Here is a 57,671-nt window from a genome sequence, read left to right as displayed (position 1 = left end):
ACTCCAACAAGGTCGCGGTGATCGACTCCAAGGAGCGCAAGCTCACTGCCCTGGTGGACGTCGGCAAGACCCCGCATCCGGGACGCGGCGCCAACTTCAATCACCCACTCTACGGACCGGTCTGGGCCACCAGCCACCTGGGCGACGCCGGGGTTTCGCTGATTGGCACCGACCCGGTCAAGCACCCGCAATACGCCTGGAAACAGGTGGGCTCGCTCCAGGGCCAGGGCGGCGGTTCGCTGTTCATCAAGACCCATCCGCAGTCACGCCACCTGTACGTCGACACCACCCTCAGCCCCGATGCCAAGCTCAGCCAATCGGTGGCGGTGTTCAACATCGACAAGCTCGACGCCGGCTATACCGTGCTGCCGATTGCCGAGTATGCGGGCATCAAGAAAGGCGCGCTGCGCGTAGTGCAGCCGGAATACAACAAGGCCGGCGATGAGGTCTGGTTCTCGGTCTGGAGTGGTCAGGAAGACGAATCGGCGCTGGTGGTGATCGACGACAAGACCCTCAAGGTCAAGGATGTGATCAAGGACAAGCGCCTGATCACCCCGACCGGCAAATTCAACGTCTACAACACCCAACACGACATCTATTGAGCTCCATCAATAAGAGGAAAAACCATGAAGCCTATTCTGATCGCACTGGCCTTGACCGCTGTCTCCAGCCTGCAACCGGCCCTGGCCGAAGACGGACCGACGCTGTTCAAGAGCAAACCCTGCGCGGCCTGCCACTCCATTGACACCAAGGTGGTAGGCCCGGCGCTCAAGGATGTCGCGGCGAAAAACGCCAATGTCCCCGGGGCACAGGACGTGCTTGCCAAGCACATCAAGGAAGGCACCCAAGGTAATTGGGGCCCGATGCCGATGCCGGCCAACCCGGTGACGGAAGAGGAAGCCAAGGTATTGGCGGCGTGGGTGTTGAGCCTCAAATAACCCAGGCACAAAACCCTGTGGCGAGGGGATTTATCCCCGCTGGGCTGCAAAGCAGCCCCTCGGCAGGTTGACGCGGTTTGTCTGACTACCGAGCTGTCAGGTTTTGGGGCTGCTACGCAACCCAGCGGGGATAAATCCCCTCGCCACAGATAATGCCATTTCACAGACAAAGCTTCTTTCTGAAGAGGCGCGAAAATCTCAATCAGGAGGCGTCATGGAACGACACAGCTCTGCCCACCGGATCGGCGCCCTACTCCTGCTCTTCTGCACCTCGGTGCTGGCCGCGCCCGACAGCCAGCGCCAGGCTCAACTCCAGCATTTGCTGGACCAGGACTGCGGCGCCTGCCACGGCCTGTACCTGACCGGCGGCCTCGGCCCGTCGCTGACACCGCAGGCGCTGGCCGGCAAATCCCGCGACAGTCTCATCGCCACCGTCACCCTGGGACGCCCCGGTAGCGCCATGCCCGGCTGGGCAGCCCTGTTGGGCCCCGACGACATCCGCTGGCTGGTGGACCGGCTTCTGCAAGGAAAACCAGCCTCATGATCCGCGCCTTACTGACCTCGACCGCCATCGCCCTGTTGCTCTGCGGCTGCACCCAGACCCCGTTGCGCGGCAGCGGCGACCTGGGCGTGGTGGTGGAACGCGCCACCGGCAGCGTGCAAATCATCGAGAGCGACACCCGCACTGCCCTTGCCCGCGTCGACGGGCTGGGGGACCTGTCCCACGCTTCGGTGGTGTTCTCCCGCGACCAACGCTACGCCTATGTGTTCGGCCGCGATGGTGGGTTGAACAAGGTCGACCTGCTGACCGCGCGCATCGAGCGCCGGATTATCCAGGGCGGCAACAGCATCGGCGGCGCGATCAGCCAGGATGGCAAGCTGATCGCCGTTTCCAACTACGAACCCGGCGGCGTCAAGGTGTTCGATGCCCAGACCCTGGAGCAAATCGCCGATATTCCCGCCACCCCCTTGCCTGACGGTCACAAGCGTTCCCGGGTGGTGGGTCTGGTGGACGCACCGGGACAACGTTTCGTGTTCAGCCTGTTCGACACCGGCGAAATCTGGACCGCCGACTTCAGCCAGGGCCCAACGCCGCGCATCGAGCGTTTCACCGCCATCGGCCAGCAACCCTATGACGCGTTGATCACCCCGGACGGCCGCTATTACATGGCCGGGCTGTTCGGTGAGGACGGCATGGCGCAACTCGATCTCTGGCATCCGGAACGGGGCGTGAAACGCGTGCTTGGGCATTACGGACGTGGCGAGGCCCGACTGCCGGTGTACAAGATGCCTCACCTGGAAGGTTGGGCCCTGGCCGACCAGCAAGCTTTCGTTCCCGCCATCGGTCATCACCAGGTGTTGGTGATGAGTGCCCGCAACTGGCAACCGGTCGACGCCATTGCCGTCGCCGGCCAGCCGGTGTTTGTCACGGCCAGGCCGGATGGCCGTCAGGTGTGGGTCAACTTCGCCTACCCGGACAACGACCGCGTCCAGGTCATCGACACCCAGACCCACGCCATCGTCGCCGACCTGAAACCGGGACCCGCGGTGCTGCACATGGAGTTCACCGCACGGGGCGACCAGGTCTGGCTGTCGGTTCGCGATGGTAGCGAGGTACAGGTCTGGGATCCGTACCGGGTCGAGCGCCTGGGCGCCCTGCCCGCCCTCAACCCCAGCGGCATTTTCTTCAGCAGCCGTGCGCATAAACCGGGGTATTGAAGATGTCCAGCGCCTCGCTCGCCCGCCGCCTGATCGATCGCTTCCAGCACGGCCTGCCGTTGTGCGCCGAACCTTACCGGGCCATGGCCGACGCCCTGGGTTGTACCCAGGCCCAAGTGCTCGAATGCCTGCAACACCTGCAACTGGCCGGCAGCCTGTCGAGGGTGGGCCCGGTGTTCGAACATACCCGGGCCGGCGCCAGCACCCTGGCGGCCCTGGCGGTGCCCGCCGAACGTTTGCATCACGTGGCACACCGTGTCAGCCAGTACCCCGAAGTCAATCACAACTATGCACGGGAACATCGCTACAACCTGTGGTTCGTCCTGACCGGTCCCAACCGCGCCCACCTGGACAATATCCTCCAGGAGCTGGAAAAAGACACCGGCCTCACGCCCCTGGACCTGCCCATGCTGACCGCTTACCGCATTGATCTGGGTTTCCCACTGGAGGCTCCCCATGAATAACGCCTTGAATGAGCAACAAGCCCTGGCCCTGCGTCACCTGCTGGAGACGGGCCTGCCCCTGACGCCGCGCCCGTTCCACGACCTGGCCGGGCAAATCGACGCGAGCGAACAACAGGTGCTCGACCAGGTGCAGCAATGGCATGACCAAGGTCTGTTCCGTCGCGTCGGCCTGGTGGTCAACCACCGGGCCCTGGGTTTCGCTGCCAACGCCATGCTGGTACTGGATGTACCGGACGCCTTGGTCGATGAAGTGGGGCGACGTCTTGGACAAGCGCCGGGGATCAGCCTTTGCTACCAGCGACCGCGACGCCTGCCCCAATGGCAATACAACCTGTTCTGCATGATCCATGGCCGCCAGCGCGATCGCGTGGAGGCCCAGGTGCAGGCCCTGCTCGAACACCATCTGCTGGACGACCTCCCCCACGAGCTGCTGTTCAGCTCCCATCTGTTCAAGCAATGCGGCGGACGCTTCGCCGCACCGGCTGGAGCCGTTCTCCATGGATGAGCTGGACCGCCAACTGATCAACCGCCTGCAACTGGGCCTGCCGCTGGTGCGTCATCCCTGGCGGGCCTTGGCCCATGAACTGGGTAGCAGCAGTACCGAGCTGCTCGACCGCCTGCACGAGCTGCTCAACGACGGCGTGCTCACCCGCTTCGGCCCGATGTTCGACATCGATCGCCTGGGCGGCGCCTTCACCCTGGCGGCGCTGGCAGTGCCCGAACCGCGCTTCGACACCATCGCCGAGCTGCTCGCGGACATGCCCGAAGTGGCACACAACTACCGTCGCGAACACACTTGGAACATGTGGTTCGTGCTCGCCTGCACCAGCGAACAGGCGATTACCGACACCCTGCTGCGCATCGAACGCCTTACCGGCCTGGTGCCGCTGAACCTGCCCAAGGAGGAAACCTACCATGTCGGCCTGTACTTCCCGGTCTGATGGGGCGCTGCAAACGTCCACGCGCCTGGACGAGACACCCGCGGCGCGGCGACTGGTGGAGCTGACCCAGGCCGGCCTGCCCCTGGTGGAAGACCCCTGGGCCTGGCTCGCGGAACAATTGGGGCTGAACGTGGAGGCGACCCTCGAACTGCTCAAGCAGTTGCAGGCCGAAGGCGCCATTCGCCGCATCGCCGCCGTCCCCAACCATTACCGCCTGGGCTATCGCCACAACGGCATGACGGTCTGGGATGTGTCCGATACCGACATGCCACGCCTCGGCGCGCTGTTGGGGGCGCAACCCTTCGTCAGCCATTGTTATCGCCGCCCGCGTCGGCCCGGATGGCGCTACAACCTGTTCGCCATGGTGCACGGCCGCAGCCGTGAAGAAATCGACCGCTACCGCGACCATTTGCGTTACCTGCTGGGCGACGCTTGCGAAGCCGACGACATGCTGGTGAGCAGCCGCATCCTGAAAAAGACCGGCCTGCGCCTGCCACCCGGCGTGCGCTAACCCCATGAGGACAAGGAGCGTTTATGTTGAGGATCAGCCACTACCTGCGCGCCCTGGCAGGTCATTGCCCCGCCCCGCGTGTCGCGTCCCCGGGCAGCCTGCGGGCGCCGGTGGTGATCTGGAACCTGCTGCGACGTTGCAACCTCACCTGCAAACATTGCTACGCCACGTCGGCTGACAGCGTGTTCCGCGACGAGCTGGACACAGCGGCGGCGCTCAAGGTGATCGATTCGCTGCATGACGCCGGCGTGCGGGTGCTGATCCTGTCCGGCGGCGAACCCCTGCTGCGCGAGGACCTGTTCCAGCTCAGCGCCTATGCCCGCGACAAGGGGTTCTTCGTTGCCCTGTCCACCAACGGCACGCTGATCACCCCGGACAACATCGGGCTGATCCACGCCGCGCAGTTCGACTATGTCGGCATCAGCATCGATGGCCTGGAGGCGACCCATGATGCGTTCCGCCAGCTCAAGGGCAGTTTTGCCCGCTCCATGGCCGCCATCAGACTGTGCCGCGAGCACGGGATCCGGGTCGGCCTGCGCACTACCCTCACCCAACAGAACCATGCCCAGCTGCCCCAGCTGCTGGCCTTGATGCGCGAATACGATGTGCAGAAATTCTACCTGTCGCACCTCAATTACAGCGGCCGGGGCAAACGCAGTCGCAAGCTCGACGCCCATCAGCAGATGAGCCGCGAGGCCATGACGCTGATTTTCCAGCGAGCCTGGGACGACATCCAGCAAGGGCGCGACAGCGACTTCGTCAGCGGCAACAACGACGCCGATGCGATCCTGCTGCTGCAATGGGTCGCCCGCCACCAGCCCCAACACGTCGGTGCCCTGGAGCAGATGCTGCGGGCCTGGGGTGGCAACGCCTCGGGTTGCGGCATCGCCAATATCGACAATACCGGCGAGGTCCATCCCGATACGTATTGGTGGCAGCACTCGGTGGGCAACGTACGGCGCACGCCGTTTCGCACCCTCTGGTTCGAGCGCTCCGATGCCCTGCTGATGAAACTGCGCGAGCACCCTCGAACCGTGGGGGGACGCTGTGGACAGTGCCGCTGGCTGGCGATCTGCAACGGCAACACCCGCACCCGCGCCTGGGCCGAGGGAGACCTGTGGGGCCAGGACCCCGGCTGCCACCTGCTTGATGAAGAAATCGGCCTGCACGCGATCCCCAGCGTTGCGATGCCCTGCGCCCGATAACCGACGGCGAACCCGCTACCGAACCAAGGAAGTCCCAATGCCTGCCCCCATCGTTCTGCCCGCAGCCCTGCAATCGCCCTTCAGACCCGGGGAAGTGGCCCTGGTCGGCGCCGGCCCCGGTGATCCCGGCCTGTTGACCCTGCGCGCCTGGAGCCTGTTGATGCAGGCCGACGCGGTGGTCTATGACCGCTTGATCAGCCCGCAACTGCTCGGCCTGGTTCCGCTGACCTGTGCCCGGCACTACGTGGGCAAGGCCGCCGGTTGCCACAGCCTGCCACAGCCGCAGATCAACGAACTGCTGGCCGATCTCGCCGACCAGGGGCAACGGGTCGTGCGGCTCAAGGGTGGCGACCCGTTCATCTTCGGACGCGGCGCCGAAGAACTGGAATACCTCCTGGCCCGTGGCATCGATTGCCAGGTGGTGCCCGGCATCACCGCCGCGGCCGGGTGCAGTGCCTACGCCGGTATCCCGCTGACGCACCGCGACCTGGTCAACTCCTGTCGCTTCATCACCGGGCACCTGCAACGCGAGGGCGATTTGAACCTGCCCTGGCAAAGCCTCGCGGACGACAGCCAGACGCTGGTGTTCTACATGGGGCTGTCGAACCTGGGCACCATTGCCACACGGCTGATGGCCGCCGGACTGGCGGCGGACACCCCGGCGGCACTGATCTGCAACGGCACCCGTCCCGACCAGCAGGTGCTGCGCGGGACCCTGGCGCAGTTACCGGACATGGCGCTGGAGGGCTGCGACGGCCTGCCCACGCTGACGGTGATCGGTCAGGTGGTCGGGTTGTTCGCCCACCAGCCGCTGCATCATCCGGCGTGCCTGCACCCGCCGCGAGCTCAATTGCCGCTCTCGAAGGTGGCGCGATGATCCGCTGCTGGCTGGCCCCCTTGCTGTGGATTGGCACAGCCCATGGCAACGAAGCGAGCGTCCCGGACATGGCCTTGGCCGAACGCACTTACCAGCAATATTGCCAACAATGCCATGGCGTGAATCGCATCGGCGGCGCCGGACCGGCGCTATTGCCCCAGAGCCTGAGCCGGATCAAACCCGACGAGATCCGCCAGGTGATCGAAAAAGGCCGCCCGGCGAGCCAGATGGCGGCATTCGGCGCCGTGCTGGACGCGGCGCAGATGGACAGTCTGACCCACTACCTCCAACGCCCGCCTGCCGTCGAGCCCACCTGGAACGAAGACGATATCCGCCACAGCCACCGCCTGCTGGCGGATCTCGCCAGCTTGCCGAACACGCCCCAGCACAAGGCCGACCCGCTGAACCTGTTCGTCGTAGTGGAAGCCGGCGACCATCATGTCGATGTCGTCGATGGGGACCGTTTCGAAGTGCTGGCCCGCTTCGCCTCGCACTTCGCGGTGCATGGCGGGCCCAAGTTTTCTCCCGACGGGCGCTTCGTCTACCTGGCCTCCCGGGACGGCTGGGTCAGCCTGTATGACCTGCACAACCTCAAGCTGATCGCCGAGGTACGTGCCGGACTCAACACCCGCAACCTGGCCGTCAGCAAGGACGGGCGCTGGGTGCTGGTGGGCAATTACCTGCCCGGCAACCTCGCTGTGCTGGACGCCCGCGACCTTTCGCTGGTCAAGACCATCGAGACCCTCGGCGGCGATGGCCAGGCCTCCCGTGTCAGCGCGGTGTACACCGCCCCGCCGCGCGACAGCTTCATCGTGGCCCTCAAGGATGTGAAGGAGGTCTGGGAGCTGTCCACCGGGCCGAACCCGGATTTCGTACCGAGGCGTATAGAAGTCCAGGACTACCTGGATGACTTTTCCTTCTCGCCCGATTATCGCCAGTTGCTCGCCACGTCACGCAAGGCCCAGGGTGGCCAGGTCATCGACCTCGATAACGGCCATGTCGTGACCGACATCGCCCTGCCGGGCATGCCGCACCTGGGTTCGGGAACCTATTGGAAGCGCGATGGGCATTGGCTGTTCGCCACGCCCAACATCAGCAAGGGACTGGTGTCGGTGATCGACTTCGATACCTGGAAAGTCATCAAGCAGATCCCTACCCTCGGGCCGGGCTTCTTCCTGCGTAGCCACGCCAACTCCCGCTACGCCTGGACCGACGTGTTCTTCGCCCCTGGCAACGATGCCATTCACTTGATCGACAAACAGACCCTGGAAATCGCCCGCACCCTGCGCCCCATGCCTGGCAAAACCGCCGCCCATGTCGAGTTCACCCGCGACGGCCGCCACCTGCTGCTGAGCATCTGGGATACCGACGGAGCGCTGATTGTCTACGACAGCCAGACACTGGAGGAAATCAAGCGCCTGCCCATGAACAAACCATCGGGCAAGTACAACGTCGGCAACAAGATCGAATTCGCCGAAGGCACGTCCCACTGACACACACCGCAAGGACAAGGCTTGCCCGCGATGGCGGTGGGCAAGCTTGCATTGATCCAGGAAGGGCCCGGTCAGTGGCTCATCGACGACATGGCCGAAGCCTGTCCAAGTACCTTCTGGTCAATCTCTTCCAGACGCAGCACCCGGCCGCCGGTATCGCTGACAAGTTTGCGGGCCGCCTGAGCATCGGAGAACGAGGCCAGCACCACGCCCATGGCGCCTTTGAGGCCGCTGCCAACGACGAACCAGGCGGTTCGCGCATCGATCAAATGGGCGTCATCCGGTGCGTTCCAGTGGCTGCGGCCCATGTCGTGGACATACAGCTTGACGTCGGCCCGATGGTTCTCCGGCTGCAGCCACCAACCGAGCATTTCCGCTGGCGAGCAAAATTTCTTCACGCCGTCCGCCCCCACCGCAGCCCCCTTCGGCCCGGGAAAATCAGTGATTACCATGCCGCACACGTGGCACTCGTCATTGGGGTGAAACGCCAGGGCCGCTTCGGTCCCCGAGGATGAGGAAACCTTTTCACATCCCAGCATCGCCAGGCACACCCACATTGCGGCCAGGAAACGACTCGCCCTAAAAGACACCTTATTCATCGTTGCATGCTCCCTTACCCATCGGAAATCACGGGCACCGGCGGTTGAATAATCGGTAGGCCAACCACAACGGCACCACCATCCACAATCCAAGACAAAGCCAGAGCACCAGACCCGACACCGGCAAGTCGCTGCCCAGCGCCATGACCGAGGCACCGCTGGAGGCGGCGTCGAATCCCGACAGATTGATCAACCGGTACACATCGGCAGGGTTGAACAACAGCAGCCACGGCAACAGGTCCGGCCTGAAGCGGCCCTCGCTCAGCACCAGCAATGCCAACAGCACCAAATCGAACACCAGCACGAAGAAGAACCACACGCCCAGCGCCAGGCCGGCGGCGGTGGATTTTTCCGCCGAAACACTGCTCAGCACATAGGCCAGTCCCAGGAACACCCAGCCCAGCAGCGTGCTCGACAGCATGAAGCGGCCGAAGGCCCAGAGCAGCAGGCTCAACTCGACATCATCGACCAACAGGGCGATGGCCAGCATCGCGCAGCCGAAGCCGATCGCCGTCGCCAGGGCCAGGATAAGGCCATGGCCGACAAACTTGCCCAGCAGCAACTGGCCGCGACTCAACGGATAGGTCAGTAACAGCAGCAAGGTCCCGCTCTCGTCCTCACCGACAATCGCGTCATACGCCAGCAGCAAGGCGATCAAGGGCATCAGGAAAGTCGCCAGGCTCGCCAGGCTCGCCACGGTCGCCGGCACCGAGGTGAACCCCAGTTGACCGGACGCCGCCGCGCCCAGCCACGCGATACCGATTGCCAGCACGGCGAACAATAGACTGATCGCCAACAGCCAACGGTTGCGCAAGCCATCGCTGAGTTCCTTGCGGGCCATGTTCCAGATCGGGTTCATTGACAGGTCTCCCCGGTTGCCGCGCCGTTCATGTAATGCCGGTACAAGTCCTCGAGGGACGGCGGCTTGACCTCGACGTCCGTCGGGTTGTGTTGCGCCAGCAACTGGCGCAGCAAGGCCAGCTTGCTGCCGTCCGGCGCGGACACCTGCAAGCCTTGGGCGCCCCAGCCCTGGGCCAGATGCCCTTCACTGCGCCAGTGCTCTTGCAGTTGGCTGGCCCGTGTGACGCCCGATGCGCGGATCAGCGTCGGCAGCCCCGCCTCCCGACGCAACCGATCCAGGCTCCCCAGGGCCAGCAGGCGCCCTCGGGTCAGGATGGCGGCACGGTTGATGTGAGCCTCGACACCCGGCAGGACGTGGGAGCAAAGAATGATGCTGGTGCCCTGCCAGCGCAGGCGGTCGAGCATCTGGTAGAGATCCTGGGTGGCGATGGGGTCCAGGCCCACCGTGGGTTCGTCCAGCAACAACAGGCGCGGTTGGCCGAGCAGCGCCTGGGCCAGCCCCAACCGTTGGCGCATGCCCTTGGAGTAGGTCCGCACCCTGCGTCGCGCCGCCTCCGCCAGCCCGACCTCTTCCAGCAAGCGCTCGACCTGTGCCGGCGCAGCCCCTTTGAGCCGGGCGAAATGCTGCAAGGTTTCCAGGCCGCTCAACTGCGGGTAGAACATGACGTTCTCCGGCAGGTAACCGAGCATCCGGCGCACCGTCGAGTCGCTGGGCTCACGGCCGAACACCCGCACCCGGCCTTCACTGGCCCGCAGCAAACCGAGTATCAGCTTCATGGTGGTGGTCTTGCCCGCGCCGTTGTGGCCGAACAGGCCAAGCACCTCGCCCTGGGCCAGGTCCAGGTCCAATTCATGCAATACGGTGGCATCGCCGTAGTGCTGGCTCACGCCTTCGATCTCGACGACGTTCAAGATGCGTCCTCCGAAGCCCTGTTGCGTAGTGGGGCGAGGACCGGTGGCTCCATCAACGGATGGCGATCGGTTACCCCTGGGGATTTCATCACCGGGAACGCCCGCTGAACCCAACGCAGCAGCTCGATCCCCGGACTGTTCATCAACAGCCGTACCTGCGGGTAGCGCCACAGCAGGCGGTCGACGTTGTCGTTGGGTTCATAGGGCACGTCGCCCAGGCCATCGCCATTGCGATCCCAGCCGAGGTAATCGCTCCAATAATTGCCGCGCCCATCCGCCGACCATTCCTGCAAGCGCGTGGCGACGTACTTGACTTGGCGCTGGTTGCCGGCAAAGACATTGCCGGCGATGCGGTTGTCCTCCGAACCGGCGGTCAGATGGATGCCCAGGGCACTGCGCTCGAAGCGATTGCCTTCGATGCGGTTGAACAAGGAGTTGTAGATGAACAGCCCCTTGCCCTCGGCGCCGGTGATCATGGTGTCGCCGGTGGACCCGTCGCGTACGTCGCTGACGACGTTGTCGCGCAGGGTCGAATAAGTGATGTAGTTCATCAGGATCCCGTAGTTCTGGTCCTGTTCGGAGCGGTTGCCGATCACCGTCAGTTGGCGGCTTTGCATCAAGGCGTACCCGGTACGGGTTCGCCGGGTGGTATTGCCCAACAGGCGGTTATCGTTGGCGAACATGTAATGCACGCCGTAGCGCAGATCTTCCAGCGTGTTGCCCTGAAGCAGGTTGCCGCTGGAGGTGTCGATGTAAATACCGTCGCGGGTTTCGCGTATCTGGTTGCCGATGACCCGGGCGCCGTGGACCGCATACAGATGAATACCGTTGCCACGATCCTGGGAGCGCAGGCCCGGGTCGCCCTGGATGAGGTTGTCGATCAGGCTGACGTCCCGAGCCCCGTCGACCCAGATGCCGAAGCCCTGGCCCTGCATCCGGTTCCCCTTGATCACCGCGCCTCGTGCGGCAGGCTGGATGAACACGGCGGCATTCATGGCCGTCAGGTCATGTCCCCAATCCAGGAACGTACAGTCCTGGACTTGAACATCCGGGGCCCGGATAGTCAGGCCATTACCCTCGCCCTGCCCCCGGAACACCGCACCCGGTTCACAAGTGAGTGTCATCGGTTGATCGACACTGAACGAGCCCAGGTACTGGCCGGCAGGCAAGCGCCAATGCAGCTCGCCGGCGGCCTGCAAAGGCAGGTCAGTGATCGGCTGTGGCGCCGCGAGCACGCCACCGGACGCCAGCCAGAGCACCAGCGCAATGACCGGTTGCCGAGCGTCGCTTGCAAATCGCCGCATGTCCCCAGTCATTGCAGCCTCCCTGATCGGCCGGCTCAGGCCTTTTCAACCAGCATGCGCCCGACCATTTCCATGTGCAGGGCATGGCAGAACCAGCTGCAGTAGTACCAGTGCAGGCCAGGCTTGTCGGCGATGAAGGTAATGGATGAGGTTTGCTGAGGGCTGATCTCCATGCTCACGCCATGGTTGGTCATGACAAAACCGTGGGACACGTCCTCGATCTGGTCGATGTTGGTGATGGTCACCGTCACCTCGTTGCCTTGCTTGACGGTGAACTCCGTCAGGCCATAGGCCGGCGCCATGGACGTCATGTAGACCCGCACCTTGTTGCCGTCACGGATGACCTTGTTGTCGGTCTCCAGGTTGATGCCATCCTTCTTGGCGCGCTCCACCGTGGGGGCGAAGAACGGGTCGTTGCGGTTCCAGATTTTCTGGGTCTTGATCTGGTCCCGCCGGGCGAGGATGCAATCGTGGGGTTCGGCGAAGGCCGGGCCGTCGTGCACCAGTTTCATTTCGTCGCCGGAGATGTCGATCAACTGGTCGTTCTCCGGGTGCAGCGGCCCGGTGGGCAGGAAACGGTCCTTGGAGAATTTGCACAGCACCACCAGCCATTTGCCATCTGCCTCGCTGGTCTCGGTCAGCGACGCGTGGTTGTGGCCGGGCTGGTACTGCACGTCGAGTTTCTGCTTGATGTAGTTGACTTTCTCGCCCTTGTAGGCGCGGATAGCCTCGTCCATGTTCCACTTCACCACCTGGCTGTCGATGAACAACGTGGTGTAGGCATTGCCGCGTCCATCGAAGGTGGTGTGCAGCGGTCCCAGGCCCAGTTCGGGCTCGGCGACGATCACCTCGCGCGGATCCTTGTAGCGCCCCTCGAACAGGCCATCCAGGCGGTCGATGGCGATCATCGAGACAGTGGGCGACAGCTTGCCGTTGGCGATGAAGTATTTGCCGTCCGACGAGGTATTGCACCCGTGGGGGTTCTTCGGCACCGGGATGTAGCGGGTGAATTCCGAGTCCTTGCCATCGGTCTTGCGACCATCGACCACCGGTACCTTGGAGCCGTCCAGGGTGATGAACTTGCCGGCCTTGATCGCCGCCTCGATCCGCGGGATGTTGAACACCACCACCCAGTCGCGCTCGTTGCGCATCATGCCGCCCAGGTCGTAGGCCTTCTCCGAGTTGTAGCAGGTACTGGCGGCGTATTTGCCGGTGTAGTCGGCGTCGGAGTTATCCAGGTTGCCATCGACGATCACCTGGAACGCCATCTCCATATTCTCGGCATCGATGGCGTTGAACATCGTGTAGCTGTTCTTGTCTTGCAGGTCGAAGGTGCGGCCGTCGTTGGGGTGTGGGATCACGAACTCGGCGTTGGCGAACACATACTTGGTATACGGCACCTTTTGCAGGCGCAGGCCATGGATCGCCTGGACGTTGGGCACGGTGAGGATCTTGTCGCATTTCATGATGTCCAGCCGAATGCGCGCGACCCGGGAGTTGGCCTTGTCGTTGATGAACAGGTACTTGCCGTCGTATTTGCCGTCGGTCATGGAAATATGCGGATGGTGGCAGTCGCCGTTCTGGTATTTGGCGCTGTCCCCCAGGATATGCTTGCTTTCGTTGGTCAGGCCCCAACCGGTGGCCGAATCGACGTTGAACACCGGGATGCGCATCAACTCGCGCATCGACGGAACACCCAGCACCCTTACCTCGCCCTGATGGCCGCCGCTCCAGAAACCGTAGTACTCGTCCAGCTCACCGGGGGCGACGTGGATCTTGGACTTGGCTTCCTTGGCCGCCGCAGCCCACGACTCGCGGGTGAATGTCCCGGCCCCCAGCGCCGTGGCGCCGGCCAATACTGCACCCGTCACCGCGCCCGTGCCGAGGAAACTGCGTCGGCTGACACCCCTGGGTTCTGGCGCCACGTCGGTGGTGTCGTTTTTCTTGTCGTTCATGCTAATGCTCCATCAAGAATGAATCGGTCGAAGGCACAGGCCATGGGCTGCCTCAAGGCGCCGGGGTCACCTGCACCACGGGAATCAGTTGCGGATCGGTTGCAGGCGCCTTGCCGCGCTTCTTGCGCTTGTTGATCAGCGGCGGGCATTTGTTTTCGTTGTGCCAGGTCATCTGGCAGTCGAGGCAGTAGTGACATTCGTTGGCGTTAATCCGGCCATCGGGATGAATCGCCTGGATCTCGCACTCCCTGGCGCACAACTGGCAAGGGTTGCCGCATTCCTTGCGGCGCTTGAGCCAGTCGAACAAGCGCAGGCGGGTCGGCATCGCCAGGGCCGCCCCCAGCGGGCAGGCGTAGCGGCAGTAGACTTTGCGGGTAAACAGATTGACCAGCAGCAGGCCCGCCGCATACGCGACGAACCACCACTGGCGATCGAACCTCAAGGTGATGGCGGTCTTGAACGGCTCGATTTCAGCCAGCCGCTCGGCGGTGGCCATGGACTCCAGCGAGACACCGAACAGCACCAGCAAAATGATGTACTTGATCGCCCACAGCCGCTCGTGAAAGGCAAACGGTAGTTCGTATTGGGGCAGCCTGAACCGGCGCGCCAGTTCGTTGATCAGCTCCTGCAGGGCACCGAACGGACACAGCCAACCGCAGAACACGCCCCGTCCCCACAGCAGGATGCTGGCGGCGGTGAACACCCACAGGATGAAGATCAGCGGATCGGTGAGGAAAAGCTCCCAGCGAAAGCCTTCGAACAATGCATGGACGAACGTCAGCACGTTGACCACCGACAGTTGCGCCAGGGCATAGCCGCCGAGGAACACCACCGTGAATACCAAATAGCCCCGGCGGACCCAGTGCAGCAGCTTTGGCCTGCGGGCCAGCGCATCCTGGAAGAACAGGATGACGGTGAGCACCAGCAAGGCCACCCCCAGCACGACGATCTCGACGCTTTTCTGATACCAGAGCGTCAGCCACAGGGGGCGGCTGGCCTCCTCGGCCGCCGCCAGTTGCGCGGCCGTGGGCAACGGCCGCTCCAGATACGGTTCAGGCAGCTGGTAGCCGAGTTCGAAGTTGCTGAAGATGCCGCTGACGGGGCCGGTCTGGCGGCGCACCAACAGCTCCAGGCTCCAGGGTGAGCCGGGGTCGAAACGGTGGGACGCACGGATGATGAAGATCGCCATTTCATCGAAGGCCGGCATGTCGTCCAGGGCCACATCATCCAGGCGCTGGAAATCCAGGTCGCGGAAGCTGATGGTGTCGCCGAACTGGCGCAACACCACCCGGTCGAAAATGCCCCCGCGTACGTAGCCCGACCCCTTGAACGAATAGCGCCCGCTGCCCATCACGGCGATGGCCTGCTCGCCCGGCTTGAGCGCGGCCATCAGCGTGCGATATTGCGCCTCACCCAGCAGATTGCGACCGATGGTGGGTGGGTTCAGGTGCGTGACGTACAGGTCGATGAAGGTGTCGTTCGCCTGCTCGGCACTGGCCACTTCGACCTGCTCGGCCTCGGTGCCTTTGAAGGAAGCGTCCACCTGACCGCGGGTCAATAGCAGACGCCGCACCGAGCCATTCCCGACCAGCGTGTTCCAGTCGGCGGCTTGATAGGTATCTTCACGCACCCGGGCCGGCGCCACGACCACCCCGGAATTGCCCTTGACCAGGCCCAGGGACACCGCGACGTCATGGGCGGCGCGCATGATCACTTCGTTGACCACCATCGCCGTCACGGTGGCACCGGCTATGGCGTCCACCGTCACCGCATCCGGGTCGCTGGAGTGCCCCACCACGACCCGCTGGTTGACCTTGATACCGCTGTAGCGCGCACTGAACCCATGGAGCTTTTCTTCGGCGATGCCGATCAGCAGGATCGGCTCATGGTGTTCGAGCACATAGGCATCGAGGATCACGCCGGCGGGATCAAGGATGACCTGGACGTTGATCGGCTTGCCCGAGTAGGCGGGAATGTTCACGACATCCAGGCTCTGGAACACGTAACCCAGGACCTTGCCAGCGGCGGACAGCGTGCGCACCTTGAAGGGGCCTTCAGGCGCGGAGATCGAATCGGTCTGGTTCAGGACATGGTGGATGCGCTGTTGCTGGATCTCGCCGTAGTCCTTGGCCTGGGCGAGACTCATGAAGCTCAGCAGGACCGCGAGCAGTCCATGAAGCCAGAAGCGGGATAGGTGCAGCATCACAAAGGGAAGGGTCATGGACGCCAGGGCTTGAAGGCACAATCGTGGCGATGATGCTAGGCGCCGTCCCCTCGCCGGCCCTTGATTGAAATCAACTTCGAAAAAACTGATACGCCGGCCCATGCAATGCTGCTGGACCTGTGGCGAGGGGATTTATCCCCGCTGGGCTGCCTGGCAGCCTCAAATCCAGGCACCTCGGTGTGCCGGTTGAACCGTATTCAGCTTGCAGGGGGGCGCTTCGCGCCCCCGCTGGGATAAATCCCCTCGCCACAGCCAAGTGTTATTCAGGAGGCCCGACCCTCAACGCAACCCATAGGAATAAATACCCGCATCCTTGTTGTCATACCAATTGCCGTTACCCCAGATCACCCGATCCTGCGCCGGCTGGAAACCGACGATGCCCAGATAGCCCGCAATGGCCAGGCGTTTCCACGACTGGCCCCAGTCCCTGGAATAAAACACCCCTTCGGCCGAGATGCTCGCGTCCGACCACCAGTAGAGCCAACGCGGTGGGTAATGTTCGCTGGTGGTGTTGATCAACAGGCTGTTCTGCCCGACCCAGAAATTCGTCCCGCGCACTCGGCTTTCCGAGGCCAGGGGCGCAAACACGCTGGGCAGTTCGCTCAGGGTGCGCCAGGTCAGCGCGGTGGTGTCCAGTTCGGCGACGACGTCGCGACCTCGATTGCCCTGATCGATAAGGCCGATGACCCTTCCGGCATCGTTCTGGACCAGTTTTGAGACAAACAGGTTGTCGTCACGCTGTACCTGGACGACTCGCCAGCGCCCTGTTTCGCGTTGCAGGCGGGCCCGCGTGGTCACGTTGAACGCAATGTTGTGGCCGGCGCCGTCAGGGTTGCTTGCCCAGAATCGCTGGGACACCCAGATGAACGCCTGCCGGGCATCCAATTGCAGCACGTTGGTCTGCACTTCCCCCTGCTCGCCTGAGCCGGTGTGCCATTCATTGATTTCGGGATGCTTTTCGTGCACCGCCTCAGCAGCTACCAGCAACGACTCGGAGGCGACAATCTCCGTGCTGCTGGCGCCGCGATCAGCCGAATAGAAAACGCCGGTGGAAACGGCTCCCGAGGTCGCTTCGCTGCTGTCATCGTCCGCAGCGCGCGGCCGACCCCACGCCCAGACTTCGTCAGAGCCGTGGAAATACGGGGTCAGGCTCCAGGCCAACCGATCGGCCTCGGCGAACCAGCCCTTGCTCAACCAGGTCCAGTGCTTGCCTTGATCGTCGCTACGAAAGACCACGGTCTGGTTGATGTCGTCGGCGTTCGCGGTATCAGGCCGGTCAAGCCCCGTCAGCAGGAATACGCTGGCGCCGTCCGGACTGGCGATCAGGCAAGCCGCGCCGCTGACGTGGGCCACCAGCTGGAATTGTCCCTGGGCATCCAGGCGAGAAATAAAAGAAGTTTCCCTGTCACGTCCAAGCAAGCCCGGGAAAGGGGCTTGCGGCTCTTCTTCGCCCGCATCAGCCGGTTTGTCATAAACCACTGCGTCCAGGTCCACGACATCCGCAGCGGGTGCCAACCGACTCGCGTCCCCCTCCAGGCGACCGACCAGCCAGGTGCTTTGTCCGGTCACGACCACGCCCGTGCAGTATTGGGTCATCGCCCGCTGTTGGATATCCTTCACCACACCTATCCGTTGCGGGTCCGGACTGGCGCCGCCCCACTCCAGCTTGGCGCTGGTGATCATCCACATGTACCACAGCGCGGCGGCCCCCACTAATGCGGCAAACAGAGTAGTGAACAGCTTTGATCGAGGCATGGGAGGTCCGTATCCTGGGAAATTCCGGGAAGCTTTTCGCATCTCTCTGGCCCGGAGTAAATTTTTTTTTGCACGAGAGTGAGTGAAGCCGGTCGCATATTTGTCAATGCTGTGAACCAGGCTCAACTCTCCAGGGGGCGCCGTGCCCCCGAAGCCTCAACGCGCCAAAACAGACGCTCACAAGGAATGCTCCATGCCCTCACGCTCCGGCCCCGCTTCCGCCACATCACAGGCCGAAAACGCCGGGCTCGTCCGGGTCCGTGGTGCCCGCGAACACAACCTCAAGAATGTCGATGTCGATATTCCTCGCGATGCCCTGGTGGTGTTTACCGGCGTGTCGGGATCCGGCAAGTCGTCGCTGGCGTTCTCCACCCTCTACGCCGAAGCCCAGCGTCGTTACTTTGAATCCGTCGCGCCTTACGCTCGGCGCCTGATCGATCAGGTCGGCGTACCCGATGTGGACAGCATCGAGGGCCTGCCGCCAGCCGTGGCCTTGCAGCAGCAGCGCGGTACGCCCAGCGCCCGATCCTCGGTGGGCAGCGTCACGACCTTGTCCAGCCTGATCCGCATGCTTTACTCCCGCGCCGGTAGCTATCCGGCCGACCAGCCCATGCTCTACGCCGAAGACTTCTCGCCCAACACGCCACAAGGCGCCTGCCAGGAATGCCATGGCCTGGGCCGGGTCTATGAGGTGACCGAAGACTCCATGGTGCCGGATCCGTCGCTGACCATCCGCGAGCGCGCCGTGGCGGCCTGGCCCATGGCCTGGCAAGGCCAGAACCTGCGGGACATCCTGGTCACCCTGGGTTACGACGTCGATGTTCCCTGGCGCGACCTGCCGCAAGAACAACGTGACTGGATTCTCTTCACGGAGGAGACCCCCACCGTCCCTGTATACGCCGGGCTGACGCCGGCGCAGACCCGCGCCGCCCTCAAGCGCAAACTCGAACCCAGCTATCAGGGCACGTTCAGCGGTGCCCGGCGTTACCTGTTGCACACGTTCATGCATTCCCAGAGCGCCCAAATGCGCAAGCGCGTGGCGCAATACATGCGCGCCAGTGCTTGCCCGGTGTGCGAAGGCAAACGCCTCAAGCGCGAGGCGCTGACGGTCACGTTCGCGGGGCTGGATATCGCCGAGCTGTCGCACCTGCCGTTGCTGGAGCTGGCCGAGGTGCTGAAGGGTGTCACCGCACCCGCTTATCTGGAACAGGCCGATGAACCCGGCGCGGTCTTAAGCCATCGGCAAACCCGAGAAGCCCGCGAGCAGCGTGCCGCCAGGGGCGAAAACCCTCACGCCGGAGGGCCGGATGCGCGCCATACGCCCAACCTGTCCCTGGAAAAGCGCCTGGCTGCCCAACGCATCGCCGCTGAACTGCTGGAACGGATCGTCACCCTGATCGATCTTGGCCTGGGCTACCTGTCCCTGGAGCGCAGCACCCCGACACTGTCCTCCGGCGAGCTGCAACGCCTGCGCCTGGCCACCCAGCTCAATTCCCAGCTGTTCGGTGTGATCTATGTACTGGACGAACCGTCCGCCGGCTTGCACCCGGCCGACAGCGAAGCCCTGTTCGATGCCCTGCAACGGCTCAAGGCCGCGGGCAATTCGGTGTTCGTCGTCGAGCACGACCTGGATACCATGCGCCGCGCCGACTGGCTCGTCGACGTCGGCCCGGATGCGGGCGAACAGGGCGGCACGATTCTCTATAGCGGTCCACCGGCCGGCCTCGGGCAGGTGCCTGAGTCACGAACGCGGGCCTATCTGTTTGCCGAACGCACCCTCGCTGCGCGCAGCCCTCGAACGCCCCGTGACTGGCTACGCCTGGAAGGCATCACCCGCAACAACCTCGACAACCTGAGCGCGGCTTTCCCTATCGGCTGCTTTACGGCCGTGACCGGTATCTCCGGTTCCGGCAAATCCAGTCTCGTCAGCCAGGCGCTGCTGGACCTGGTGGGCGGCCACCTGGGTCAGGCCAGCCAGACTGCCGAACCAGAAGAACCGAGCCTGGAAGACGAACCCCGGCAAACCAGCGGCGGGTACGTCAGCGCCGGGCTCGATGCGATCAAGCGGCTGGTCCAGGTGGACCAGAAACCCATCGGCCGCACCCCACGCTCCAACCTTGCCACCTATACCGGCCTGTTCGACCATGTGCGCAAGCTATTCGCCGATACGGAGCAGGCTCGCACGCTGGGATTCGATGCCGGGCGATTTTCCTTCAACGTTGCCAAGGGACGCTGCGAAACCTGCGAAGGTGAAGGCTTCGTCAGTGTCGAACTGTTGTTCATGCCCAGCGTGTATGCCCCCTGCCCGACCTGCCACGGCGCTCGCTACAACCCGCAGACGCTGAGGGTGAACTGGCAAGGGCTGAACATCGCCCAAGTCCTGCAACTGACCGTGGACCAGGCACTCGAAGTCTTCCGCGAACAACCCGCGGCAAAGCGTTCATTGCAGGTGCTGCAGGACATCGGACTGGGTTACCTGCGCCTGGGCCAGCCGGCTACGGAGCTGTCCGGCGGTGAAGCGCAGCGCATCAAACTGGCGACGGAACTGCAGCGCAAGGCCCGTGGGTCCACGTTGTATGTGCTGGACGAACCGACCAATGGGTTGCATCCCCAAGACGTGGACCGATTGCTGGTCCAGCTCAATCGCCTGGTGGACGAAGGCCATACCGTGGTTGTGGTGGAGCATGACATGCGGGTAGTCGCGCAAAGTGACTGGGTGATAGACATCGGCCCGGGAGCCGGGTCCCAAGGTGGGAAAGTCGTGGTATGCGGATCGCCGGGCGCGGTGGCCGAATGCCAGGAAAGTCGGACGGCGGGGTTCCTGAAAAACGTCTTGCGGGCTGAACATTAAAGCTTTTTTAACGAGACTGGCCGTATGCGAAAAGCTGTCTATACTGTCGGTCAGTTAATCGTTTCAGTCCGCGTAATTGAACGATAGCCTCTCCATCCCCGGGCGCAGGCTGTCATGCCAGGAGGCGCTATGATATCACCCCCCCGATCAAAACAGACCTCGCTCAACCCTATCTGCCGGCTCTAAAGGTACAGAGCTTGGCTGCGTCAACGTCTTATGTTCGGATATTGCGGCTCGCTTATTATGTTCAAACCCATTTCCAGTCATTTGTTCAACCTGGTCCAAGAGGTAGAAAACAACATCTCGGGCGTGAGCGAAGAGGAGTACACCGAAATATTGGGTTGGATATTTTCAAAATTGGGTATCGAGAAATTCGCGTACGTCCATCTGGAACCGACGCCCTTCAATAACTCGAAGATCTCCATCTACAGCAATTACCCATCCGAATGGGTTGAGACCTACCGCAAGCAGTCGCTCTACAAGACGGACCCCGTCATGGCAAACACCGCCATCACGGCAACGCCTTTTTTCTGGGATGAAATTCCCGAAGAAATAGACACCCATTCGGACATCTTCGAGCAATCAGCCTCGTACGGTATCAAACAGGGATATACCGTTCCGATCCATGAACCCGGTCGGGCATTCGGTTCCCTTCACCTGTCCTCCGAAGAAAACGACCCTGATTTCCCCACCATTGTCCGTTCGAACCTGTTCATCATCAAAGCCCTCAGCATCATTGCCAATCAATATCGCCCCGTGGAAACCACGGTCGAGAGCAACTTGAGATTATCCCCCAGGGAAATAGAATTCCTGCGCTGGTTAGCCTTGGGGAAAAACTATAAGGAAATAGGTTTGATCATGAACATTACCGAACGAACGGTAAAATTTCATGCCAAGCAAATGACCGAGAAAATGGACTGTATCAACGTCAAACAGGCGATGATCAAGGCCGTCCAACTCAACCTCGTCTGATTTTATCTTTTATCGATCTACAGCCACCTGGCGTGGTTCAGTGACTCGATGCCGGCGAACTTTTATAAAACACACTCAAGCGAACGCCACTTGTGATGCAATATTGAAAAGCATCCCACAAGCAAACAAGCCGATGACCAGGGATATGGCCCGACTCAAGAAGCGCCCGGACACAATGGCATGAAGTTTACGCCCACAGAATGCGCCGATCGCGATCCAGACCAATCCGACCGGGAATATGATGGCCGTGAATAACGACATGAAAGACACATAGTTGCCCAAGGACAAAAATGTGCCGGCCGGAGCAACAAAGGAAACGAAAAACAACCCTTTTGGATTGGTCAGTGTCGCCACGAACAGATCCGGCACACTGATACCGGTGGTTTTGCCTGGCAGGTGATCCTTGACCGAAAACCACAACTTCAACGAAATATAGAACAGAAAACATACCGCAAAAATCTTGGTGGCAATGACCACCCACGAGTGGTCGGTGATCAGCAGATCGATAAACACGCCCCACATCGTCATCTGAATGATATAAGCCAACCACTCTGCAACGACAAATCTCATGGAGCGGGCATTCAGCCCCCGGTTTATCCCTGTCTGCAAAAGCAGCGAATTGGTTGGGCCCGGAACCAACAGGACCGTCATCAGTGAAAGCGCGATATAAGACATAAGGTCATCCATGCCAGGAGCCACGATGGCTCATTTCTTCAGTTCGGCTCGGGTCTATCGATACTAATCAAATTTTTAGTTGTATGACAACAGACCAATTTTCGCCAATAGAGTAACAACACTAAAGCAACGTGAACGCTGCTCGCCGTCTATCCGGTTCCGCCATTAATTAATCCACTCCTCTACCATCCACGTTTCCAAAACAACCTTTCATAAGCTTGTGACCCTTTCATTGCAGGCTCTAACGCGTCTTCTCGCGGGTGTCAATTTTTCGGCCTACAGGATATCAGGGACTTAGCCACACCAGCAGTCAGCGTCAAAAAGTCCACCCTGGAAAACTATATCGATCCGCCCTCTTGCCTCTTGAACCAACACTTTCACATCCTACTGTCTGCCGGTACTTTTTTGGACTCGACACAATACTAAATTGTCAACTCGGATATTTTGTCCCGGAATACAACCGCATCGCCCTGACGACAACTAATTAGACTATACACTCTACAAATCCTCGCACTGTACTTTAGGACAGTTGAAATGCCTTAGTGCAAAGTTAACAGTAGCTCCACCGACAGCCACGAAACGTCTTTCATGAACTACTCCTCATGCACCTATCGTTTTTTCGGCGTATCTACCCGTATCGAAAGCTACTCTACAATTCCGACTAAAACGCTCGAACAAATACTGGCCATTCGCAAAGCCGCATTTATCGATAGAAAGAAGTGGGACATAGGAAGTTATCAGGGCACGGACTACGAATGGGATGAATACGATGATTCTGACGCGATCTATATATATTCCCATCTTAACGATCGCGTGACCGGATGTGTTCGGTTACGCCCTTGCAGCAAACCGACGCTCTTGAGCGGAGCCTTGAGTTTCATTCTTCCCAGCGACAAAAACAGACCCCACCCCCGCACTTGCTGGGAAGCCACACGCTTCGCACTTTCCTCCGACAGATCAACCTCTGGAGAATTGACCCATGCCTATGTAGACGCACGTACCGCAGCGCTCTTTCTCTCGATGATGAAGTTCGCTCACCAGCAAAACTTCGCCTTGTATGAGGTGGTCGTTGACACGCTGATGGAAAAAATCCTGAAGCGTTCCGGCTGGACCATGGAAAGGCATAACACAGCAGTGGGTTCGAAAGGCGAAAATATCATCTACGGAACACTGTCCTGCGCACTTTCCACTTACGAGGGCGTCCTCAGGAAGAACGCAACCCACACCACACTCTATGAACCATTCCTTATGACGAACCGTTCGTCAGACACACTCCAACCATCCATCGATATCGGTCAAATGCGCCCCGACCGAAACATTCCAGCAAAAATACATATGCACACTGAGCTGCATTTATAAAACAAACTTCTGGTATGAAATTGGAGAAAGGATGAACCTGCAAAGACTATTCCCGCACGTTGGCAAAGTCATTGCCAGTACCGGCAGCCGCCACTTCCCGCGCATGTTGCACGACCTGATACTTACGGAAATTCCCGTCGACGCAACGCATATCACCGAACAAAGGATAGGGACTGCACACGTTGCAGAACCAAGCACTTCCAGTATCGGTTTTGTCGGCATGGACAACACTTGCGTCGATGCCGTCATGGAGACGCATACCGCAAAACCGTTTTTCCTGGCCGAAGATATTCTCTTTGAAGACGCCGCCCCGCAAAAAGTACCGAACTTCTCCCGGTGCCTGTTGAAACCCGGACAGGCGAGCAGCCCATCCAGCCACAACACAACCACCCAATTGCATCTGACCACTCGAAAAAATGGCCGTCGTTATGTGCTGTCCGTCTACCGATCACCCTTTTCCAAGGGCTTTACCGCACAAGAACACGCCCTGCTGAAGGATTTTTCCTGCCTCTTGTTGCCCATGGTGGAAGAACATGTCGCTGCCCTGGTTCCGTCGGAACCCCATCGTCATGACCCGAGCCTCCCCCTCGAAGGTCCGGAAAACGGCGGAATGGAAGCATTGCGTCAGAGATTCGCCGACCGACTACAGCTGTCCGGCCTGACCCTCTCCACCCGCGAGACTGAAGTATGCGTGGGTTTACTCGCCGGGCGCACGGCACCTGAACTTGCGGAGCAACTCAACCTGAAAGTCAACACAGTCGAAAGCTATCTGAAACGCGCAGCCATAAAAATGGGGATCGGCGGACGCCGTTCACTCATCCGCTGGATGCACTCGATGGATGCCACGCCACCGGGTATCGAATGGAACGCTGCCCCTCCCATTCGCCAGGCCGTCTGAAAACGCTCCCCAACCGTAGGCTTTGTACGAAAACTCGCCGCTCGGCGATTTTTCGTACAACCCCTGACTCGATCAATCCAATCGAGCAGCGTTGGGGATGATTATTGCCTCACGCCCTCAGCCGCCGGACCTTCTCTGTTCATCGCCCGCGCAAGACGCTTGAACCATTCCAGTGCATCGTCCACGTAAGTGAAGATCACTGGCACCACCAACAGACTCAGCAGCGTCGACGTCAGCAGGCCCCCCATGACGACCACGGCCATCGGCTGCCTGAAACTCGGGTCCTCGCCCATGCCCATTGCGGTCGGCAACATACCGGCACCCATCGCAATAGTGGTCATCAGGATGGGCCGGGCGCGCTTGTGGCAGGCATCGACCAGCGCGTCGTACCGCCCCAGGCCATAATCGCGGCGAGCCATGATCGCGTATTCCACCAACAGGATGGAGTTCTTGGTCACGATCCCCATCAACATCAACAAGCCAATGACTGACGGCAAGGAGAAGCTGAAGTTGCACACCAGCAACGCGATCAATGCCCCGCCCAACGAGAGGGGCAGCGCCGAAAGAATCGTGGCCGGTTGCAGGAAGTCGTGGAACAGCAGCACCAGCACCGCGTAGATGCAAAACACCCCGATGGCCATGGCCACGCTGAAACTTCCGAACAATTCCGTCATGAGCTGCAACTCACCCTGCTCCACCGGTTTGACCTCAGGCGGCAGATTGCGCATCGCCGGCAACTGGCTCGCCTCGGCCATGACCTCCCCCAGGTTGCGCCCATTGAGCTCGATCGAAAGGGTGACATTGCGCAGGCGATCGAGCCGACTGATCTGCGCCGGACCGCTACCCAGACTGATCTCTCCCAGCGACGCCAGGGCGACCTGGCCGTCCCGCCCGGTCACCCGTAGCTGATTGATGCTCTGCAAGTCATCGCGCAACAGGGTATCCATCCGCACCCGCACATCCACTTGACGCTGGGACAGATTGATCTTGCCCAATTGCGAGGAGTACTCGCCGTAGGTCGCCATGCGCAAGGTATCGGCGATCTCCTGGCTGGTGACACCCAGTTCCGCCGCGCGGGCGAAGTCGGGGCGCATCTGGATTTCCGGCCGCTGCAGGGCGCTGCTGGACGTGACATTCCCGATTCCGCGCAGCCCGCGCAACTGCGGCTCAAGGGCATTTGCGGTGCGCTCCAACAGCTTGCCGTCGTCACTGGCCAATACGATGTTGAGCTTCTCGCCGCTGCCATCCCCCCCAACATTGACTCGCACCCCCGGCAGCGTACGCAACGCCTCACGCATCTGCGCCTCGACTTCCACTTGTCTACGCTCTCTCTGGTGGCGCGGCACCAGGTCGACCGTCAACGCCGCATCGCCAGCCCCGGTGATATCGGCGGAGCCGCCTCCCGAACTGCTGGCGGTGCCTACCGCGATGAACACGTGCTGAACGTCCGGGATGGCACGCAGCCTGTCGCTGGCCTGCAACGCCATTTCGGTGGTTTGCTCCAGCGTCGTGCCGGGTGGCAATTCCAGCGTAATGTTGCTGTGACCCGCGTCCTGTGGCGGCAGGAAGCTGGTGGGCAACAGCGGAACCAACGCCAGGGCACCGATGAAGAACAGGCTGGCCAGGAACATCGTGGTCTTGCGTCGAGTGAGGCTGGCATGGATCCAGCCCAGGTACCGGGTCATCAACGGGCCGTCGTGGGTTGCGTCCGTTTTCGCCCTGAGGAAATACGCGGCCATCATGGGCGTGAGTACCCGGGCCACCAGCAACGAAAACAACAGGGCCACCGAGGCGGTCACGCCGAACTGGCGAAACAGTTTGCCAGCCACACCGCCCATGAACGCCGTGGGCAGAAAGACCGCCACCAGGGTCGCCGTCGTCGCGAGCACAGCCAGGCCGATTTCGTCTGCCGCCTCGGTGGCGGCTTGAAGTGGCGTCTTGCCCATCCGCAGGTGCCGCGCGATGTTCTCGATTTCAACGATGGCGTCATCCACCAGCACGCCGATGACCAGCGCCAGCGCCAACAGCGACACGGCATTGAGCGTAAACCCGGCCAGGTACATGACCCCGAAGGTGGGAATGATCGACAGTGGCAGCGCTGTCGCGACAATAAGGGTGGCGCGCCAATCGCGCAAAAACCACCCCACCACCAGCACAGCCAACAGCATGCCCTCGTACAGCAGGTTCATCGAGTCGTGGTAATTGGCGAGAACGGCCCGGACCGTATCACTGGCTTCGGTGATTCGCACATTGGGGTGTTGCTCCACGAACGTGGCCATGGCCATGCGCACATCCTTCGCCACACCGACGTCGGAAAAGCCCAGTGACCGGGTGACCTGGAACCCGATGACCGGTTTGCCGTCGCGAAAAGCCCGGCTGCTGCGCTCGGCATGGGTGTCGCGAATATCCGCCAGTTGATTCAACGCCAGCAGACGGCCGTCTCCGCTGGGAATATCGATGGCGCCCAAGGCCGCCGGATCATCAATGGCACCCAGGGTCCGCATGGCCTGTTGACCGCTGCCCAGGTTGCCCTGGCCGCCGGAGTTGTCCTTCTGCATTGCCCTCAATTGGGCCGCGACATCGGCAACGCGGATACCCAGCCCGGCCATCAGGGCCGGATCGAGGTTGACCTGGATTTCCCGGTCGACACCGCCGATTCGTGAAACCAGCGCAACCCCCGGCACCGATAACAGTTTCTTGCTCAGCTCGTTGTCGACGAACCAGGACAAGGCTTCTTCGTCCAGGGTGTCGGAGTCGATGACGTAGGTCAGCAGCGGCGAAGCGCTGGTGGTCAGGCGGGAAACCGAGGGTGTGTCCAGGCTGGCCGGAAGTTGCGGCATGGCACTGTCGACCGCATTGCGGACTTCGTTGAGGGCCTCGTTGCCATCCTTGTCGATGTCGAAAGTGATGCTGATGTTGACCGCGCCGTCGGTGATCACGGTCGTCACATGCTTGAGCAAGCGCAACGACGTGAGCTTGTCCTCGATCTTGCGTGCCACCTCCGTTTCCAGCTGTTCGGGAGCCGCCCCTTCCAGCGAGGCGTTGATCACCACCACCGGCAGGTCCATGTCGGGAAAATCCTGGATGGCGAGTTTTCCAAACCCCAGCAAGCCGAAGAGCGTCAGCAGGATGAACAGCATGACGGCCGGTACCGGATAACGGATCGACAGGGCTGAAATATTCATGGCTGCGCAACCTGGGATTGAACGACGGTGACGCTGGCCCCGTCATTGAGAAAGGCCCCGCCGGCGCGCACGATACGGGCCGGTTCCTCCAGGCCGCCAAGAATTTCCACGGCCTGATGCAAGCGCCTGCCCACCGTCACGGGCCTCTGGACGACGTGCATGTCGTCGTTGAGCGTGAACACGTAGGAACGACCGTCACGCAGGATGACGGCGGTGTCCGGCACCGTGAGGGCTTCGCGGGCGGGCAACTCGATCTGGCCACTGGCGTACATGCCGGCCTGGGCGGGACTGTCGCTTGGCAGGGAGATATAGACCAGTGCCCGACTGGTCTTGGTGTTCAGCGTCGGGGAGACCAGCCGCACCCGCCCTTCCACGCTCTGCCCGCCCGGCAAGGTCAGGCGCGCCACTTGGCCGGCCTGTACCTGGGCGAGTTGGCGGGCGTCGAGCTCGGCTTGCCATTCGATGCGGCCGTCGCGCACCAGGCGAAACAGCTCATCGCCGGCCGCCACCACTTTTCCGAGCAGTGCGGTGCGTGCGGAAACGATGCCATCGTCCACCGCCACGATACGCGTCTGCCGCAACCTGATCCGGGTACTTTGCAGTTCCGCCCTGGCGCCAGCCAGGTCGGCCTCGGCGAGGGCCACTTTGATTCGGTAATCTTCGCGCTGCTGCTCCGACAAGGCCCCGCCCTGGCCGACCACCTTGGCGCGCCGGTCGTTGGAGCGGGCCTGCTCCAGATTAGCCACCGCCTGGGCGACAAGCGCCACCTGCTTGCGCTCCTCGGCCAGCACCGAATCAGAGGCCAGAGTGGCCAGCAACTGGCCCTTGTTGACCCGGCTACCCACGTCGGCTTCAAGGCTGGCGATGCGCAGGTTGCCGGTCTCGGCATTGATGACCGCCTCCTGCCAGGGTGCCAACGCCCCACTGGCGTACAGTAATTGCGGCCACAGCTGACGCCGTGCCTGGACCACCTCCACGCTCAGGCTGCTGGTCACGGGAGCGGCCACGGCCGGTTCGGCACCACGGCGAATGGAAATGAAGATCACCACCACCGCCAGCACGGCGGACACCAACAGGATTTTACGCAACGTCGACCTCACGCCCCTTCTCCATTCGATGCCGGGTGTCGAGCCAACGGTTGGTCCGCTTGCCACCCGCCACCCAGGGCCTTGTACAGGGCGATCCAGTAGCGAACCTGGTCCTGCTGCAAGGTGATCAATTCGATTTCCGCCGTCAGTGCCTGACGGCGAGCGGTTTCCCGGTCCAGCAGACTGACGCTGCCGGCCTGCCAGTTACGGTCGATGGCCTCGAACGACTCACGGAACCCGGCGGTGGAGCGCTCGACGTCGGACTCCCGCCGCCGCGCCGCATCGAGGCGCACCAGCGCCTGTTCGACCTCCATGACGCTGGTGCGCAACGTTTGGCGATAGACTGCCAGGGCCGCGTCGTAAGAAGCCCTTGCGCCCTCCACCGCCGCGCGGCGCTTGCCACCGTCGAACAGCGGAATCGACAACACCGGGCCCAGCGACCAGGAGCGGTTGCGCTGCCCTACTGTATTGCCGACCGAGAAGCTGCCAGAGAGGCTCAAGCTGGGCAGGCGATCGGCCTGGGCCACGCCGATCTCGGCGTTTGCCGCCGCCAGTTCCCGCTCGCTGGAGGCGACATCCGGGCGCTGGCGCAACAGGTCCGCGGGAATCTGCTGCACGTCGAGCCCGGCCGGTTTTGGCAGTCGGGCCGGCGTCTTGCCGAGCACCGCCAACAGCCGCTCCTCATCGCCACCGGTCAACGCGACCAGGCTTTTCAACAATACCTGGCACTCACTTTGCTGCTGGACCAGGGCTGCCTCGCTACTGGCGGCACTGGCATCGGCCAGCGCCGCATCGGCGGACGAGGTGAAGCCGGCCCCGAACGACTGACGGGTGATGCGCGCCGTGTCCTGTTGCGACTGGGCCTGGTCCCGGTAAGCCAATACCAGTTTCTGGCAGCCGCGGTACTGCACGTAGTAGTCGCCGACCTGGGCGGCGAGCGACACCCGCGCGTCATGCCAGTCATCCACGCGTGCCTCGACACGGGACCGGGCCGCTTCGTTGTTGCGGCGCAACTTGCCGAACAGATCGATCTCCCACGCGGCGTCCAGCGCGGCGGAAGAGCCCGATCCCCCCAAGCGCTGCGAGCCGGTCTGCTGCCCGCCACGACCGCCGGACAAGCGACCGTCGACGGTGGGCAAGGCATCCGCCGCATCGCTGTCGGCGGTCGCCCGGGCCAATGCGATATTGGCCCAGGCCTGGTCCATGGACGGGCTATCGGTTTCGGCCAGGCGCAACAGCTGCGCCAGGGCCGGGTCGTCGAATTGCTGCCACCAGTCGGCCAGGGCCGCCACCGACGCGCCGTGTGGAAGCGGCGCCTGCCACTTCGCGGCAACCGGAACGGTCGGCACCCGGTAGTCGGGCCCCAATACACAGCCGCCCAGCAACACCGCACACAGTGTCACCAGCAGCATGTTTCCTGGGGGCTTCAAGGCAGGCATAGGGTTCTCTTGGACCTGGCGCGGATGAACCAATGGCCAGTGCGGCTCGGGATATGGCAGATCGACAACGGTGGTTATTTAACCTTGGGCCCGCTGGTGTGTCTGGCGTGGGAAACGGGGACAGGTCCCGGCAAGAAAACTCGCGATAAATCCGGGGGGCTGCTGAAATGCCTCGACCTGAAAACAAGGGCCGCATGTTCCCTGTCCGGCTCCCTTTCCATAGCCAATGGATGATCGAATATGGAAGCACTCACTTACCTCGAAAGCGTCGAGTCCAATGCGCGAACCTATGCGCAGACTTTCCAGCGGCTATTTGTCAGCGGCAAGGGGATGCGTATCCGGGATGCCAGCGGGCAGGAATTCCTCGATTGCCTGTCGAACGCCGGCACCCTGGCCCTCGGGCATAACCCTCCCGAGGTACGAGATGCCGTGATGGCGTTTCTCGGCAGCGATCACCTGCAGCAGGCGCTCGACCTGGCCACACCGGCCAAGCATGCCTTCGTGCAGGAACTGTTCTCGATGCTGCCGGCCAGGATGCGCGACACCAGCAAGATCCTGTTCTGTGGTCCCAGCGGTTCGGACGCCGTGGAAGCCGCCATCAAGCTGGCGCGCCATTACACCCGGCGCTCGCCGTTGATGGCCTTCCACGGCGGGTACCACGGGATGACCGCCGGGGCGTTGTCCGCGATGGGCAAGCTGTCGCCGAAGACCGGGGACGGCCTGATTGCCCAGGGCACTCACTTCCTGCCGTTTCCCTATCGGTTCCGCTGCCCGTTCGGCACCGATGGCGAACACACCGAGCAATTGTCCATCGACTACATCCGCACGGTCCTGTCGGATCCTGAAGGCGGTGTCGCCAAACCGGCGGCGGTCATCGTCGAAGTGGTGCAAGGCGAAGGGGGCTGCATCCCCGCCTCGGCCAACTGGCTGAGAGCGTTGAGAGAAATCACCCTGGAGCAGGACATCCTGCTGATCGTCGATGAAGTCCAGACCGGACTGGGACGCACCGGCAGCACCTTCGCCATCGAACACGCCGGGGTCGTACCCGACATCCTGGTGCTGTCCAAGGCCATTGGCGGTGGCTATCCCCTGGCGGTCGTCGTGTATGCCGAACACCTGGATACCTGGGGCCCTGGCATGCATGCAGGCACCTTCCGCGGCAACCAGGTGGCCATGGTCGCGGGCGCCGCGACCATGCGCCAGATCAGCAAGGACAACCTGGTCGCCAATGCCGCCCGGATGGGCGAGCGGTTGCAGCGCGGCCTCCGGGAGATCGCCCAGCGTTACCCCTTCATCGGCGACATCCGCGGTCGTGGCTTGATGATTGGCGTCGAAATTACCAAACCACCGGTCCAGCAACGCGCCGGCCAGGCCGACGGGGTCCTGGCCCACGCCATCAAGCTCAATTGCTTCGACAATGGCTTGATGATGGAAACCGGAGGGCGCCACGGCGCGGTGCTCAGGTTTCTGCCGCCGCTGACCATCACCGAGAATGAAGTCGACATGGTCCTGGACCGGTTTGACCAGTCACTCGCAAAGGTCGTCGATAAACGCCCCCAGGTGGCACGCGAAACAGTCTAAAAGACAACCCCTTGTGGGACTTCCACAAGGGGTGGGTGTCCCACAAGGGGTAGGCGTCCCAAGTGAAACCATAGGGGTCACGCGAGCAACTGACTCAGCACCGCACGCAACTTGCCAGGCTTGACCGGTTTGTTGAGCAACGGCGCGTTCAGCTTGCGCAAGGCGCGACGGCACTGGTCGCTGCGGTCGGCGGTGATGATGACCGCCGGTATCGGCTGCTGGAAATGCTCGCGCAAGTGCTTGACCACTTCGCACCCGACCACGCCATGGTCCAGATGAAAGTCCGCCAGCACCAGTTCCGGTGCCTGGCCCTGCAACACATCCAGCGCGGCCGCTTCATCAGTGGCCGTCAGCACTTCACAGCCCCACTGCTCCAGCAGCGCGGCCATGCTTTGCAGAATACTCAGCTCATTGTCGATCACCAGCAGCCGGCGTCCCGGCAACGGGTTACCGGCCACCGCCTGGACTGGCACTTGCGACACGGGCAATGGCTTGTCATCGGACAATGGCACCTCGATGCTGAACACCGAACCACGGCCGGGTCGGGAACGTACCTGGATGCGATAACCAAGGATATGGGCGATACGCTCCACGATGGCCAGCCCAAGCCCTACCCCTTTGCGGTCAGCCGCCCTGCCCACATCGAGTTGGTTGAATTCGAGAAAGATCGATTCCAGGCAATCGGCGGCAATTCCGCGCCCCGTGTCCCAGACCTCCACGCTCACCCGAGCGCCTCTGCGCCGGGCAGCCAGGAGAATGCCGCCCTGATGGGTATAACGGCAGGCATTGCTGAGCAGGTTGCGCAGGATGCGCGTCATCAGCCGCAGATCGGTCAACACCGCTTCGTCGACAAAGCGCACCCGCAGCTCCAGTCCGGCTGCGCCGGCCACCGACTGAAACTCCGAAACCAGCGGTGCCAGCAGCTCATCCAGACGATACGACGCCAGGTCCGGGCGAACCGCCGCCTGGTCCAACCGGGAAATATCCAGCAAGTCGGTGAGCAGGTCCTCGGCCCCTTCCAGCGCCTGGTGAGTCCGCTCCACCAGCACATGTTCGGAGGCCGGCAGCGGACGCTCGCGCAATGTGGCGATCAACAGGCGTGCGGCGTTCAGCGGTTGCAGCAGGTCATGGCTGGCGGCGGCGAGGTATTTGTCCTTGCTGCGATTGGCGGCCTGGGCGGCGTCCCGGGCATCGCGCAACTGTTGCTCCACGCGCTTGCGCTGGGCGATCTGCTGCTGCAGGTTGTGGTTGGCCTCCAGCAGTTCATCGGTGCGTTCGGCCACCCGTTGTTCCAGCTGGTCGTTGAGCTGCTGCAGGCGATGCTTGGCCTGCTCCAGCTCCTCGAGGCGTGCCGCCAGTTCAGGGTAATGGCTCTTGCGCGTCGAATGGTTGCCCAGCCCCAGCAGCCCCGCCAGGGCCTTTTGCTGGTCGTCAGAGGGCTTCGCCATAGACGACCTCGACATCCCGCTGGCTCGACTCCCGAGGATTGGTGAGGATGCACGGGTCATCCATGGCGTGCTGGGACAGGAACGGAATGTCCGAGGTACTCACCCCATGCAGTCCCAGGGTCTCATGGAAGCCTATGGTGTGCTTGAGCGCGATCAGGTGCTCCACCAGCCGCGTGCGGATCTGCCGGTGGTTGAGCCCACGGCAGTCGATGCCCAGCGTCTCGGCAATCACCTTGAAGCGCTCCGGCGCCGAGGTGTAGTTGAACGCCACCACGTGCTCCACCAACACGGCGTTGCACAGGCCATGGGGCAGGTCCAGGAAACCACCCAGACTGTGGGACATGGCATGTACCGCGCCGAGGATAGCGTTGGAGAATGCCAGCCCGGCCTGCATGCTGCCGAGCATGATCTTTTCCCGCAACGCGACATCCGCCGGATTGGCGATCATCTGCACCAGGTTGTTGTTGATCAGGCGCATCGCCTCCAGCGCATGGGGATCGGTCAGCGGCCCGTGCCCGGTGGATACGAATGCCTCGATGGCGTGCACCAGCGCGTCGATGCCGGTACAGGCCGACAGGAACGGGTCCATGCTCAGGGTGGTTTCAGGGTCGATCAGCGACACATCCGGCACGGCCGCCTTGCTGACGATGGAGAACTTCATGCGCTCCTGCTGGTTGGAAATGATCACGAACTGCGACACATCGGCGGAGGTGCCGGCCGTGGTGGGGATCAGGATCAGCGGTGGGCTGGGTATGTGCAGGGTGTCGACGCCTTCGAATTCAAGGATGTTGCGACCGTGGGCGACGACGATACCGATGCCCTTGCCGCAATCCATGGGGCTGCCGCCACCGACCGCGACGATGACATCGCAGTGGTTTTCCCGGTACAGCTCGGCACCGAGCATCACTTCTTCGACCCGGGGATTGGGCGAGACGGCGCTGTAGATGCAGTAATCGATCCCGAGGGCCTGGAGACTGGCTTCGACATCGCCCACCCAACCGGCGGCGATAACCCCGGGATCGGTGACGATCAGCACCTTGCGTGCGCCGAACGTCTTGGCGTAATTGCCGACATTGTGCCGGCAACCGGCGCCGAACATGATTTCAGGAGATACGAACTTGCGCAGTGGACTGAGGCTCATCTTTTCCGGTGCATGGCTCATGGGTAAGCCTGTTCTTATTGTGGGATACCCTGAGCCTAAAGCATCCCAGCGTGATTGCAATCAGACCAATGGGTAGCCCGGCCTGAGAGGGACAGGCCGGGCCGGTACTCACCGGTTGGCGAAGTACATGGTCACTTCGAAGCCGATTCGCAGGTCGGTGTAGGCAGGTTTAGTCCACATGGGTCTTTCCTCTTCTTGTGCCGGGCCATTCCGGCAAGGTCATTAATGCACGGGGAGCACGGGGTTCGAATGCTACTTTCGAAGCGGTGGGTGGGGTGCGTTGGTAGGGGTACTACGCATTGCCCATGTGGGCGAGCCTGCTCGCGATAGCGGTGGATCAGTCAACTCAGTGCTGACGGCTCCGGCCTCATCGCGAGCAGGCTCGCTCCCACAGGGATTTGGGGTGGCTTCAGTTTAGAAGAAACCCAACGGGTTGATGTCGTAGCTCACCAGCAGGTTCTTGGTCTGCTGGTAGTGGTCGAGCATCATCTTGTGGGTTTCGCGGCCGACGCCGGACTTCTTGTAGCCACCGAACGCGGCGTGGGCCGGGTACAGGTGGTAGCAGTTGGTCCAGACGCGACCGGCCTTGATCGCCCGGCCCATGCGGTAGGCGCGGTTGATGTCGCGAGTCCAGAGGCCGGCGCCAAGGCCGAACTCGCTGTCGTTGGCAATCGCCAGGGCTTCGGCTTCGTCCTTGAAGGTGGTCACGCCCACCACCGGGCCGAAGATCTCCTCCTGGAACACGCGCATCTTGTTGTGACCCTTGAGCAGCGTCGGCTGGATGTAATATCCGCCCGACAGGTCGCCTTCCAGGCGCTCGGCCGCGCCGCCGGTGAGCAGTTCCGCGCCCTCTTCCCTGGCGATGTCCAGGTACGAAAGGATCTTGTCGTATTGCTGCTCGGACGCCTGGGCGCCGACCATGGTGTCGGTGTCCAGCGGGTTGCCGCGTTTGATTTTGGTGATTTTCTTCATGACCTCGGCCATGAACGGCGCATAGATCGACTCCTGCACCAATGCCCGCGACGGGCAGGTGCACACCTCGCCCTGGTTGAAGAACGCCAGCACCAGGCCCTCGGCGGCCTTCTCGATGAAGGCTGGCTCGGCCTGCATGATGTCTTCGAAGAAGATGTTCGGCGACTTGCCGCCCAGTTCCACGGTGGACGGAATGATGTTCTCCGCCGCGCATTTCATGATGTGCGAGCCCACCGGGGTGGAGCCGGTGAAGGCGATCTTGGCAATGCGCTTGCTGGTGGCGAGGGCTTCGCCTGCTTCGCGGCCGAAACCATGAACAATGTTCAACACACCGGCCGGCAGCAGGTCGGCGATCAATTCGACAAAGACCATGATCGACAGTGGCGTCTGCTCCGCCGGCTTGAGCACGATGCAATTGCCGGCGGCCAGGGCCGGTGCGAGCTTCCAGGCGGCCATCAACAGCGGGAAGTTCCACGGGATGATCTGCCCGACCACGCCCAGCGGCTCGTGGAAGTGATAAGCCGTGGTCAACTCGTTGATCTCGGCCGCCCCGCCCTCCTGCGCCCGGATGCAACCGGCGAAGTAGCGGAAGTGATCAGCCGCCAGCGGCACGTCGGCGTTGAGGGTTTCCCGTACGGCCTTGCCGTTGTCCCAGGTTTCGCTGACCGCAAGCACTTCCAGGTTCTGCTCGATGCGGTCGGCAATCTTGAGCAACACCAGGGCGCGGTCCTGGACCGAAGTCTTGCCCCACGCGTCGGCGGCGGCATGGGCTGCGTCGAGTGCCTTGTCGATGTCGGCGGCGCTGGAGCGCGGGAATTCGGCGATCACTTCGCCGTTGACCGGCGATGTGTTGGTGAAATATTCCCCGTGGACCGGCGCGACGAACTCGCCGCCGATGAAGTTGCCATAGCGCGGTTTGAAGGAAACGACGGCGCCTGGGGTTCCGGGTTGTGCGTAGATCATGATTGGGCCTCTGCCTGGTCGATGCCTGTCACGGGACAGACGATAGGCCGATGGTAGAGAGCCCCGTGCGGCGGACGAATGCGTCGTTGGCAGTGGGGCTCTCGTTATTTGGTCGTAGTTTTTTGCTGTTGAACGCAGAATTCAGCAACGCATGAAATTTTCTGTGGCGAGGGGATTCATCCCCGCTGGGCCGCGAAGCGGCCCAAAATCGGCGAGCGCTGCGCACTCGAGCGGGGATAAATCCCCTCGCCACAAGGACAACGCGCGGCGCTGTGTCAACTCAGCGCTTGGCGACGAGGTCCTTCGGCAACTTGAAGGTCCAAAGCATCCCGCCCTGGTTGAAATCCTTCACCCGCTTGGCCACTTCGCCGCCCCACAGCGGCACCGCGCCGCCCCAACCGGACACCACGGAGACATACTGCTCCCCATCCATTTCCCAGGTGATGGGCGAACCGAGCACGCCGGAACCGGTCTGGAATTCCCAGATCTTTTCCCCGGTCTTGGCGTTGAAGGCCTGCAGGAAGCCCTCAGGCGTACCAGTGAATACCAGGTTGCCCTTGGTGGTCAGCACCCCGCCCCACAGCGGCGCGAAGTTCTTGTGCCGCCACACTTCCTTGCCAGTCTTGGGATCGATGGCCCGCAGCACGCCGATGTAATCCTCGTTCAGCGGCTTGATGGTGAACCCGGCGCCGAGGAACGCCGCGCCTTTCTTGTAGGCGATGCCCTCGTTCCAGATATCCATGCCCCACTCGTTGGACGGTACGTAGAACAACCCGGTGTCCTGGTTGTAGGCCATGGGCATCCAGTTCTTCGCACCGAGGAAGGCCGGCGCCACGAACACCGAGCTGCCCTTCGCTTCGCTGCCCGGCGCGCCCGGACGGCTGGCCTCGTTGTAGATCGGCCGCCCCTCCTTGTCCAGCCCGCTGGCCCAGGTGATCTTGTCGACGAAGGGGAAGCCGCGGATGAACTTGCCGTTGGTACGGTCCAGCACGTAGAAGAAGCCGTTGCGGTCGGCGGTGGCCGCGGCCTTGATGTCCTTGCCGCCCTCCTTGTAGTTGAACGAGATCAGCTCGTTGACGCCGTCATAGTCCCAGCCGTCGTGCGGTGTGCTCTGGAAGTGCCATTTGATGCTGCCGTCGTCCGGGTTCAGGGCCAGGCGCGACGAGGAATAGAGGTTGTCGCCAGGACGCAAGTGGGAGTTCCACGGAGCCGGGTTGCCGGTGCCGAACAGCAGCAGGTTGGTTTCCGGATCGTAGTAGCCGCCCAGCCACGGCGCAGCGCCGCCGGTTTTCCAGAGATCACCCGGCCAGGTCTTGCCGGCCTCGCCACCGGAGATGCCGTTCTCGATCGCCTTGCCGTCCTTGTAGACGTAGCCCATGTGCCCTTCCACGGTCGGACGGGTCCACAGCAGCTCACCGTTCTTCGGGTCGAAGGCGCTGATCTGGCCTACCACGCCGAATTCGCCGCCCGCTACGCCGGTGATCAGCTTGCCGTTAACGACGATGGGGGCGGCACTGATGGAATAGCCTTCCTTGTGGTCGGCCACTTTCTTGCTCCACACCACCTTGCCGGTGTCTTTGTTCAGGGCCACCAGCTTGGCGTCGAGGGTGCCGAAGTACACCAGGTCGCCATACAGCGCCACGCCACGGTTGATCACGTCGCAGCAGGGACGGATGTCATCGGGCAGGCGCGCATCGTACTGCCACAGTTTCTTGCCGGTGCGAGCATCCACCGCGAACACCCGCGAATAGGAGCCGGTCAGGTACATTACCCCGTCCTTGATCATCGGCTGGGCTTGCTGGCCGCGCTGTTTCTCGCCGCCGAAGGAAAACGCCCAGACCGGACGCAGGTCCTTGACGTTATTGACGTTGAGGGTATCGAGCGGGCTGTAGCGCTGACCCTGAACGCCCAGGCCGTTGGTCACGACCTGCTGCGGATTCTTCGGGTCCAGGAGAATTTCCTGATCGGTCACGGCGGCCAGTGCCGAACCGGACAGCAGCATGGCACTGAGCAGCAGGCTCACGGCGAAGGGTTGGCGACGTGCGGGATGAGTCATGACGGCTACCTCTGCGGTTATTGTTATACCCGGGAAATTTTCCCGGTCTGCCGCAGATTCTTGGGCGCGGGGCCGCTACCAACAATTGCCCGCTGTATTGAGTTTTCTAGTTCCTTGGTACAGGTGAGGGTCGCCGCAAGACCTGTGGCTATGGGGTATCCACCCGCCTCATCCCCGCCCGCTCATAGCGCGGATAAAGATGGCTGACACTGCGAATCAGCTCATAACGACTCAGGCTGATCCCGGCAAATCGCTCGGGGATGGGGCTGCGAATCATCTCGGCCATGTCGTCGCCACGGGCCGCGCCGTCGCGCATCAGTTGATCGAGCCAGCCCAGGTAATCGCGCATTTGTGCGAAGGGCGAGGCATCGCTTGCCAACGGGCCGTGGCCAGGCACGATGAGTTTCCAGGGCAAGCCCTGCAAGGTGTCCAGGTCCCGGAGCCATACATCGAGTCCCGGACTGTTGGGGGTGGTCAGGGCCCGCTCGTAGAACACCAGGTCGCCAGCGAACAGCACGCCGGTGGTTTCGTCCAGGACCGCCAGGTCGGCGCCGGTGTGCCCGGCCAGTTGCAGCAGGCGCAGCGAATGATCGCCCACCGTCAGCGTGCCGGGCTCCACCACCTGGGTGGGCAACACCACCTCGGTACCGCGCATCCAGTCGCCGACCAGTCGGTACATGTTCTCGGCCATGGCCTCGCCCTGCTGTTTCAGCAGGTCCGTGGTGCCCGCCAAGGCACCGATGGGCACATCGTTGAAGGCCTGATTACCCAGGACATGGTCGGGGTGATGATGCGTCAGCAGGACGCGGATCACCGATTTGTCCGTGGTCGTCGCGATGGCCTGGCGAAAAGCCTCGCCATAGCGTTTCGAGGGTCCGGTATCGATCACCACGACGCCAGCCTCGGTGACGATGAAACCGGTGTTGACGATGTTACCGCCGTTGGCCTTGGCGAAGTTCTCGGTGCTGCCCTCCAGCAGCCAGGTATCCTCGGCGATCTGCCGGGGCTTGAGGGCATAGTCCGCCCCGGCCCAGGCCGCTCCACTGAGGCTAATGAAGATCAGCAGCAACCAGCGCATGGGACGCTCCTTGTGGTCAGGGAATGGCCGCCTCGAACGCGTTGCCACTGTTATCGCGCAGCAACAGACGGGTTTGTCCGAGGCCCTGGATGTCGAAACCCAGGTTGGGGTTTTCGCTGACCGCCGGGAATAGCTCCAGCCGCGCCAACACCCCGCCGTCGGCATCCAACAGCCGGGCCTCGTTGAGGAAAAACTCCGGGATGCCGCTCACCAGGCCGTTGTCCATTGGATGGGCCACCTGCAGGCGCAGTCGACTGGTGTCGCCCCGCGGATAGCGCGCGCCGAGCACTTCACCCAGGTGCTCCTCCCAGCCCGGCTGGGTGCGCACCACACTGGGCGCGGTGCAACCACCTCCGGCCGCGTCGATCACAGTCGAACCGACATGCCAAAGCCCGTCGCGGGTTTGTACGGCGGCACGTAACGGGGTGGCCTGTTCGATGCGGATACGGATCGACAGCCAGGGCAGTACACGATCCCCCGGTTGAAAATCGACGATTTTCGGCAAGGGGTTCAGCTCGGCCCAGGCCAGTACCCGCACCACATCACCGGCGAAGGCACGGGCATCGATTTCCAACGGCACCTGGCGCGCGTCTTCGGCGAAGGGCGGCGCCACCAGTCGGACCCGGTCATCGAACACGAACGGTGCGTCAGCCAACAGTTGCTTGTGGTAGAACGTCCACATCACCGAAGGCACCGGATCCGTTCCCGGCTCCACCGCAGCCGTCGCCATCGTCGACAAGCTGCACGCCAGCAGCCAACACGCGAGCCCTTTCATCCCTGTGCTCCTATTGATACATCTCGGGCACTTCGTAGCGCAGCCCGTAATGGGCGTAGAGATTTTTCAAGCTGCCGTCGCGGATCAAGCTTTCCAGCGCCTCCTCCACCGCATAGGCCAGTTGCCGGTTGCTTTCATGCACCGCCATGCCGATTTCCCAGCGCTGCTTGCCCATGTTCGGGTAGGCGTTGTCCGCCAGGGCCAGTTGCGGGTCGCCTGCTTCGTGCACCTGCCAGTCCACCTCCCCGCGCATGGCCATGACCGCGTCGACGTTCCCGGCCTGCATTGCCTTGAACGCCTGGCTGACACTGGGGTAATGGTGGGTCCTGGCGCTGAGCATGCCGTTGAACACCGACGTCAGGTAGAACGACGGCACGCTGTCGACTTCGACGCCGATGGGGTGCTGCTGGAACACTGCGACGCTGCCCACCGAATCCAGTCGCCGACGGTCATACGCCACCTGCCAGCACTCTTGCTGATAGGGTCCGAACATCACCACCTGGGCATTTTCCAACTCGCCGATGTCGTTGCGCCTTTGCACGTAGTCGTGATCGTAAGGCACGCGCATCATCAGGTCGGCCAATTGCCGGTCGTGCAGCGGGCTGCTGCGCCAGATGTAATCGCGCAGGTCGTCATCGAGCTTCTCGCCGGGGGGCGCCCAGATCAGTTTCAGGCGTACGCCCATTGCCTTGGCCAAGGCTTGGGCCAGTTCCACATCGACGCCCCTGGGCTGGCCGTTGTCTTCGAAGCTGTAGGGCGCGAAGTCCTTGTAGACCGCCACTTTCAACTCACCGGCGGCGATCATCTGATCGTAGCTGCGCACCTGCGCCTGCACCGCCTGGCCGTACAGCAGCAGGCTGCAAATCACCCACGCGAACAGGCGCATGGCGGTCACTCCTCGACGTGCACGCTGTCGAGATAAGTGCGCACCGCCCACAAGGCTTCCTGGCTCAGGTAGTCGGCCATTTTCGGCATGTAGACCCGACCGTCGCGTACGGCGCCGTGACGCACGCGTTCGACGAACCATTCGTCACCGGCTTCGGCGGCATCGAGCATGCGCAGGTCGGGTGCGATCCCGCCGGACTTGGCTTCCAGGCCATGGCACGCGGCACAGTTCTGGTTATACGCCGAGGCGCCGATTTCCACGGCCTTGTCCCGTTCGGGAGAATTGCGATAGGGGTTCTGGGAGGCCCAACCGTCGGCGTCCAATGGCAGGTTGGTGTCCTTGATGGGGGTCAAGCCCTTGGTTTCCACTGCCTGGGGCACTACGTTGCCATGGGCCCATGCGGGGCCTGCGCCGGTCAGCCCCATCAGCAATGCGGTAGCGATGATGGCGTTGCGTTTTGTTGTCATTGTTATGCCCTCTGGATTACACGCAAGACCTCTTCGCAGAGGCCGTGCCGTCATCTTAGGAACCGTGTCGCGCCAGCCGAATGCTGCTTTGGTGCGCGGGTCCTAGTTCCTTGGTAGCAAGCCCTCCGACGCAGGTCGCAAAGACTGGCGGTTCGGGAAGACTTCCCGGCAAGGGCGGGATTTTTTCCGTATCGGCCAGGCGCCGGCGCGACCCAACCTAGTCAGGCCAAAACCTCACTGGGAATGCCCACCATGACAATAAAAAACCCACCCGCCCTCTGTGCCCTGAGCGCCGCCCTGTTGCTGGCCGGCAGCTTGTCGTTCAGCTCCCTGGCCAGCGCTGCCGTCAGCTGGGAAGACATCGCCAACGACCACCTGACCACCCAGGACGTGCTGCAATACGGCATGGGCACCAACGCCCAACGCTGGAGCCCGCTGGCCCAGGTCAACGATAAGAACGTCTTCAAGCTCACCCCTGCCTGGTCCTATTCGTTCGGCGACGAAAAGCAGCGTGGCCAGGAGTCCCAGGCCATCGTCAGCGACGGCGTGGTGTACGTCACCGGCTCGTACTCCCGGGTGTTCGCCCTCGACGCCAGGACCGGCAAGCGCCTGTGGACCTACAACCACCGGCTGCCCGACAACATTCGCCCGTGCTGCGACGTGGTCAACCGCGGGGCGGCCATCTATGGCGACAAAATCTACTTCGGCACGCTGGACGCACGGGTGGTCGCCCTGGATAAAAACACCGGCAAGGTGGTGTGGAACAAGAAGTTCGGCGACCATGCGGCAGGCTACACCATGACCGGCGCCCCGGTGCTGATCAAGGACAAGAGCAGCGGCAAGGTGCTGCTGATCCACGGCAGCTCCGGTGATGAGTTCGGCGTGGTCGGGCAGTTGTTCGCCCGCGACCCCGACACGGGTGAAGAGGTCTGGATGCGGCCCTTCGTCGAAGGCCACATGGGCCGCCTCAACGGCAAGGACAGCACCCCGACCGGCGACGTCAAGGCGCCCTCCTGGCCCGACGACAAGACCACCGAAACCGGCAAGGTCGAGGCCTGGAGCCACGGCGGTGGCGCGCCCTGGCAGAGCGCCAGTTTCGACCCCGAGACCAACACCATCATCGTCGGCGCGGGCAACCCCGGTCCCTGGAATACCTGGGCCCGCACGGCCAAGGACGGCAATCCTCGCGATTACGACAGCCTTTACACTTCCGGCCAGGTGGGGGTCGATCCCAGCACTGGCGAGGTGAAATGGTTCTACCAGCACACGCCCAACGATGCCTGGGATTTTTCCGGTAACAACGAGCTGGTGCTGTTCGACTACAAGGACAAGGACGGCAAGGTGATCAAGGCCACCGCTCATGCCGACCGCAACGGCTTCTTCTATGTCGTGGATCGCAACAATGGCAAGCTGCAGAACGCCTTTCCCTTTGTCGACAACATTACCTGGGCCAGCCACATCGACCTCAAGACCGGCCGCCCCGTGGAAAATCCCGGCCAGCGCCCGGCCAAGCCGTTGCCCGGCGAAACCAAGGGCAAGCCGGTGGAAGTATCGCCGCCGTTCCTGGGCGGCAAGAACTGGAACCCCATGGCCTACAGCCAGGACACCGGGCTGTTCTACGTCCCCGGCAACCAATGGAAGGAGGAGTACTGGACCGAGGAAGTGAACTACAAAAAGGGCTCGGCCTACCTGGGCATGGGTTTTCGCATCAAGCGCATGTATGACGATCACGTCGGCAGCCTGCGGGCGATGAACCCCACCACGGGCAAGGTCGTCTGGGAACACAAGGAACCGTTGCCGCTGTGGGCCGGCGTGCTCGCCACCAAGGGCAACCTGGTGTTCACCGGCACCGGGGACGGTTTCTTCAAGGCCTTCGACGCCAAAACCGGCCAGGAGCTGTGGAAATTCCAGACCGGCAGCGGCATCGTCTCCCCGCCCATCACCTGGGAGCAGGATGGCGAACAGTACATCGGCGTTACCGTCGGCTATGGCGGCGCCGTACCACTGTGGGGCGGCGACATGGCCGAATTGACCAAGCCGGTGGCCCAGGGCGGGTCGTTCTGGGTGTTCAAGATTCCGAGTTGGGATAAGGCGACGGCGCAAAAATAACCCGTTTCGACAGCGCTCCGATGCACCGCGAATCGGAGCCACACCCCCGATCCCCTTGTGGGAGCGAGCCCTGCTCGCGATAGCGCACTGTCAGCCAACACCGATGCCGACTGATCCCCCGCTATCGCGAGCAGGTTCGCTCCCACGGTTTGACCGAGGCTCTTGCCATGAAATGTTTAACGTTCGCCTGCTTGCTGATCGCCGTCCAAGCCTACGCCGACGACAACCCACTCATCATCAACGGCTGCACCATCGCCGAATCCAGCCAATGCCCCGGTGCCGACCTGCGCGGTGCCCGGCTGGCCAACCAGGACCTGCGCAAGATGAACCTCAGCGGGGCCGACCTACGGGATGCCGACCTGCGGCATGCGAGGCTGGACCTGGCGAATCTGGAACGCGCCCGACTGCAGGGCGCCAACCTGACCCGTGCCAGTCTGCAGCAAAGCAACCTGCGCCTGGCCGACTTCACCGGTGCGACGCTCAAGGCCATCCAGGGCTGGGGGCTGTTTGCCCAAGGCGCACAACTCCAGCGTGCCGACCTGAGCGCCGCCTATCTGCAGTTCGCTCGCTTATCCGGCGCACGGCTGCACGATGCCAATCTGCAAGCCGCCGACCTGGAAATGGCCTGGCTGAGCAAGGCCGACCTCAAGGGCGCCGACCTGCGCGACGCCAATCTGCAAGAAGCCAAGCTCGGCGAAAGCAACCTGGAACAGGCCGACCTGAGTGGCTCGCGTCAGCATTACGGGAATTTCCAGGATGCAAACATGCAGGGTTGCAAGGGATGTCCGCAATCCTGGGACCGATGAGCGCCCGTCGCCACAGGATGAGCTGTATTGGTTTTTTCACCCCGCCACCCGCACCAGGCCCAGGTCGATCCCCAGATGCACCAGCTCGGCATGAGAGCTGACCTGCAGCTTGCTCTTGAGCAGCGTCAGGTGGTTCGACACGGTCTTGGCGCTGATGCACAACTGCTCGGCGATGCTGCGTGCGGGTGTGCCCTTGGCGAGCATGACGAAAATCTCCAGCTCACGCTGGGTCATGCTTTGCAGGCGCGGGTCGGTGCTTTGCCGGGGACCGGCGCAAGCCAATTGTGTCGCCAGGGACTGTTCGATATAGGCGTGGCCGGCCAATACCCGGCGCACCGCCTCCACCAGCACCTGGGGCGCCGAGTTCTTGGTCAGGTAACCGCAGGCACCGGCGTCCAGGGCCTGGCGCACCAGCGGCAATTCATCGTGCATGCTGAAAAACAGCACCCGCAGTTGCGGCAAGCGCTGGCGCAGGCGCCGAGTGGTCTCCAGGCCACTGATACCGGGCAGGCCGAAGTCCATGATCACCAGGGTCGGCACCTGCTCCTGTACCTGGCTTAACGCTTCTTCTCCGGTAGCGGCTTCCCGGACATGCAGATCCGACATCAAGGCCCGCAAGAGACTGGCGTAGCCCTGCCGAACCACCGCGTGGTCGTCCACCAACAAAATGTTCATCGTGCCTCCAGAGGAATATTCAAGGCCAGTGCCCAGCCTGCGCCGGGCCGGCAGATGACGCGCAACTCGCCGCCCAGGCTGCGGGCTCGCTCGGACATCGAATGCAGCCCCACGCCCGGTCGATACGGCTGGAGGGCACCCTGGCCGTTGTCGCGAACCAGCAGGCGCAGGCGGCCGCCACGCTGACGCAAACGGATCCGTACATGGGTGGCGTTGGCATGGCGGGCAACGTTGGTCAGTGCTTCCTGCAACAGGCGATACAGGTGGGTCTTGTCCGGTCCGGACAACGGTGGCAAGGCATCCGCGATGCGTAACTCACAGGCGATGCCATGGGTGTCCTGGCATTGCCGCGCCAGCAACCCAATGGCTTCGTCCAGCGGCAGGTATTGCAGCACCACCGGATACAGGTCATGGACCAACGCCCGGAATCCCTGTTGCAAGTGCTCGCAGTCGTGCTCCAGCTGACTGACCGTCTGCTCCAGCACCGACGGCTGACCGGTGACCAGGCGCAGCAGACAGGCCCTGGCGCGGATGCCAGTCACGTACTGGCCCAGGTCGTCGTGCAGTGCCTGGGCCAAATGGGTACGCTCACGCTCCTGCACCGCCAGCAGCGCCTGGGTGAGCCGGGTGTTATCGGCCCGAGACTGGGCCAGGGCGGCGGTCATTCGGTTGAAATGCCCTGCCAACTGCCGCGCCTCCGGAATGCCTTCGGCGGGCAGGTGCACGCGCAGGTCGCCGCTCGATACCTGGCGCAGCGCTCCCAATAACTGATCCAGCATGCGCATGACCCGGCCCACCGCCCAGCGAATCACCAGCAGGCTGAGCAGCAGGGCCATGGCGCAGACACCCAGCAACTGCACCAGCGAATCGAGGATCTCATCGATTTCGTCTCGTGGATCGACGGCAATCCAGGCCCGTCGCCCGTCGCGCAACTGCACCACTTGGGCCACAGGGCTGTCGTCGAGCAACCAGCGTCCGACCCAACCCTTGGGTCCCTCTTCGTCCGGTATCGGAAACGCCTCCCCAGGCCCCAGCCAACGCACCCGCACATGGCGCAAGCTGCCTGTCAGCCGTGGCTGGAGGCTCGTCGGATCGCGCTCGGCGGTTTCCTTGAGGTAATGCACCACGGATTCGGCCGATTGCAGTTCGCGCTTCACGTCGGCCACGGCCTGATGCAACAGCAGCAACGCACAGGCCAGGGTGACCAGGGCGAAGAATGCCGTGACCCAGAGGTTGACGCGCCACAGGGCAGACATGGTCAGTGTCCCATTGCCGGGTTGAACTCGCCCATCCTTTGTGGGAGCGAGCCTGCTCGCGATGGCGGTGGTTCAGTTGAAAGAGAGGTTGAATGTGATGCCGTCATCGCGAGCAGGCTCGCTCCCACAGGAGGTTGCGGGTGTTTGCAGTTCTTGTGTCCATCACACGTGCCTTGTTTGCCAGACAACCGATCTACCCCGAGCAGACTCAGAATCAGCAGCAACGGCAACAGCAGCGCTTTGAAAATCCGCACAGTCCGTCCGCTCCCTGATGAATGACAGTGTCTGCATCCTAAAACCCCAAGCCTCGCGGCGAGTTACTACCTTAGTACTGGCCCGGCGGTACTTTCTGCATATTTCCCCATGGGCGCGTGCTTCCTATGCTGACGCTACCTGTAGTGGAGGTGTTATGCGTCGGCTCGTCAGTCTCACCTTGATTGCTCTGCTTGCAGTTGCCGCCCAGGCGGAGGAGGCTGCGCCGTTGCAGGTGCGTATCGGCTACCTGGGTTACCGTCCCGACCCGGGCCCGCTGCTCTCAAACGTGATCGCCGAGCCTGCCGACGCCGGACTGCGTGGTGCTGAACTGGCGATCATCGACAGCAACAGCACCGGTCGTTTCCTCAAGCACGATTACCGCCTGGAGAGTGCCAGCGTCGACAGCCCCGAAGCGTTGCTCCAGGCGGCCCGCGCCCAGCACGACCAAGGGCTGCGGTTGTTCGTGGTCAACGCCCCGGCCGCCAGCCTGCGCCAGCTCAGCGCCGCCCTGCCCGACAGTCTGCTGTTCAATGCCGGCAGCGCCGACGACAGCCTGCGCACCACGCAATGCCTGGAAAACGTGCTCCACAGCCTGCCCGACCGGGCCATGCTTGCCGATGCGTTGGTGCAATTCAGTGTCGTGCGCAAATGGCAGCGGGCACTGCTGATCGTCGGCCAGACGCCCGAAGACCAGGCCTACGCGGCCGCCCTGCGGCGGGCCATGAAACGCTTCGGCATGAAGGTGGTCGCCGAAAAAGCCTGGCAGTTCGACAACGACCAGCGCCGCAGCGCCCAGGCCGACATGCCGCTGTTCACCCAGACCGCCGAATATGACGTAGTCCTGGTGGCGGATGAACGCGGCGACTTCGGCGAATACCTGCCCTACCAGACCTGGTACCCGCGTCCGGTGGCCGGCACCCAGGGGCTGGTGCCCACCGGCTGGCACAAAACCGTGGAAACCTACGGCGCGGCCCAACTGCAAAAACGCTTTGAATCCCTGGCTGGTCGCTGGATGAACGACCGCGATTTTGCCGCCTGGATCGCCGTGCGCAGCATCGCCAGCGCCGTCAGCAAACTGCGCCAGGACGATCCTCTCGCCATCCGCCAGTTGGCCCTGAGCGATCAGTTGCCGCTGGACGGATTCAAGGGACGCAAACTCAGCTACCGACCCTGGAACGGGCAACTGCGCCAACCGATTCCCCTGGTACAGCCTCGGGCTCTGGTGAGCACCTCGCCGCAGGACGGCTTCCTGCATCCGTCCAACGAAATGGACAGCCTGGGCTACGACCGCCCCGAAGTGAGCTGCCGTTACCCCTGATCCGATAACAACAATAAGGAAACCGCCATGCGTCGCCCACTGCTGCAAGCCTGCCAAGTCCTGTCCCTGGGCATCGCGTTGTTCGCCGCCAGCCCTGCCGGCGCCAGCATCGCCTGGGTCTCCAACGAGAAAGACAACAGCCTGAGCCTGATCGATCTGCAGAGCCTGGAAGTCATCGAGACGCTGCCGGTGGGCCAGCGCCCCCGAGGGCTGCTGCTGTCCCACGACAACCGCCTGTTGTACATCTGCGCCAGCGATTCGGACCGGGTCCAGGTGATGGACGTGGCGACGCGCAAAATCGTCAAGGAGCTGCCCTCGGGCAAAGACCCGGAACAGTTCGCCCTGCACCCCAACGACCGCTGGCTGTACGTCTCCAATGAAGACGATGCCCTGGTCACAGTGATCGACACCCAGACCTCCGAAGTGCTGGGCCAGATCGGCGTGGGTGTCGAGCCCGAAGGCATGGCCGTGAGCCCGGACGGCAAGTGGGCCGTCAACACCAGCGAAACCACCAACATGCTGCACTGGATCGACACCCGTACCCAGACCCTGGCCGATAACACCCTCGTGGACCAGCGGCCACGCTTCGTCGAGTTCAATCGCGACGGCACCCAGCTCTGGGCGTCGGCGGAGATCGGCGGCACCCTGACGATTCTCGATGTGGCCACGCGCAAGGTGCTCAAGACCCTGACGTTCCAGATCAAGGGCGTGCACCCGGACAAAGTGCAGCCGGTGGGCATCAAGCTCAGCGCCGATGGCAAGCTCGCCTTCGTCGCCCTGGGCCCGGCCAACCATGTGGCGGTCATCGACGCCAAGACCTTCGAAGTGCTGGATTACCTGCTGGTGGGGCGGCGGGTCTGGCAATTGGCGTTCACCCCGGACCAGCGTCAGTTGCTGGCAACCAACGGTGTCAGCGGCGACGTCTCGGTGATCGACGTGCAGAGCCGCAAGGTACTGAAGTCGGTGAAGGTCGGGCGCTATCCCTGGGGCGTGGTGGTGACGCCATGAACGCCCTGCAGGTCAGCGACCTGAGCTTCGCCTACGGCACACGCGATGCCCTCAGGCAGTTGGATTTCAGCCTGCCCGCCGGACAGTTCGCCTCGCTACTGGGGCCCAATGGGGCGGGCAAATCAACGTTGATCGCGCTGCTCACGCGCCTTTACGACGTGCAATGCGGCGAGATCCGCGTCGGCGGCTACTCCTTGCAAACCTCGCCCCGCCCGGCCTTGCGCCAGTTGGGCGTGGTGTTCCAGCAAAGCACCCTGGACCTGGATTTGAGCGTGGAGCAGAACCTGCGTTATCACGTCGCGCTGCATGGCCTGTCCCGACGCGAGGGCAGCATCCGGATCGACGCTGAACTGGCCCGTCAGGGACTGACCGAACGGCGCCACGAACGGGTGCGCAATCTCAACGGCGGGCATCGTCGCCGGGTGGAAATCGCCCGGGCGCTGCTCCACGAACCGCGTCTGTTGCTACTGGACGAACCCAGCGTCGGCCTCGACCCGGCCAGCCGCCTGGCCCTCGGCCAACACGTCCGCCAATTGTGCCGCGAGCAAGGCATCAGCGTGCTCTGGACCACCCACCTGCTGGACGAAGTCCAATCCAGCGATGCGCTGTTGATCCTGCATCAGGGCCGCCTCGTCGCCAGCGGCACCGCCGAAGTGATCAGCCTGGAGCACGGCGGGACCCTGGGCTCGGCCTTCAACCGATTGACCACCGTGGGAGCCCACTCATGAACGCGTACTGGCAGTGTTTCAGTGGCATCGTGATGCGCGAATGGCTGCGCTTCGTCTTGCAACGCACGCGCCTGCTCAGTGCTCTGGTCCGACCGTTGCTCTGGCTGCTGGTGTTCGCCGCGGGTTTCCGGGCGGCACTGGGCATCGCCATCATCGCGCCCTACGACACCTACATTCCCTACGAGGTGTACATCGTGCCGGGGCTGGCGTGCATGATCCTGTTGTTCAACGGCATGCAAGGCTCGTTGTCGATGGTCTACGACCGGGAGATGGGCAGCATGCGCGTCCTGCTGACCAGCCCCCTGCCCCGGGCGTTCCTGCTGGCGAGCAAGCTGCTGGCGACCTCGCTGATCTCGCTGTTGCAGGTCTATGCCTTTCTTGCCATCGCCTGGTTGTACGGCGTCCAGCCTCCAGCGATGGGCCTGTTGCTGGCGTTGCCGGCCCTGTTGCTGGTGGCGCTGATGCTCAGCGCCCTGGGATTGCTGCTGTCCAATGCCATACGGCAATTGGAGAACTTTGCCGGGGTCATGAACTTCGTGATTTTCCCGATGTTCTTCCTGTCCTCGGCGCTGTATCCGCTGTGGAAAATGCTTGAGGCCAGCCCCTGGCTGTATTGGCTTTGCGCGGTGAATCCGTTCACCCATGGCGTGGAACTGGTGCGCTTTGCCCTGTATGGGCAATTCAATCTGCTGGCCATGACGGTCTGTGCCGGCTTGACCCTGGTCTTCTCGCTGCTGGCGGTGTGGACGTTCAATCCGCAACATGCGGCGGTGCGCAAGGCAGGTTAGCCCTGCCTATCCCCTGAGGGAGCGGTGGCGACCCCCAGCCTGTGACAGGTCCTTTTTTACGACTTTAGTACTGGTTTTCCTGTCTATGGTCGCATTCACAAGACCGCCACCCTGGCATGTAATGGACGCATAACAATAAGGATCAATCCCTATGTTCCGTTCATTGGCGATCGTCGTGCCGTGCCTGTGGCTGTGTGTCGCGCAAGCCGACACCTCGTTGTTCTCTCCCGAGGGCTACCGCATCGATCGGTATCGCAGCCCGACTCCCGCCGTGGCCCAAGGCGCGCAAACCGTCGATACCCAGGCGTTGCAGCAACTGCTGGGGCAAACCCCGCCGCCGGTGCTGATCGATGTCTACCGCAGGCCCTGGGTGCAAGGGCAATTCATCGACAATGAGCCCCACGCCAACCTTCCCGGCAGCTTGTGGCTGGCCAACACCGGCGACGGCCACCTGGACCCCGCCTGGCAGAATTACTTCGTCCATTACCTGCGCAAAGCCACCGCCGGGCGCGCGGATCGACCGCTGGTCTTTTATTGCCGCTCCGATTGCTGGTTGAGCTGGAACGCGGTAAAACGCGCCGCGTCCATGGGCTATAAGCATCTGTATTGGTACCGTGATGGCCTTGATGCCTGGGAGGCGGCCAAGCTGCCTTTGCAGGCGGCCCGGCCCGAGCCCTTTCCCTGATCTGTAATGCGTGCAATTGCTCCAGCCCCAACACAATAACGAGGTGAATGGCCGTGTATAAAATCCTGATAGCCGACGATCACCCACTGTTTCGCGAAGCCATCCACAACGTCATCAGCGACGGTTTTCCCGGCAGCGAGGTGATGGAAACCGCCGACCTGGACAGCGCCCTGGCCCTGACCCACGAGCACGACGACCTGGATCTGATCCTGCTGGACCTGAACATGCCCGGCATGCATGGCCTCAATGGCCTGATCAACCTGCGCAACGAAGCGCCCACCATTCCCGTGGTGATCGTCTCCGCCGAACAGGACAAACAGATCGTCCTGCAGGCCATCACCTACGGCGCGGTGGGGTTCATCACCAAATCGTCGCCGCGCTCGCAGATGACCGACGCCATCGAGCAGATCCTCAACGGCAACGTGTACCTGCCACCGGACATCATCCGCACTCAGAAGAACCCGGTGGGCCGACGCCTGAGCGAAACCCCGGCCTTCCCGCCCGAACTGCTCCAGGCCCTGACCCGCAAGCAATTGCTGGTGCTCGAACGCATGACCAAGGGCGAGTCGAACAAGCAGATCGCCTACACGCTGGACATCGCCGAAACCACGGTCAAGGCTCACGTCTCGGCCATTTTGCGCAAGCTCAACGTGCACAACCGGGTACAGGCGATCCTCAGTGCGGGGGATATCGATTTCGGGGCTTATCTGCGGCGCTGAATTAGATCGTTCCACCTTGTGGCGAGGGGATTTATCCCCGCTGGGCTGCGAAGCAGACCCCTGAGTCCGTCAGGCACACCGAGTTGTCAGGCTCTGGGGACGCTTCGCGCCCCAACGGGGCGGTGCGACGTTTCGCTAAATCCCCTCGCCACAAGCAAGCGTTCGGCTCAGTGGCGCTGGGCCAACAAATGACTCATTGCAATCTTGAGCTTCATCGGCCGCACCGGCTTGTGCATCAGGGTGTGGCCGCTTTCGCGGATCTGCTGCTTGAGTTCGTTGCTGTAATTAGCGGTGATCATCATCGCCGGGATCGGCGTGGCCCGCCGAGCATTGATCCGCGCCACAGCGTCCACGCCGTTCTGATCGTGGTCCAGGTGATAGTCGGCGATCAGCAGGTCCACCTCGGCGTGCTCGCTGTCCACCTGACCCGCCAGATCCTCCTCCGACAGCGCAGTCAGCACCTGGCAACCCCAGCCTTCGAGCAGTGTGCGCATGCCGGCGCAGATCGCCGCGTCGTTGTCCAACACCCAGACTCGCGCTCCACGCAAGCGTTCGAGCATGGGTTCGCTCATGTCCAGGCACGGTTGCGGCTTGGGCGCGGTGGCACTCAAGGGGACATCGATGGCGAACATCGAGCCCTTGCCCGGCCATGAGCGCACCTGGATCCGATGCCCGAGGATGCCGGCAATCTTTTCGACGATCGCCAGCCCCAGACCCAACCCGCGATCCTGGTCCGGGCGCTGCACGTCGCCGCGCTTGAACTCCTGGAAGATTTCCTCCAGGCGCTCCTCGGCGATGCCGATGCCGCTGTCCCAGACCTGGATCGAGACGCGCTGGCGGTGCCGCCGGCACCCCAGCACGACCCTGCCGCTGGGGGTGTAGCGAATGGCGTTGCTCAGCAGGTTGCGCAAGATCCGTGCGAGCAGTTGCATGTCGCTGCGCACCAGCACCGAACACGGCACGAAGCGCAGTTCCAGGCCTTCACTGCGGGCCACCTGCGCATATTCGGCGGCCAGGTTTTCCAGCAATTCGCTGAGGGCGAACGGTGCGATATCCGCCTTGATCACCCCGGCATCGAGTTTGGAAATGTCCACTAATGTACCGAGCAGATTCTCCACGTCCTGCAAGGAATTGCTCACATTGCGCACCAGCTGCGCGTTCGCCACCGGCTCGCGGCGTTCGAGCAAAGCGCTGGTGAACAACCGGGCGGCGTTGAGCGGTTGCAACAGGTCATGGCTGACCGCCGCGAGGAATTTGGTTTTCGACAGGTTGGCCTGCTCGGCCTCTTGCTTGGCTTCGCGCAGGCGCACCTCCACCCGGCTGCGCTCGTCGATTTCACGTCGCAGTTGATCATTGAGGGTGGTCAGCTCGGCGGTGCGCTCCTGGACCCGCTGCTCCAGATTCTGATAAGCCTGGTGCAGCGCTTCGGCGGTGCGGCGGCGCTCGGTGATGTCGCGAATCAGCACGAAAATCCCCACCACCTCGCCGTTGGCCAACCGGTTCGGCACGTAGGAGCGCAGCATGTAGCGTTCCTGGTTGTTGATGTTGGTCTCGGCGAATTCGAACGTCACGCTTTCACCCGCCAATGCTCGGGCCACGTAAGCCTCCAGGCGCTGGTAATGCTGCTCGCTGTGGGCCTCGCGCAGGCTCTGGCCGAGCATCACGCCCCGGGGCCAGCAGTACCACTGCTCGTAGACTTTGTTGGTGAACTCATAGACCAGATCGGCATTGAGGTAGGCAATGAGCGCCGGGACATGATCGGTGATCAGCCGGATCCAGCGCTCGCTTTCACTCAACGCTTCGGCGTGCTGATAGCGCTCGGTGATGTCGGTAAAGGTGTTGACGTAGCCGCCGGTGGGCAGCGGATGGGTACGGATTTCCAGGACCCGGCCGTCGGACAGGCGCTGCTCGCACTCGTGGATCAATCGACCGTTGCTGTCGCGGCTGACGGGGGTCAGCAGTTGCAGTTCGCTGTCGGCGATCACCTCGTTGAACGACCGGTGGGCCGCCACCGGTGCCAGGCCGCTGAGTTCCAGGAAACGTCTGTTCCACAATTCGAGCACGCCCTGGGCATTGACCATCGCCACGCCCTGGGACAGGTTGTCGACCGCGCGCTGCAACAAATGCGACTTCTGTGCAACGGCCTGTTCGCGGCGCACCGTTTCACTGAGTTTGACGTCGGTGATGTCGGTGAACAGGATCACCCGCCCGCCTTCCTGGGTCGGCCGTTCGCTGACCTGCAACCAGCGCCCGTTCTGCAAACGGTACAGCACATGCTCATCGCCCGGCCCCCGGGTTTCCTCGCTGAACAAGCCATTGGCGGTCATCAGGCGCTTGACCTCGCCCAGTCGCATCCCGGCGATGATGCGCACTCGACTGTGGGCCCAGAATGCCTTGAAACGGCTGTTGAACAGCACGATGCGTTGTTGTTCGTCGAACAGCACGAACGCGTCGGAAATGCTCTCGATGGCGTCGATCAGGTGCCGGTGGGCCGTTTCCGCCCGCAGCCGTGCCTCGCCCAGCAAGTGATTGCCTGCCTTGAGCTCGGCCATGGCCTGGTTCAGCGCGTCGGTGCGTTCGCGGACCTGCTCGGCCAACACCACCGAATGCTGGAATGCCGCATACGGATCGCTGCCTCGGGTCACGCCGGATTCCACCCGCTCGATCAGCGCCTCGTTGATGCGCCGCAACTTACGGTTTTCGTGCTGCAGGTGAGCGATTTGCGCTTGCAGGTCAGCGGTGGCCGGGGACGCGATGTCGGGCAATGGCAACTCCGGTAAAGGTCTGGTTGATGTGCATGCCATTGAACTGTTCTCCGTAGGTGTTGAAGCCCATCACCCGTTGTTCGCGCAGGAACTGCCCGATTTGCTCCAGGCCACCGCGGTCCTCCAACTCCAGGCGCCTGAGGAAACAATCGCAACCGATGGTCAGCAAGAGATCGCCGAGGCGTGCCTGCAAGCCTTCGAACAGGTCTTGCAGGTTGGTCAGCAAGGGACCGGGGGTCATGGCTGTCAGGACGATGCCGTTTTCCACCGCGCAGTAGAAACTCAGGCTCAGGTCCGGGTGCACCTGCTGGATGGCTCGCACGTAGTATTGATCGTTGATGCGCACCGCCAGCGGGTGCGCCGCGAAGACCCGGTAATCGAGGGCACTGACCGGCACGCCGATATGCCGGGCGTATTCCTCGGCAGCGGGTTCGGCGTTGAGTTCATAGACCCGGCGAGAGGTACTGTCGGCACCGGTCACCACCAGTTTCTCCTGCCGGGGCAGGATGTGATGGGTAGTGAAAACTTCGAAGGCCAGCCAGGTGTTGATCAACACCACGACGGCGGCGCCACTGTGGAACTGGCCTTCGAAGTACACGTGGGTATGGGTCAGGTAATTGTCGTCGCCGGCCGAACCACCGAAATGCGGAATGTCTCCGAGGGCGGCACTCAACGCCGCCAGGACCATTTCTTCACGGCTGGACAGACCATCCAGCAAGGTCAGCGCAAAGCTGTGGCCCTTGATCGGTGCCAGGGCATTGCTGCGACAAGCGCCGGCCAGCCGTTCGACCATCTGCTGGGCGTCGATCAGGCTGAAATGCTCCATCTCACCGATCAACTCGGCGGCAATGGAAAAATGCCGGTGATCGAACCCCACCGCCGTCACACAGTTGCGGCCGTACCCCTGCGCAGTGATCTCCCCAGCACTTGTGCAACCCACCAGGCGAATGCCTCCGAAACTTTGCGAGAGCGCCTGGCCCAGGGCGGGCAGATCGTATTCGGCGGAACAGAAAAACAGCACGAAGCCCAGGTAGGGATGCAACAGCTGACGCGCCAGTTCCTGGGCCGCTTGCTGGACATCCGTTGCCTGGGACATCGCGCTGACCACGCCTTCGTTCTGGGCCTGCTGCATGTTTGCCTCCGTAATAGCAGCCTTGAGTGTACGAAGCCGCACCGGGGCGACGAATGCTACTTGGGTAGCGGGTGGACGCTTCCATGGGAGGAGAAGAGTGAAGACCCCGACCGCGATGCGCACGGCCGGGGCCTTCACGAAACATGCCTGAACCTGATCTGGAACAGCTTTGTGATGCCTGAACCTGAGCTGGAACAGCTTTGTGACGAGGGGATTTATCCCCGTTGGGCTGCGAAGCAGCCCCAGAACCTTACCTCTCGGTGTATCAGGCTTATTGAGTCGACGGGATTGGGCCTGCTTCGCAGGCCAGCGGGGATAAATCCCCTCGCCACAAAAGGTGTTACCAGGTCAACACCGCCCCCACCGCGAAGGTGTCGGTGTCTTCGTTCTGGGCACTGGTGTCGTGGCCGTTGATTTCGAACTGGTTGTACTCGGCCACGAGCTTGAGGTAGTCGTTGACGTCGTGGAACAAGGCGATGCCGCGGGTTTCGTAATCGGCACCGCTGCCCACTACGCCGTTGCCGTCGTCATCGGTCTTGCCGTAGGACAGGGCCAGCCGGTTTTTTCCCAACTTGTACGAGCCCTGGAGCAGGTAGCCCTTGCTGTCGACATTACGCAGTGTGGCTTCGCCGGCGTTGTTGGTGAAGAACGGGTTGATGCCCTTGGCCTGGAACCCGGAGACTGTGAGCGACAGCCCGCCCATCTTGGCCTGGACGCCGTAGCCCAGGCCTTTGGAGGTCACCGACTCGACCGTGGAGTCGGTGTTTTCCGACGTCTGGTAACTGCCGTTGAGCCAGCTGTAGATCTTCGCCCCGCCCAGGTCGAACTGGTAGGTAATCTCGCTCTCGGTGCGTGGGTTTTCCTGGTAGGCCTTGCCGGTGGCGCTGTTGTCGTTGGTGTCCACCGGATCCATGATCCCCACCGCCACTCGCAGCCCATCCATCACCGGGGTCCGGTAGGTGATTTGCGACGTCGGGAACGGGTACGGATAACCACTGCCGATGTTGCCGAACGACACACCGCCACCGTCCACCAACCCCAGGGTGTCGCTGACCTGGCCGTAACCGGCCAACAGTTCGTCCAGCAGAATATTGGAGCGGGCAAACAGGCCGAAGTCCTTGCCGATCAACACCTCGCCCCACTCGGGATTGGCGACGGTGCCGTAGAACTGGCGCACATCGATGGCGGTGTCGGTGCCGTTGGTTTCGCTGTCGTTGATGGTCACCCAGAATGACGCACGGGCGCCAAGCTTGAGGTCATCGACCTGCTTGCCCATGTTGAAACCCAGGTAGTTGGGCAAAAAACCCATCTTGACCCGCGACTGACGGCGGTCGAACTGCTCACCGGCGCGGTCCACGTCACTGTTGACGTAGAAGGCATTGATGTAGCCATCGGTGGAAAACGTGGTCTGGTCCTTGTCGTACAGCATGATTTCGGCCTGGGCCCAGGGCGTCAGCCCAAGGGTCGAAAGGCTCGCGATGACCGCAGGCAAAAAACGGTGGCGGGTATTTTTATTGTTGTGCATGGCGCGCTCCGCAACAGGGGACGGGATGTCGGAGGCGATTATCGAAAGGCTGGTGGCGGCGCCATACGCTGCCTTGGAGGTAAAGGGCGGCTGCTTTGGAAGCGCCGGGCCGGCGCGGCTGTTTGGGTGTAAGACTGCAATGCTCAGAGGCGCAATACTTCAGGCCCAACCCTATCCATCTGTGGGAGATTCTATGGTTGAGGGGAAGCCCTCAAGCCGCTTTTGGTTGGTATTCGCTTTGCCCTTTCAGCAGAGCGAATACGATCCGAGCAAGCTTGCGAGCCAGCAT

49 protein-coding genes (1 of these 49 running past the window's edge) are annotated in these 57,671 nt (G+C 62.5%); 24 read left to right on the top strand and 25 right to left on the bottom strand.

Annotated features, from left to right (window positions below; genetic code table 11):
- From EGM97_RS05235 to EGM97_RS05185, 11 genes are all read left to right on the top strand, one after another.
- Positions 1–602, top strand: partial view of a cytochrome D1 domain-containing protein gene (locus EGM97_RS05235; RefSeq protein WP_477788780.1) — the 3' end only. The gene continues 1,078 nt to the left of window position 1, outside the view; 602 of the gene's 1,680 nt are visible here — the last part of the coding sequence; its start codon lies beyond the left edge, outside the window; it ends in the stop codon at positions 600–602.
- Between the two features lie 24 nt (positions 603–626).
- Positions 627–938, top strand: coding sequence for a c-type cytochrome (locus tag EGM97_RS05230; protein WP_238962903.1), 312 nt, complete (start codon positions 627–629; stop codon positions 936–938).
- A 214-nt stretch (positions 939–1,152) separates the two neighbouring features.
- Positions 1,153–1,482 carry a c-type cytochrome gene (locus EGM97_RS05225; protein WP_238962902.1) on the top strand — a complete coding sequence of 110 codons (330 nt, stop codon included), beginning with the start codon at positions 1,153–1,155 and terminating at the stop codon, positions 1,480–1,482.
- Complete coding sequence (locus EGM97_RS05220) at positions 1,479–2,657, top strand: cytochrome D1 domain-containing protein (RefSeq protein ID WP_238962901.1); 1,179 nt, start codon at positions 1,479–1,481, stop codon at positions 2,655–2,657. The genes EGM97_RS05225 and EGM97_RS05220 overlap by 4 nt, the downstream gene beginning before the upstream one ends.
- Positions 2,658–2,659: 2 nt before the next feature.
- A complete protein-coding gene (locus EGM97_RS05215) occupies positions 2,660–3,121 on the top strand; it encodes an Lrp/AsnC family transcriptional regulator (RefSeq protein ID WP_238962900.1) in 462 nt (153 codons plus the stop codon).
- Positions 3,114–3,626: a siroheme decarboxylase subunit beta gene (gene ahbB / locus EGM97_RS05210; protein ID WP_238962899.1), complete on the top strand. Its 513-nt coding sequence runs from the start codon at positions 3,114–3,116 to the stop codon at positions 3,624–3,626. The genes EGM97_RS05215 and ahbB (EGM97_RS05210) overlap by 8 nt, the downstream gene beginning before the upstream one ends.
- Positions 3,619–4,062, top strand: a complete 444-nt coding sequence (locus EGM97_RS05205; protein WP_238962898.1) for an Lrp/AsnC family transcriptional regulator — start codon at positions 3,619–3,621, stop codon at positions 4,060–4,062. Before ahbB (EGM97_RS05210) ends, EGM97_RS05205 begins: the two co-directional genes overlap by 8 nt.
- On the top strand, positions 4,037–4,573 hold the full coding sequence (gene ahbB, locus EGM97_RS05200; RefSeq protein WP_238962897.1) for a siroheme decarboxylase subunit beta: 537 nt from the start codon (positions 4,037–4,039) through the stop codon (positions 4,571–4,573). The genes EGM97_RS05205 and ahbB (EGM97_RS05200) overlap by 26 nt, the downstream gene beginning before the upstream one ends.
- Before the next feature lie 23 nt (positions 4,574–4,596).
- Positions 4,597–5,778 carry a heme d1 biosynthesis radical SAM protein NirJ gene (gene nirJ / locus EGM97_RS05195; RefSeq protein ID WP_238962896.1) on the top strand — a complete coding sequence of 394 codons (1,182 nt, stop codon included), beginning with the start codon at positions 4,597–4,599 and terminating at the stop codon, positions 5,776–5,778.
- Positions 5,779–5,815: 37 nt separating this feature from the next.
- Positions 5,816–6,655 carry a uroporphyrinogen-III C-methyltransferase gene (cobA, locus tag EGM97_RS05190; protein ID WP_238962895.1) on the top strand — a complete coding sequence of 280 codons (840 nt, stop codon included), beginning with the start codon at positions 5,816–5,818 and terminating at the stop codon, positions 6,653–6,655.
- Positions 6,652–8,148 carry a nitrite reductase gene (locus EGM97_RS05185; protein WP_238962894.1) on the top strand — a complete coding sequence of 499 codons (1,497 nt, stop codon included), beginning with the start codon at positions 6,652–6,654 and terminating at the stop codon, positions 8,146–8,148. Before cobA ends, EGM97_RS05185 begins: the two co-directional genes overlap by 4 nt.
- Positions 8,149–8,219: 71 nt before the next feature.
- Here the strand turns inward: EGM97_RS05185 and EGM97_RS05180 are convergent, their stop codons facing one another.
- The 7 genes from EGM97_RS05180 to EGM97_RS05150 form a co-directional block, all read right to left on the bottom strand.
- Positions 8,220–8,747 carry a nitrous oxide reductase accessory protein NosL gene (locus EGM97_RS05180; protein WP_238962893.1) on the bottom strand — a complete coding sequence of 176 codons (528 nt, stop codon included), beginning with the start codon at positions 8,745–8,747 and terminating at the stop codon, positions 8,220–8,222.
- Positions 8,748–8,775: 28 nt separating this feature from the next.
- A complete protein-coding gene (locus tag EGM97_RS05175; protein WP_238962892.1) occupies positions 8,776–9,606 on the bottom strand; it encodes an ABC transporter permease in 831 nt (276 codons plus the stop codon).
- On the bottom strand, positions 9,603–10,520 hold the full coding sequence (locus EGM97_RS05170; protein WP_238962891.1) for an ABC transporter ATP-binding protein: 918 nt from the start codon (positions 10,518–10,520) through the stop codon (positions 9,603–9,605). The genes EGM97_RS05175 and EGM97_RS05170 overlap by 4 nt, the downstream gene beginning before the upstream one ends.
- Positions 10,517–11,824 carry a nitrous oxide reductase family maturation protein NosD gene (locus tag EGM97_RS05165; RefSeq protein WP_477788779.1) on the bottom strand — a complete coding sequence of 436 codons (1,308 nt, stop codon included), beginning with the start codon at positions 11,822–11,824 and terminating at the stop codon, positions 10,517–10,519. The genes EGM97_RS05170 and EGM97_RS05165 overlap by 4 nt, the downstream gene beginning before the upstream one ends.
- 35 nt (positions 11,825–11,859) lie before the next feature.
- Positions 11,860–13,779, bottom strand: a complete 1,920-nt coding sequence (nosZ, locus tag EGM97_RS05160; protein WP_238962889.1) for a TAT-dependent nitrous-oxide reductase — start codon at positions 13,777–13,779, stop codon at positions 11,860–11,862.
- A 52-nt stretch (positions 13,780–13,831) separates the two neighbouring features.
- Positions 13,832–16,000 carry a transcriptional regulator NosR gene (gene nosR / locus EGM97_RS05155; RefSeq protein ID WP_238962888.1) on the bottom strand — a complete coding sequence of 723 codons (2,169 nt, stop codon included), beginning with the start codon at positions 15,998–16,000 and terminating at the stop codon, positions 13,832–13,834.
- A gap of 282 nt (positions 16,001–16,282) precedes the next feature.
- Positions 16,283–17,758, bottom strand: coding sequence for a hypothetical protein (locus EGM97_RS05150; protein ID WP_238962887.1), 1,476 nt, complete (start codon positions 17,756–17,758; stop codon positions 16,283–16,285).
- A 193-nt stretch (positions 17,759–17,951) separates the two neighbouring features.
- On the opposite strand from EGM97_RS05150, the gene EGM97_RS05145 reads away from it, so the two are divergent.
- The gene (locus tag EGM97_RS05145) at positions 17,952–20,609 is read left to right on the top strand and encodes an excinuclease ABC subunit UvrA (protein ID WP_238962886.1); all 2,658 of its coding nucleotides are present in this window, start codon (positions 17,952–17,954) and stop codon (positions 20,607–20,609) included.
- Between the two features lie 243 nt (positions 20,610–20,852).
- Positions 20,853–21,581 (top strand): helix-turn-helix transcriptional regulator, encoded by a 729-nt coding sequence (locus EGM97_RS05140; protein WP_238962885.1) that lies wholly within the window; start codon positions 20,853–20,855, stop codon positions 21,579–21,581.
- A gap of 75 nt (positions 21,582–21,656) precedes the next feature.
- Here EGM97_RS05140 and EGM97_RS05135 read toward each other — a convergent pair whose 3' ends face one another.
- Positions 21,657–22,256 carry a LysE family translocator gene (locus EGM97_RS05135; RefSeq protein ID WP_053150790.1) on the bottom strand — a complete coding sequence of 200 codons (600 nt, stop codon included), beginning with the start codon at positions 22,254–22,256 and terminating at the stop codon, positions 21,657–21,659.
- A 588-nt stretch (positions 22,257–22,844) separates the two neighbouring features.
- Here EGM97_RS05135 and EGM97_RS05130 point away from each other — a divergent pair.
- Both EGM97_RS05130 and EGM97_RS05125 read left to right on the top strand, forming a co-directional pair.
- Positions 22,845–23,615 carry an acyl-homoserine-lactone synthase gene (locus tag EGM97_RS05130; RefSeq protein ID WP_238962884.1) on the top strand — a complete coding sequence of 257 codons (771 nt, stop codon included), beginning with the start codon at positions 22,845–22,847 and terminating at the stop codon, positions 23,613–23,615.
- 31 nt (positions 23,616–23,646) lie between these two features.
- Positions 23,647–24,513 (top strand): helix-turn-helix transcriptional regulator, encoded by an 867-nt coding sequence (locus EGM97_RS05125; RefSeq protein ID WP_238962883.1) that lies wholly within the window; start codon positions 23,647–23,649, stop codon positions 24,511–24,513.
- A 101-nt stretch (positions 24,514–24,614) separates the two neighbouring features.
- Here EGM97_RS05125 and EGM97_RS05120 read toward each other — a convergent pair whose 3' ends face one another.
- Genes EGM97_RS05120 through EGM97_RS05110 form a run of 3 tightly spaced genes read right to left on the bottom strand, consistent with a single transcriptional unit; the run spans position 24,615 to position 30,225 of the window.
- Complete coding sequence (locus tag EGM97_RS05120; RefSeq protein WP_238962882.1) at positions 24,615–27,698, bottom strand: efflux RND transporter permease subunit; 3,084 nt, start codon at positions 27,696–27,698, stop codon at positions 24,615–24,617.
- Positions 27,695–28,786, bottom strand: a complete 1,092-nt coding sequence (locus tag EGM97_RS05115) for an efflux RND transporter periplasmic adaptor subunit (protein ID WP_477788786.1) — start codon at positions 28,784–28,786, stop codon at positions 27,695–27,697. The genes EGM97_RS05120 and EGM97_RS05115 overlap by 4 nt, the downstream gene beginning before the upstream one ends.
- An 8-nt stretch (positions 28,787–28,794) precedes the next feature.
- Complete coding sequence (locus EGM97_RS05110; RefSeq protein ID WP_238962881.1) at positions 28,795–30,225, bottom strand: efflux transporter outer membrane subunit; 1,431 nt, start codon at positions 30,223–30,225, stop codon at positions 28,795–28,797.
- 240 nt (positions 30,226–30,465) lie between these two features.
- On the opposite strand from EGM97_RS05110, the gene EGM97_RS05105 reads away from it, so the two are divergent.
- Positions 30,466–31,806 carry a diaminobutyrate--2-oxoglutarate transaminase family protein gene (locus EGM97_RS05105; RefSeq protein WP_238962880.1) on the top strand — a complete coding sequence of 447 codons (1,341 nt, stop codon included), beginning with the start codon at positions 30,466–30,468 and terminating at the stop codon, positions 31,804–31,806.
- Between the two features lie 77 nt (positions 31,807–31,883).
- On the opposite strand, the gene EGM97_RS05100 is transcribed toward EGM97_RS05105, so the two are convergent.
- The 9 genes from EGM97_RS05100 to pedF form a co-directional block, all read right to left on the bottom strand.
- A complete protein-coding gene (locus EGM97_RS05100) occupies positions 31,884–33,254 on the bottom strand; it encodes a hybrid sensor histidine kinase/response regulator (protein WP_238962879.1) in 1,371 nt (456 codons plus the stop codon).
- On the bottom strand, positions 33,238–34,395 hold the full coding sequence (gene ercA, locus EGM97_RS05095) for an alcohol dehydrogenase-like regulatory protein ErcA (protein ID WP_238963015.1): 1,158 nt from the start codon (positions 34,393–34,395) through the stop codon (positions 33,238–33,240). The genes EGM97_RS05100 and ercA overlap by 17 nt, the downstream gene beginning before the upstream one ends.
- Positions 34,396–34,524: 129 nt before the next feature.
- Positions 34,525–34,596, bottom strand: a complete 72-nt coding sequence (gene pqqA, locus EGM97_RS05090) for a pyrroloquinoline quinone precursor peptide PqqA (protein ID WP_003243383.1) — start codon at positions 34,594–34,596, stop codon at positions 34,525–34,527.
- Positions 34,597–34,830: 234 nt separating this feature from the next.
- On the bottom strand, positions 34,831–36,351 hold the full coding sequence (gene exaC / locus EGM97_RS05085) for an acetaldehyde dehydrogenase ExaC (protein WP_238962878.1): 1,521 nt from the start codon (positions 36,349–36,351) through the stop codon (positions 34,831–34,833).
- Positions 36,352–36,631: 280 nt separating this feature from the next.
- Positions 36,632–38,407 (bottom strand): PQQ-dependent methanol/ethanol family dehydrogenase, encoded by a 1,776-nt coding sequence (locus tag EGM97_RS05080; RefSeq protein ID WP_238962877.1) that lies wholly within the window; start codon positions 38,405–38,407, stop codon positions 36,632–36,634.
- A 148-nt stretch (positions 38,408–38,555) separates the two neighbouring features.
- Entirely contained in the window at positions 38,556–39,485 is a 930-nt protein-coding gene (locus EGM97_RS05075; protein WP_238962876.1) for a quinoprotein relay system zinc metallohydrolase 1, read from the bottom strand.
- A 16-nt stretch (positions 39,486–39,501) separates the two neighbouring features.
- Positions 39,502–40,260, bottom strand: coding sequence for a quinoprotein dehydrogenase-associated SoxYZ-like carrier (locus EGM97_RS05070; RefSeq protein WP_238962875.1), 759 nt, complete (start codon positions 40,258–40,260; stop codon positions 39,502–39,504).
- A 10-nt stretch (positions 40,261–40,270) separates the two neighbouring features.
- A complete protein-coding gene (locus EGM97_RS05065; RefSeq protein ID WP_238962874.1) occupies positions 40,271–41,146 on the bottom strand; it encodes a substrate-binding periplasmic protein in 876 nt (291 codons plus the stop codon).
- A 5-nt stretch (positions 41,147–41,151) separates the two neighbouring features.
- Entirely contained in the window at positions 41,152–41,613 is a 462-nt protein-coding gene (gene pedF / locus EGM97_RS05060) for a cytochrome c-550 PedF (RefSeq protein ID WP_238962873.1), read from the bottom strand.
- A 252-nt stretch (positions 41,614–41,865) separates the two neighbouring features.
- Here pedF and exaA point away from each other — a divergent pair, with 252 nt between their 5' ends.
- Entirely contained in the window at positions 41,866–43,722 is a 1,857-nt protein-coding gene (gene exaA, locus EGM97_RS05055; protein ID WP_238962872.1) for a quinoprotein ethanol dehydrogenase, read from the top strand.
- A gap of 167 nt (positions 43,723–43,889) precedes the next feature.
- Positions 43,890–44,528 (top strand): pentapeptide repeat-containing protein, encoded by a 639-nt coding sequence (locus EGM97_RS05050; protein ID WP_238962871.1) that lies wholly within the window; start codon positions 43,890–43,892, stop codon positions 44,526–44,528.
- 36 nt (positions 44,529–44,564) lie between these two features.
- Here the strand turns inward: EGM97_RS05050 and EGM97_RS05045 are convergent, their stop codons facing one another.
- Together EGM97_RS05045 and EGM97_RS05040 are read right to left on the bottom strand one after the other, a co-directional pair.
- Entirely contained in the window at positions 44,565–45,203 is a 639-nt protein-coding gene (locus EGM97_RS05045; RefSeq protein ID WP_238962870.1) for a response regulator, read from the bottom strand.
- Complete coding sequence (locus EGM97_RS05040) at positions 45,200–46,459, bottom strand: sensor histidine kinase (RefSeq protein WP_238962869.1); 1,260 nt, start codon at positions 46,457–46,459, stop codon at positions 45,200–45,202. The genes EGM97_RS05045 and EGM97_RS05040 overlap by 4 nt, the downstream gene beginning before the upstream one ends.
- 409 nt (positions 46,460–46,868) lie before the next feature.
- On the opposite strand from EGM97_RS05040, the gene EGM97_RS05035 reads away from it, so the two are divergent.
- The 6 genes from EGM97_RS05035 to EGM97_RS05010 all read left to right on the top strand — a co-directional run bounded on the left by EGM97_RS05035 (position 46,869) and on the right by EGM97_RS05010 (position 51,960).
- Positions 46,869–48,032, top strand: a complete 1,164-nt coding sequence (locus tag EGM97_RS05035) for an ABC transporter substrate-binding protein (protein WP_238962868.1) — start codon at positions 46,869–46,871, stop codon at positions 48,030–48,032.
- A gap of 27 nt (positions 48,033–48,059) precedes the next feature.
- Complete coding sequence (locus tag EGM97_RS05030; protein ID WP_238962867.1) at positions 48,060–49,040, top strand: YVTN family beta-propeller repeat protein; 981 nt, start codon at positions 48,060–48,062, stop codon at positions 49,038–49,040.
- The gene (locus EGM97_RS05025) at positions 49,037–49,768 is read left to right on the top strand and encodes an ABC transporter ATP-binding protein (protein ID WP_238962866.1); all 732 of its coding nucleotides are present in this window, start codon (positions 49,037–49,039) and stop codon (positions 49,766–49,768) included. The genes EGM97_RS05030 and EGM97_RS05025 overlap by 4 nt, the downstream gene beginning before the upstream one ends.
- Positions 49,765–50,556: an ABC transporter permease gene (locus EGM97_RS05020; RefSeq protein WP_238962865.1), complete on the top strand. Its 792-nt coding sequence runs from the start codon at positions 49,765–49,767 to the stop codon at positions 50,554–50,556. Before EGM97_RS05025 ends, EGM97_RS05020 begins: the two co-directional genes overlap by 4 nt.
- Positions 50,557–50,707: 151 nt before the next feature.
- Complete coding sequence (locus EGM97_RS05015; protein ID WP_238962864.1) at positions 50,708–51,241, top strand: PQQ-dependent catabolism-associated CXXCW motif protein; 534 nt, start codon at positions 50,708–50,710, stop codon at positions 51,239–51,241.
- Between the two features lie 53 nt (positions 51,242–51,294).
- Positions 51,295–51,960 (top strand): response regulator transcription factor, encoded by a 666-nt coding sequence (locus EGM97_RS05010; RefSeq protein WP_053151254.1) that lies wholly within the window; start codon positions 51,295–51,297, stop codon positions 51,958–51,960.
- Positions 51,961–52,127: 167 nt separating this feature from the next.
- Here the strand turns inward: EGM97_RS05010 and nahK are convergent, their stop codons facing one another.
- The 3 genes from nahK to EGM97_RS04995 all read right to left on the bottom strand — a co-directional run bounded on the left by nahK (position 52,128) and on the right by EGM97_RS04995 (position 57,382).
- Entirely contained in the window at positions 52,128–54,764 is a 2,637-nt protein-coding gene (nahK, locus tag EGM97_RS05005) for a hybrid sensor histidine kinase/response regulator NahK/ErcS' (protein ID WP_477788778.1), read from the bottom strand.
- Entirely contained in the window at positions 54,694–55,857 is a 1,164-nt protein-coding gene (gene nosP / locus EGM97_RS05000) for a nitric oxide-sensing protein NosP (RefSeq protein WP_238962862.1), read from the bottom strand. The genes nahK and nosP overlap by 71 nt, the downstream gene beginning before the upstream one ends.
- Before the next feature lie 340 nt (positions 55,858–56,197).
- Positions 56,198–57,382 carry a porin gene (locus tag EGM97_RS04995; RefSeq protein WP_238962861.1) on the bottom strand — a complete coding sequence of 395 codons (1,185 nt, stop codon included), beginning with the start codon at positions 57,380–57,382 and terminating at the stop codon, positions 56,198–56,200.
- Positions 57,383–57,671 lie beyond the last annotated feature (289 nt).

The sequence above is a fragment of the Pseudomonas sp. AF32 genome, assembly GCF_022342325.2.
GTDB lineage: Bacteria > Pseudomonadota > Gammaproteobacteria > Pseudomonadales > Pseudomonadaceae > Aquipseudomonas > Aquipseudomonas uvaldensis.
Note: the sequence above shows the minus strand (reverse complement) of the source record. Positions and strands in the feature narration are given on the sequence as shown.

Excerpts from the sequence above, each read along its gene's own strand:
- EGM97_RS05035 (WP_238962868.1), top strand. The coding sequence starts at position 46,869 with ATGCGTCGGCTCGTCAGTCTCACCTTGATTGCTCTGCTTGCAGTTGCC.
- EGM97_RS05205 (WP_238962898.1), top strand. The coding sequence starts at position 3,619 with ATGGATGAGCTGGACCGCCAACTGATCAACCGCCTGCAACTGGGCCTG.
- EGM97_RS05130 (WP_238962884.1), top strand. The coding sequence starts at position 22,845 with ATGAACTACTCCTCATGCACCTATCGTTTTTTCGGCGTATCTACCCGT.
- ahbB (WP_238962897.1), top strand. The coding sequence starts at position 4,037 with ATGTCGGCCTGTACTTCCCGGTCTGATGGGGCGCTGCAAACGTCCACG.
- nosZ (WP_238962889.1), bottom strand. The coding sequence starts at position 13,779 with ATGAACGACAAGAAAAACGACACCACCGACGTGGCGCCAGAACCCAGG.
- EGM97_RS05075 (WP_238962876.1), bottom strand. The coding sequence starts at position 39,485 with ATGCGCTGGTTGCTGCTGATCTTCATTAGCCTCAGTGGAGCGGCCTGG.
- EGM97_RS05105 (WP_238962880.1), top strand. The coding sequence starts at position 30,466 with ATGGAAGCACTCACTTACCTCGAAAGCGTCGAGTCCAATGCGCGAACC.
- EGM97_RS05165 (WP_477788779.1), bottom strand. The coding sequence starts at position 11,824 with ATGCGGCGATTTGCAAGCGACGCTCGGCAACCGGTCATTGCGCTGGTG.
- EGM97_RS05140 (WP_238962885.1), top strand. The coding sequence starts at position 20,853 with ATGTTCAAACCCATTTCCAGTCATTTGTTCAACCTGGTCCAAGAGGTA.
- EGM97_RS05050 (WP_238962871.1), top strand. The coding sequence starts at position 43,890 with ATGAAATGTTTAACGTTCGCCTGCTTGCTGATCGCCGTCCAAGCCTAC.
- exaA (WP_238962872.1), top strand. The coding sequence starts at position 41,866 with ATGACAATAAAAAACCCACCCGCCCTCTGTGCCCTGAGCGCCGCCCTG.
- EGM97_RS05125 (WP_238962883.1), top strand. The coding sequence starts at position 23,647 with ATGAACCTGCAAAGACTATTCCCGCACGTTGGCAAAGTCATTGCCAGT.
- EGM97_RS05065 (WP_238962874.1), bottom strand. The coding sequence starts at position 41,146 with ATGCGCCTGTTCGCGTGGGTGATTTGCAGCCTGCTGCTGTACGGCCAG.
- EGM97_RS05045 (WP_238962870.1), bottom strand. The coding sequence starts at position 45,203 with ATGAACATTTTGTTGGTGGACGACCACGCGGTGGTTCGGCAGGGCTAC.
- EGM97_RS05040 (WP_238962869.1), bottom strand. The coding sequence starts at position 46,459 with ATGTCTGCCCTGTGGCGCGTCAACCTCTGGGTCACGGCATTCTTCGCC.
- cobA (WP_238962895.1), top strand. The coding sequence starts at position 5,816 with ATGCCTGCCCCCATCGTTCTGCCCGCAGCCCTGCAATCGCCCTTCAGA.
- EGM97_RS05175 (WP_238962892.1), bottom strand. The coding sequence starts at position 9,606 with ATGAACCCGATCTGGAACATGGCCCGCAAGGAACTCAGCGATGGCTTG.
- EGM97_RS05220 (WP_238962901.1), top strand. The coding sequence starts at position 1,479 with ATGATCCGCGCCTTACTGACCTCGACCGCCATCGCCCTGTTGCTCTGC.
- EGM97_RS05020 (WP_238962865.1), top strand. The coding sequence starts at position 49,765 with ATGAACGCGTACTGGCAGTGTTTCAGTGGCATCGTGATGCGCGAATGG.
- EGM97_RS05180 (WP_238962893.1), bottom strand. The coding sequence starts at position 8,747 with ATGAATAAGGTGTCTTTTAGGGCGAGTCGTTTCCTGGCCGCAATGTGG.
- EGM97_RS05030 (WP_238962867.1), top strand. The coding sequence starts at position 48,060 with ATGCGTCGCCCACTGCTGCAAGCCTGCCAAGTCCTGTCCCTGGGCATC.
- nirJ (WP_238962896.1), top strand. The coding sequence starts at position 4,597 with ATGTTGAGGATCAGCCACTACCTGCGCGCCCTGGCAGGTCATTGCCCC.
- EGM97_RS05100 (WP_238962879.1), bottom strand. The coding sequence starts at position 33,254 with ATGGCGAAGCCCTCTGACGACCAGCAAAAGGCCCTGGCGGGGCTGCTG.
- EGM97_RS05015 (WP_238962864.1), top strand. The coding sequence starts at position 50,708 with ATGTTCCGTTCATTGGCGATCGTCGTGCCGTGCCTGTGGCTGTGTGTC.
- EGM97_RS05110 (WP_238962881.1), bottom strand. The coding sequence starts at position 30,225 with ATGCCTGCCTTGAAGCCCCCAGGAAACATGCTGCTGGTGACACTGTGT.
- EGM97_RS05230 (WP_238962903.1), top strand. The coding sequence starts at position 627 with ATGAAGCCTATTCTGATCGCACTGGCCTTGACCGCTGTCTCCAGCCTG.
- exaC (WP_238962878.1), bottom strand. The coding sequence starts at position 36,351 with ATGATCTACGCACAACCCGGAACCCCAGGCGCCGTCGTTTCCTTCAAA.
- EGM97_RS05150 (WP_238962887.1), bottom strand. The coding sequence starts at position 17,758 with ATGCCTCGATCAAAGCTGTTCACTACTCTGTTTGCCGCATTAGTGGGG.
- ahbB (WP_238962899.1), top strand. The coding sequence starts at position 3,114 with ATGAATAACGCCTTGAATGAGCAACAAGCCCTGGCCCTGCGTCACCTG.
- EGM97_RS05145 (WP_238962886.1), top strand. The coding sequence starts at position 17,952 with ATGCCCTCACGCTCCGGCCCCGCTTCCGCCACATCACAGGCCGAAAAC.
- EGM97_RS05225 (WP_238962902.1), top strand. The coding sequence starts at position 1,153 with ATGGAACGACACAGCTCTGCCCACCGGATCGGCGCCCTACTCCTGCTC.
- ercA (WP_238963015.1), bottom strand. The coding sequence starts at position 34,395 with ATGAGCCTCAGTCCACTGCGCAAGTTCGTATCTCCTGAAATCATGTTC.
- nahK (WP_477788778.1), bottom strand. The coding sequence starts at position 54,764 with ATGGCATGCACATCAACCAGACCTTTACCGGAGTTGCCATTGCCCGAC.
- EGM97_RS05135 (WP_053150790.1), bottom strand. The coding sequence starts at position 22,256 with ATGTCTTATATCGCGCTTTCACTGATGACGGTCCTGTTGGTTCCGGGC.
- EGM97_RS05185 (WP_238962894.1), top strand. The coding sequence starts at position 6,652 with ATGATCCGCTGCTGGCTGGCCCCCTTGCTGTGGATTGGCACAGCCCAT.
- pedF (WP_238962873.1), bottom strand. The coding sequence starts at position 41,613 with ATGACAACAAAACGCAACGCCATCATCGCTACCGCATTGCTGATGGGG.
- EGM97_RS05120 (WP_238962882.1), bottom strand. The coding sequence starts at position 27,698 with ATGAATATTTCAGCCCTGTCGATCCGTTATCCGGTACCGGCCGTCATG.
- EGM97_RS04995 (WP_238962861.1), bottom strand. The coding sequence starts at position 57,382 with ATGCACAACAATAAAAATACCCGCCACCGTTTTTTGCCTGCGGTCATC.
- nosR (WP_238962888.1), bottom strand. The coding sequence starts at position 16,000 with ATGACCCTTCCCTTTGTGATGCTGCACCTATCCCGCTTCTGGCTTCAT.
- EGM97_RS05080 (WP_238962877.1), bottom strand. The coding sequence starts at position 38,407 with ATGACTCATCCCGCACGTCGCCAACCCTTCGCCGTGAGCCTGCTGCTC.
- nosP (WP_238962862.1), bottom strand. The coding sequence starts at position 55,857 with ATGCAGCAGGCCCAGAACGAAGGCGTGGTCAGCGCGATGTCCCAGGCA.
- EGM97_RS05215 (WP_238962900.1), top strand. The coding sequence starts at position 2,660 with ATGTCCAGCGCCTCGCTCGCCCGCCGCCTGATCGATCGCTTCCAGCAC.
- EGM97_RS05025 (WP_238962866.1), top strand. The coding sequence starts at position 49,037 with ATGAACGCCCTGCAGGTCAGCGACCTGAGCTTCGCCTACGGCACACGC.
- EGM97_RS05070 (WP_238962875.1), bottom strand. The coding sequence starts at position 40,260 with ATGAAAGGGCTCGCGTGTTGGCTGCTGGCGTGCAGCTTGTCGACGATG.